This is a genomic window from Halalkalibacter kiskunsagensis (assembly GCF_037027555.1).
Classification (GTDB): Bacteria; Bacillota; Bacilli; order Bacillales; family Bacillaceae_D; genus Halalkalibacter; species Halalkalibacter kiskunsagensis.
In genome coordinates this window covers 57,672-115,342 of record NZ_JAXBLX010000006.1, presented here as the reverse complement: position 1 = coordinate 115,342, position 57,671 = coordinate 57,672, and the positions used below count along the sequence as shown (strand labels likewise).

The window sequence follows — 57,671 nt, the reverse complement described above, 5'->3', positions numbered from 1 at the left end:
CAATCGGCCCGAGCGGACAGTGCGGCGCTAATGCGACATCATAAGCTTCAGCCATCGAAGCAATTTTTTTCGTTTCAGTTATGCCACCCGCATGAGAAAGATCCGGTTGAATAATATCAACATAGCCGTCTGCTAACAGCTGTTTGAAATCCCATCTCGAAAACATTCGCTCACCTGTAGCAATCGGTATATGAGTGCTATTGGCAATGTCTCGTAACGCTTCATTATTTTCCGCTAGAACCGGCTCTTCAATAAACATTGGGCGATACGGCTCTAGTTCTTTCGCTAAAATTTTAGCCATTGGTTTATGAACACGTCCGTGAAAGTCAATGCCTATCCCGACATCGTTTCCAACCGCTTCACGAACAGCTGCAATTCGCTCAACGGTTTCGTCAATTTTCTTGTAGGAATCAATATACTGTAATTCCTCTGTTCCATTCATTTTCACTGCCGTAAAGCCAGTTTCGACTACTGCTATTGCTGCAGTCCCAACGTCGGATGGCCGGTCTCCACCAATCCACGAATAAACGCGAATCGAGTCACGGCATGCCCCCCCCATCAATTGATAAATCGGAGCATTATAATATTTCCCTTTAATATCCCAAAGCGCTTGGTCAATCCCAGCAATGGCACTCATAAGAACTGGTCCACCCCGGTAGAAACCTGAGCGGTACAACACATTCCAATGATCTTCAATCCGGAGCGGATCTTTTCCAATTAGATACTCCATTAACTCTTCCACCGCTGCTTTCACTGTATGGGCTCTGCCTTCAACAACCGGCTCCCCCCAACCAACGATTCCCTCGCTTGTTTCGATCTTTAAAAACAACCATCTTGGCGGTACTTGGAACAACTCGTATCCCGTTATCCTCATGTCGCAATTCCTCCTTCATTGTCAAAAAATTGACTACCTACTTCAATCGCACCGGAAACTAATGCATGTTCGACTTGTTCATCATTCGCTTCCATGATGTTCACATTCTCATATTGGTCGCTCAAAAGATGTACAAAAGCGGACCTCAAAGGATTTGAACCTCCAACTATCATCCACTCAAATTTTCCTGCATGTTCCAAATAGGAATCGAGTGCCTGCAAATCACTTTGCAAAACAGCCCCGACAAAATAATTGGCACGTGCATTGTCATCTAGCTCTGAATAGAGCTGCAATAGGCGAATATGGAAAAAGCTCCGTGTTAATCCTTCCCTTTTGGCAGCGTGAAACCCTGCTAAAAGGTGAGGGGTGTCAATCGTTTCTACTAATTTCTCATTTAACGAGCTTGATAGAATCGTATTCGAACAGATCGCTTGCAACACCTCGCCACCTAATGTAGAAAGAGAAAAACAAAGCGTCTGATCTTGATCAATTACGACATATTTTGTATGGGAACCAGGCAACACCATAATTCCTCTCCCAACTGGGGCTAACTGCTTCAGCAATCCAAAAGCCTCCACTTCTTCCCCGCGCATAATGTCCATCTCATTTACTAGTTGTGGTGACTGTGCTAAAAGTTCTCCTGAGTCATTTTTCATTCCTGGGATAAATAGACATGGGATGTTGAAAAATTCACCAGAGTCAACCATTTTAGCGTGTTTTACAAAATCCTCAAGATCGGCCGGTGCCGTCACATGCGGCACTTCATACAGCCCCAAATTTGAAGTAATCATTCCTGAGGCAACGATAGAACTTACTTGGTCGGCAGACAGATGATTTCGCTCGATTACTTTTGCAATCCCTCTTTGAATCTCGCTTTTCAACCTCTCGTTATGTCCATCAATCGCAGTATTGCGCACCCCTACTTTCATTTTTAGAACATCGACCACTTGCTCGGTGTGATCATTTTGTACAAGTCTGATCCTTGAATTAGTCGTCCCTGAATCAATTAAAAGAACGTACATACCCATCCCTACTTTACCGAGTATTTTCCTCTCTTATTCTTACAAACTGCTTCGCCCTGTTTTCCATTTCAGCAAACTTTTTCTCTTTAATTAATTGGCTATTTACAAGCTGTCCTCCGATTCCTAGTGCGTGCCACCCGTTTTGCAAGTATTGTGCGGCATTACAATCTGAGACTCCGCCCACTGCCATTAGCTTTAGAAATGGCAATGGGCCAAACAAATCTTTCGCATAAGCAGGTCCAAGAGAGCGCACTGGAAAAATTTTTACCATTTGTGCGCCGTATTCATAAGCCTTCAATGCTTCTGTCGGGGTCATGACTCCAGGAATAACGGGTACTCCGTAGCGATTGCCCATCCGAATGGTGGCCTCACTCAACGTCGGTGTAAGCAAAAAGCTAGCTCCAGCTGCAATTGCTGACTGAGCTGTTTTGGCATCAAGAACTGTCCCTGCACCAATGAGAATGTCAGGAAACAACTCCTTAATTGTCCGAATAGCCTCTAACGCTCCAGGAGTATTCAACGTCACTTCGATCATTCGAAATCCGCCACGATACAAACTAGCGGCTACTTCCTCAATGGACTCAGTATCCTCAATGCGAATAATCGCTATTAGTTTTTCAGTGATGATTTTCGTAATTGGATTATCCATTCTGCTCACCCTTAAGCTTTTCGATGATCGCTAGCAGTAAGTGTTGAGCCATTGGCTGCTTTGTAATATTCTCGACTATCTTGATCGTCGTTGTGAGAATAGTTCCTTTTCCGTAGTCTTGTTTGATCATCGAGCCGCCATTTTGTCCTAACCAACCTTGGAAATATCCAGCGATCACGTCACTTTGTTGATCTAAACTTGGGTTGCCAAACATATGGATCGTCCGGTTGTTATTGCTTTTTTTGTAATCAGCAAACGGGATCACGTAGTCAGGGAACAAGCGATCAAACTCCCATCCCATCTCAGTTTGAACAGGAAGTTCCTCAAACCAAGTTGTATCGACATAGTTCATCGAAGACGCTCTAGCCCAACTTTCACCTAGATCTAGCTTCCGGAACGTAAACTCGCCTTTCGCCTTTAAGGCATCTCCCTTTTCCGCTAGAAAGATCACATTTCCGCCACTGCTTGCATACCGGAGCGCCACTTCATCTAAACTCTCTGTGATCACAACATCTGCCTCTTCAAAACGAGCAGCTACAGACAACCCTTTTGATGGTAAGAATTGAGCCAGCCTCGTATCTGTCTTATAAAAGTAAACTGAAGTTCCTTTTCCTTGAAGGGGATCCTGCTGACTAATCGTAAGCTCTTCCTCATTTTCGGCCACTTTTTGATCACCAGACCAGAGCTCAACATGTAACGTGGCAAAGCTCGGTTTCCCTACTTGCGGCACTTCAAGTGAAAGTTGATTTGCCACTTTCGTAAATCGACTGTTCGTCATTACTTTAAACTCACCATTTACAACTTCCTTTTCAATGTGAACAGCCCATTTTACGGTAAATTCTTTTTCGTCGGCCCATTCATGTACGATAAATACGTCACTCGTTAGTTGATTACCAGACCACACATTATGATCGTTGACATCGACCATGATACAAGTGGCGCCGTTGAAATTCACCAATTTTTCAAAGCCTTCTTTTGGTTGTCTTAAAAAGTCCAACCAGCCATTTGTTTCCCATTCAATATCAGTAAACTCGGTTACAACATATCCAGCAATATCTGAACGCTTTCGCATTTCTTCTATTAACGATTTAACTGCCCGGAACATCCTTTTCTGTGATACATCAGCTAAACGATCGAAATCACCGAAAGCGTCTTTAATGCCAAACCGTTCAAAGTTCTCAAACAATGTGTAAGGTTTTTTGTAATCATCTTGATGGGTTTCTTCTCCTTGGTTCGCAAACCACCAAGGCTCTTTCCCTTCATAAAAGGCTTTCAGTTTGTTTACATTCGGCAAACCCCACACACCGAATTCAGAGACAATTTTCGGTTCATGATTGGACTTAAGACCTGATACAAAGTTCTGATCCGGATTTTCGCTAATGAGCTCATCCAAATCCTCTTCCCATTTATCGAGTTGTTCTGGGAGAGCAAAATAGCGATGATAATCATTGATATCCGTCTTCACATGGGACCAGCCGCTATTATCACAAACCAATCGTGAAGGGTCCCATTTTTTCACTTGCTCAAATAACTCACGAACGTGGTCTTGCTTTTCTTTGTCAAACTCTAAATCCCATTCAAGACCCCACTCTTCGTTATAAACAGACCAAATAACAATCGAAGGATGGTTGTAGTCTCGTTCGATCATGGCTTTTAATCCATTTACAAATCTGCTACGGGCAACCTGAGTCCATTTGACATAGTTCGGATGCTCTGCCCAAATGAGCATACCTAAGCGATCCGCCCAGTATAGATACTCTGGCAATTCGACTTTAATATGTTTGCGCAATAGATTAAAACCCATCTCTTTAGCAAGAGCAATTTCTTTTTTAATAAACGCTGTTGATGGTGCTTGGTAAATCGTGTCTGGGTAAAAAGCTTGGTCAAGAGCCCCGCGGATATAAAGTGGTTGATCATTTAAATAAATTTGGCCGTTCTTATGCTCTACTTTTCGAAACCCAAACGTTGTGACAAACCGAGCATCTTGCTTGGCGCCTGTTAGCGTTAGCTCTAATTCATAAAGATAGGGATGTTCTGGACTCCAGCGTTGCATATTCGGTACTAGGATTACATCAGAAAGAGTCCCATTCGTCGCCTCAATACTTCCATCTGCAATTTGACCTATATATTCCTCAGCGGACTCCCAGCAGTCCTCTCCAATGCTGTGCGAGCGAATCTTGTATGTGATATTCTCTACTTTCGTTTCTTCGCCCCCTACGTGAATTTCAATCTTTAGGTTTTCTTGGTCAATATCAGGGGTAATAAAAGCATTCGAAATAAATTGTTTCGGCCTTTGGACAAGCGAAACATTTTGCCAAATTCCACTGACACGCGTATACCAGCTTCCTTGTTTCCCTATTGGAATTTCTCCGTTATCAGCCGGGTCATAGACACGAACGCTTAGTCTATTTGTCTCGTTAATAAAAGCATCAGACAGTTTGAATTCAAATGGCGTAAATCCCCCCTCATGAAGACCTAAGTATTCGCCATTCCACCAAACTTGGCACTGAAAATCAACCGCTTCAAAGCGTACATAAAGGTCATGATCGTTCTCCTTTTCCAAGTTCGTAATCGTTTTCTCATACCAAGCCGCACCACTATAGTTTAAATAGTTGTCATCTTGCTGCCATATATGAGGAACCTGTACTTCCTCCCCCGACTCAATTCCTTCTTGCCAGAGCTCTTTCTCCCCTTTGTTCAGCGGGTCAATTTGAAACATCCATCTACCTGATAAATCAATCGTTTTATACATAAGCGTACCCCTTCCTTTACTTAATTCCTGTCATAGCAATCCCTTGGATGATGTGTTTCTGGAACAAGATAAAGACAATGATCGCTGGCACACTTGCCAACACATTTGCCGACATCGGAATCATCAATTCTGCTGTATACGCACTTTGGAATGTCGGAATCGCAACCGGTAGCGTAAACATCGCTTCATTATTTACTGCGAGAAACGGCCACAGAAAGTCATTCCAAGACATGATAAATGTAAAAATAGCTAATGCAGCCATACTAGAGCGCGACAAGGGCAAAAAGATTTTCCAATAAATACGGAAGATACTCGCTCCATCGACTTTCGCAGCTTCCATTAATTCATTTGGAACCCCATCAAAAAATTGTTTTAAAATAAAAACACCGAGCGGAGCTGCTAGATTTGGCAATATAAGCGCACCATAGCTATTGACTAGATTAAAGTCGATCATAATTTGAAAGAGCGGAACAATTAGCGCTTCAATCGGAACCATTAACCCAGCTATAATAATCCAAAAGATTACATTGCGCCCTTTAAATTTAAGACGAGATAGGGCAAATGCTGCTAGTGATGTTAATAGAATCGTCAGGATCGTCGTCACTGTTGCTACTACAAAGCTATTAAACGTCCATCTCCAAATCATCGCATTGTTAATCACATATTCATAATTTCCTAATGTAAAAGGTGGTTTAAATAGTTCACTAATAACCGTCACTGGACTTCCGCTAGGGGTGACCGATGTAATAAACATCCACACAATCGGAATGAGCCAAGCGAGAACAAATACATAACTAAATACATATAACAGCTTTCTTCCAGTCGTTGTTTTCTTCTTTTTGTTAGCCAACGTGTGTCCCCCCTAGTTCTTTTTTCCTTGAAAAAACTTAAATTGAATAAACGCAAACAAGATTGTAATGACAAATAATACATATGACATCGACGAAGCCACTCCGATTTGTTGCTCAACAAAAGCCTTTTCATAAATATACTGAACGAGCGGTCTTGTCGAAGAACCCGGTCCCCCGCCTGTCATTAAGTAAGGCTGTCCAAATAGTTTGAAAGAGTTAATCGTTTGCAGAACAACAATCAATAAGATTACGTTTTTTAAACACGGCAATGTAATGGCAAAAAAGCTACGAACTGGACCTGCTCCATCAATTTTAGCCGCCTCGTAATACTCTTGAGAAATCTCTTGGAGCCCAGCTAAAAATAGAATCATATTAAAGCCAACTGTCCACCAAACCGTTGCGATTAAAATCGAAACCCAACCGAGATTCTCATCATTTAGCCAAAAGATCTCCTGACTAATGCCGATGTTATGCAAAATCGTATTCAATAACCCCGTATAAGGTTGAAATATGAAAACCCAAACACTCGCCATGACAGAAATCGATAATATAAATGGTAGAAAAAAAGCCGAACGCAAAAAGGTAGTCCCTTTTAAACGACTATTGACAATTAAAGCCATCATAAGACCTAAGATAATCAAGGCAGGTGTAGAAATCAAAACAAAATAGATGGTGTTCCACAGCGCTTCCCAGAAATAAGAGTCTTGTATCATCGTTAGATAGTTATCTAAGCCAACGAAGGTTGGTTCTACTCCAAACTGCCAATCATTTAAACTAATCGTTATCCCTTTAATAATAGGATAGATCATAAACAACCCATAGACGGTTAAGAAAGGAGCTAGAAACAAATAAGCTGCTATACTTTCGCCTTTTCCCCAATGACTTCTCATACTGATTCCCCTCCTTAAAAATGGATGTCTACATAGCGCAGACATCCATTTTTCACCAATAAAGTCTGTTATGCCTACTTGGAAAGAATGTTATTCACATCGCTTTCAAGAATCTCTAACATTTCTTCAGCACTCGTCTGACCTGTCATAAATGTTGAGATATGTTTGGCGATCGCATCTGTAATTCCTGTTGTTTTAGCTGAAGCCGGCATAAAGCTAACATAATCGGTTAATTCAGCATAATCCTTACGATAATCTAACTCATTGAACTCAGCCGACTCAACAACAGCGGTCTTACTTGGAACATGTCCTGCCTCTGCCCAAGATGCAGAGTTTTCAGCAATCCAATCAGCAAAAATTAAGCTTGCGACCTTTTTCTCTTCACTTTGATCAGCGCTTGCCGGTACGACGAATGTATGCGAGTCTCCCCATGTTGCTTGCTCGTCAAAAAGCTGTGGAATTGGCAATGCGACAAAATTCAATTGTTCATTATTTTCGAATGCACCTGTCATCCATACACCATTTAGAAGGATCCCGGCCTTTTTAGCCGTAAACAACTCTCCACCGTCTTGTATATTTCGTGGCCATAGTTCTTTCTCCATTAATTCTTCCATAAATTGAAGGGCCTTCAAACCATTTTCATTATTGAAGTTTGCTTCTGTCCCATCTTCATTTAAAAGCTCTCCACCCATTTGATTGTATAGTGTCCACCATACTCGTAATGCAGAATAGCCAGATGATGTCGCAGATAGAGGGAAAATATCACCAGCAGTATTGTCTTTAATTGCCGTTAAAAATTGAACAAACCCTTCTGCTCCTTCTTCGATGATTGGCATGTCATTTTCATCTAACAAACCTGCCTCTTGTAAAATGTCTTTATTTGCAAACATGATAAGAGCGTGAGTATCTAATGGAACCGCATAATGTTCATCATTTACGATCGTAGCACTTAAAATATTTTGATTGTAAGAATCCCAATCAACTTGAGCGTCATTAGCGATTTCATCTAACCTTTCAATTAGATTAGAAGATTGTAACTCAGCAATTCTAGATGCATGTGATATCGCAATATCTGGGGCTTGATTAGACGTTACTGAAGTACGAATCTTCGTGTAATACTCAGAATCTGGAACTGTTAAATAATCTACTTCGATCTCTTCGTGTTCTTCATTAAAATTAGCAATTAATGCTTTCATAAAATCTGCGTCTCCACCGCTGAACGGTGCCCAGAAAGTTAGTTTCGTTGTCTCAGAGTCCGTTTGATCTCCACCTGCATCACCTGAACAACCTGCAACAAGAAAAATGAAGAGAGCCAACCCCAATAATTTGTATACGCTTGCAAATTTCATAAACAACTTCCTCCTTTTTTCATCTTGGAGTCATTATTACATAAATACCAATAATAAAGCAAGTATATTTGTAATAAAAAAAGTAAAATAAAAGTTTTTTCAAATCTCTTCATCTTCCGGACCTGCAAAACCCTTTATACAAAAGGATTTCATAATTTCCATTGATCAAAAGCATTACAATATCCCTTTCCCCATATCCTAAAAATTAGGATGTTTCAGTTGACTAATTCATAAAATATAGGATAATTTTAATAAAACATGTAATAAAGGGAGATCATAATGAGAACTTTAGAATTAACGCTGGGAGAAGCAATAGAGGTTTGCAAAACATTGGGTAATGAGCACAGAATGGAAATTATCCGCCTTTTAAGCGAAGGACCCTTGAATGTAAACGATTTATCAACAAAACTAAAAATCCCGTTTTCTACAACAGCTGTTAATGTCAAAAAGTTAGAAGATACTGAATTGATTTCTACAGAATTAGTACCTGGTAGAGGATCACAAAAAGTAAGCTCGAAGCGCTATGATCGGATTATTATCAACCTTAGAAATGATGTGAAACCGCCAAGTGACAATTTATATCGTTATGAGATGAGTGTCGGAGAATTTGTTAACTGTGAGGTCAGTCCTACATGTGGGTTACTAAGCGATGAAGGTATTATTCATATTGAAGATGATCCTCGTTCCTTTTTTGAGCCTGAAAGAAAAAACGCACAACTTATCTGGTTTAAAACTGGCTTTGTCGAATACCATTTTCCTAACCGAATTCCTAGAGGATCAGACGTTTGGGAGCTGAACTTCTCTGCCGAAATTTGTTCAGAGGCTACCTATTACAAAGAAGACTGGCCTTCAGATATTACCTGCTCGATTAATGATCAGGAAATAGGACTTTGGACAAGTCCCGGAGACTTTGGAGGGATAAGAGGAAACCTCACACCTTCCTGGTGGGATATTAACAACACACAATTCGGCCTTTTAAAAAATTGGAAGATAACAAATGAAGGCTGCTTCCTTGATGGCAAAAAAATTTCCGATACGACGATTCAACAGCTGAATATTGAAAGCAAACCATACATTTCACTGAAAATCGCAGTAAAAGAAACTAGCGAAAATGTCGGCGGCATCAATATTTTCGGGGCAAAGTTCGGAAATCACGAGCAAGCCTTATTGTTACAAGCGAAGTTTAAATAAGTTAGTTTTAAAAAAGAAAAGACCTGCTACTCTGATAAAAGTAACAGGTCGTTCTCCCCCTCTAAGCAATGAGCGTAACCACAACACCTTGTAAAGCCCGTTATAAGTTTTCTCATCGCGGGCTTGCATTTACTTTTTGAACACACACTAGTAAAAAATCAAATAAGATATGCATTTTTAAAAAGGCACCTCGAAACTCTATGAAGAATTTACACCTCTTCTTTGAATTTAATCATCTAGTTTTGCAACTCCAAGAGCTAGGTTTTCCCAAAGGATCTTTTCGACTTTCTCTACTTCCTCTTTGTTACAATTTATAACTAAGACGACTTCTGATTTCTTCCCTCTGATTGCCATTTTTCTTTTATGAACGACTTTAAAAATGAAATAGTCAATAATAAATCCAAGAATAAACCCACTGGCTGCACCAATTAAGCCCCAATAAATTGGACCCCATTCTAATATAAAACCAACGCTTCCTCCAATCACTGAAAAAGCCGTTCCAATTGCTGCTCCCTTATCAAATAGGCTAATCCCATCCGCTCGGTGTAATGTATCAAACAACCTTCTCTCTTCCACTCGATTCTCAAGAGGCACAGCGAGAATCCTCTCTTTTTCAATTCCTATTTTTTCTAATGCTGTAATCGCTAATTCTAAATAAGACGAGTGTTCATATGTCGAAAAAAGTTGCAAGCTTTCTCACCTCACGTTTTACTAGGGATTTTCACTCGGTACTTTTGATAGTTGTTGCTCAAAAATTTTCTTTGTTCACTTTCAAATAACTTGTTATTTTCTACCGTATTAATATAGGAATCATAAATTGAGAAACCGTAAAGCGATGGGATGAACAATAACCACTGCGGGTCTACTACTTCTGTTGCTTGAGCAATCTCTCCTAAAAAAAGCAAATGAACAGCAATAAGCAGTTTCGAAAAATAAACAAAAACAATAATCCATATTAAAGAAAAGGCGCCGGTCACAATTCTGTGAATATAGAGTTGCCCCATCCCAGGCATGAAAAGAGACCATATGACAGCCATCAACGGCCGCCTTTTATCCAAATAGTTCACTTCCAAAGCCCCTATACTGTATGTGCTAAAGTCAGCATTTTCTCTCTCAGCGAGTATATATATTTTATTCATATCAACAGCCGTCCGGTAACTGTCCCATATTGCAAATAGATAGACGGGTATGTACAAAAGGAACCATCTAGGGTCAAGAACTTCTTTTGCCATTTCGATATTCCCAGTAAAGGAATACACCATCGAAAGATTTAGATTTGCCATGACGTTTATAAGAATTTCCCAGAGAAATAAGGTATACCCTCTGAGATATTTCGATAAAAGGAGATGTCCAAAACCCGGAAAGGCAGCTGACCACCAAGCAATAATATATGGATTTCGTAAATGTAATTGTGTTGTACCTAAAAGACTAACATGAGCTTTAAATCGTCGTTCCTTATTTGTTGGTTGAAAGTTGTTCATGCTGTTTTCCCTCATCTGTTAGTCAAATACTCTCGTCTGTTAGTGTTTACAATTATTGGTGATTAATTCCTAAAAGGTACGTATTTTTGTACCATGAAATCAATACAGTTGGGCAAATTTCGGTCTTCTCAGGGTAAGATTCGGTCTTGCTTCTTCTTTTCTTATCACCTGCTCGGTTGAAAGGCGATCCCAACTCTGCCGAAAGCAAAAACCCCCTCCTCAAGGAAATTATCCTGAGGAGGGGGTGGCTACTTGCCCTCTCGATTATCCTACTGTTTTAATTTATAAAGCACATCAGATTATTTCACTTGAATTACCTGGAAACCATATGCCCCTAATTCAATATTTGAATTCTCTTTCATCGGTTCCTGGTTCCATAAATCAACTGGTTGTTTTCCAGTAAAGTCATACGGAATGTTTACGTTAATGCTTTCATTTGAATTATTAATGGCAATGATAATCGTTTCATTACCTGCTTGCTTGGAATAAATAATATGGTTCGTGTTACGATTTGTTTCTATCATGTTAAATTCGCCATGATTCCCAAAGGCGGGGAACTCTTTGCGTAAGGCAACGACTTTTTTAACAAAGCTGAACAATTCTTGGTCTTGGTCTTCTTTTTCCCACGGCATGCATTTGCGGCAGCCTGGGTCGTTTCCGCCAGTTACCCCGAATTCGTCGCCGTAGTAAATACAAGGTGAACCGATAAACGATAATTGGAATAAGAATAATAGCTTTAGTTTCTCCTTGTTGTCATTGCTGATCGTTAAGATTCTTGCTGTATCGTGGCTTCCGAGTAAATTAAAGGCTGCCTCGTTCACATTTTTCGGATAGGACGTCAGGACGCTTGTTAATTGTTCGGCAAATTGTTCGGCGTTGATTTCGTCTTTTGCGATGTAATCGAGAGTTGCTTCTGTGAACGGGTAGTTCATCACAGCATCGAATTGATCTCCTTGTAACCAAGGCATCGAATCATGCCAAATTTCACCGAGGATGTATACATCAGGGTTTACTGACTTCACCGCTGTGCGAAACTCTCTCCAAAATTGGTGATCAACCTCATTTGCAACATCAAGTCTCCAACCGTCAATGTTGAATTCCTCGATCCAATAACGACCTACAGTTAGCAAGTATTCCTTTACTTCAAGGTTCTCAGTGTTTAACTTTGGCATCATATGTGTAAAGGCAAACGTATCATAATTCGGTTCAGGTAGAGGAGTTACTGGAAATTCTCTTAAATGAAACCAATCTTTGTACTGCGATTTTTCCTGTTTTTCCAACACATCTTGAAAGGCATCAAAATAAAACCCACTATGATTAAAGACAGCATCAAGCATCACACGGATGCCATTTTCGTGACACGTTTCTACGAGCTTCTTAAACGTTTCTTTGTCGCCAAATTGTGGGTCAATTTCTAAGTAATCAATGGTGTCATATTTATGGTTAGTTGTTGCTTTGAAGATCGGAGTGAAATAAATACCGGTAATGCCGAGCTCCACTATATGATCGATGTGATCAATGATTCCTTGAAAGTCACCGCCGAAAAAACTATCAGGCTTTGGATCACAGCTTCCCCACGGCAGTGTTCCTTTCGGGTCTAATTCCGAATCGCCGTTGGCAAAACGCTCAGGGAAAATTTGATACCACACTGTATCTTTAACCCACTCTGGTGCCCCGAAGACATCAATTTCATTTAAAAATGGGAAGCAAAAGTAAAAGTTTGTTTCTTTCGGATCTCGGTCCTTAAATCCTCTTTCCCCATAAACAATTGATTCGTTCTCAGAATGAAGTTCAAACCCGTAACGCATGCGGCGAAACTCAGGCTTTACTTCAATAAACCAATAATCAAAGAGCTCATCGCTTCCTTCTAACGACATTGGTTTCGTCTGATTCGCCCAACCTTCTTTCGTCCACTTGTAAGGATCTCCAAAAATCAAATAAACTTTTGTTAAGTCCCCCTTTTTCGCACGAAGGCGGATGTGAAGTGTTTCCTTGTCGTATGAATAGGCATAATTGTTTGCTGGTTTGTGATAAATAGCTTCTTTTAACAAAATGGAACGACCCCTTTCAAATTAGGAAATAAGGGTGCAAGGCACCTCATCGATTAAACGTTTTATCAATTGCTAGAAGGAGCAGCAAAAAGCGTACTCCTATTTCCTACCGCTTTCTCACTGCTGCCGTACTTTGTCTTACTTTCAAACTCACTGGACTTATAATATGTTTGCCCTCCAGATTGCTTTTGTTTTCAATTTGGTCAATTAATAGTTTTACAGCCGATTGACCTCTTCCGTCAATATCCTGCCTTACGGTTGTAAGTCCAGGGGTTAAATACTCTGAAAAGTAGAGGTCGTCAAACCCCATAACGGAAATATCATCTGGTACAGAAATACCTAAATCATAAAACCCTTTTAACAATCCCATTGCAGCCATGTCAGAAAAAGCAAAAACAGCCGTAGCGCGATCGTTTAGTTGCATTATCTGTTGTGCGGAATGATATCCACCCTCTACAGAAAATTCATTTTCCAAGACTAAATTCCGATTAAATTCAATACCTGCTTCCTCTAGCGCCTTCCGGTAGCCAGATAACCGGGCTTGACCGATCGTTTTGACTTTTTTAACCTCACAGATCGGCCCTGAGATGACTGCAATTGCTCGATGACCCAAACCTAGCAAATATTTCGTCGCTAAATAGCCTCCCATTTCGTCATTTAACCCAACTTGGTAAAGATCACCATCTGAAAGGTAACTGTCCATGTACACCGTTGGCAATTGGAGCTTCTTAATATCAGCAACAAGCTTCGGGCTGTCATTTGCACCAAACACAATTAATCCATTGATGTTTTTTTCTAGTAAAAAGGATAGATCCGGCTCGTCTTTCACACCCGTTACAATGACGTGAAACTTCCGATCTCTTGCCCCGCTTTCCACTCCGGAAATGAGCTGTGCGAAAAAGGGGTTCACAATTATTTCCCCTCTTGGAGCAAAAGGAACGACCATCGCAATCAAAGGATTAAACTTATCCCTTAAACTCCTTGCTGCTACATTCGGCATATAGTTGGACTGCTTAATGATCTTTTCAATTTTTTTTCTTGTCTCTTCAGAGAATCGTCCTTTGCCATTCATGACATTTGATACGGTCCCGATTGAAACATTGGCCAATTTCGCAATGTCCTTTATTGTCGGTCTATCCATGTAAGTATTTCCTCTCATTACCTTTGTTTCCTACTATTATACTATAGGAAGGGACTTTTTTCATTTGAGCGGAGACCGTATCATTTGTCCATCATTCTGCCGTTGAACAACCCGCCACTTACCACCCATACGGGTTGCTTGAAGTGGGAGATTCCTAAGAACACCAACCTAACGGTTCGTTATGGATTAGGCTATCCCCGCAGTTCCTGCGGTTAATCGCAATGCTTCATTACGAAGATTCATACTTGCGTTCATATCCCTTTGGTGATGACTTTCGCATGTTGGGCAACTCCATTCACGCAAAGCGAGATTTTTAACGTCTTTGTGTTTGTGACCACAAGTGGAACATAGTTGACTTGAAGGAAAGTTTTTCGCTACCGCAACAACTCGTTTTCCGTACCACTTAGCCTTATATTCAAGCATCGTTCTGAATTGTGACCACGATACCTCACTAATCGCCTTGGCAAGTCTGTGATTCTTTAACATGTTTTTAATAGACAAATCTTCAATACCAATGATGTCGTGGTTTTTGACAATCTCAGTTGAGATTTTATCTAACATATCTTTTCTTGCATTCGCCATTTTTTCATGAAGTCGAGCTACTTTTACTTTTTGTTTAAGCCAATTAGAAGAACCGATTTGCCTCTTTGATAATATACGTTGCGATTTTGCTAATTTTATTTCTAATGCGCGAAAGAATTTGGGGTTTGCATAGACTGTGCCATCTGAAAGAGTGGCGAAGTCTTTTAGCCCTACATCGATTCCTACGGATGAACCTGTCTTTCTAAATGGTTCAACTTCGGATTCAGACAAAATTGAAATGAAATATTTACCCGAAGGATTTCGTCTAATCGTTGCATTCATGATACGCCCTTCAACCTTACGGCTATTCGCAAAACGGACTAAACCCAATTTTGGTAGTTTAATATGGTTGTCTAATACTTGAATATTTCCGTTTACACATTTCGTTGTATACGACTGAACAGGATTCTTTTTTGACTTAAAACGTGGTTCTCCGTTCTGTTTTTTATAGTAACGAATGTAAGAATCGTTTACAATTTCGACTGATTTTTGAAGAGCAATGCTATCCACTTCTTTTAAGAATGGATAGTTTTGCTTCAACTCCCGAATAGCTTTAATAGATTCATTCTTATTGAAAAACTTCCCTTTCCAATTGTTTTGAAGAAGCTGACCATTTTGCACCATTTCGTTTACGATATACCAATAGGCATCTTTATCTTTTTGCTTTCCGACAAAAAAGTTATAGACAAAACGTGAACATCCAATCGTTTTATTGATAAGTTCGATTTGTTTTTGATTGGGATAGATTCTGTATTTATACGCTTTTTTCACTAGCATTGACTTTCACCTCCTCTATCCATTATATCAAGTGAAAGAGTATTTTACGAACGTTAGTTCTATTTATTGTCGGACAAATTGAGATGGCAAAAGCCATCCCTTGTCCGAAGGCGATTCATCTCCCCCTTACCATTGGGCTACGCCCTTCACACGCTTGAAGAGGGAGTTTTCTCGCCTGGTTTAGATAAAATGAGAGTCGAATAAGGAGGTAGTTCGATCATTTCACCTATTTTCGGCTTGTCAAACGTAGAATAATAAACGTGATTAAACATTTTATCTTCTTCGCCTACTGTCACAGTAACCGATTCTTTTGATACATTATGAAAAACCAGAACCTCTTCATCACTCGTTTTTCGCTTAAATGAAACGATGCCCTTCTCTTTGTACGAGGTTGCCTCCAACAACGCCCCTTCGATTAAAGCCAAACTTCCTCTTCTTGCGTGAATGAGCTCTTTGTAATGAGAATACATCGAGTCTTCATCATCAATTTGTGCTTCTAACGACTTTTCCTCTCTATTTTGATTGTGCCTCGTTGCGATCCACGTCGTTTGTTCTTCTGCTTGTTCTCCTGCGTTCCAAATAAATGGTTCACGGATGTATTCATCTGGCTTCGCGCCTTCTAACCCTGTTTCTTCCCCGTAATAAATAAACGGATTTCCTGGCAACGTCAGCAAAAGGGACGCCGCCATTTTCGCTTTGTTTTGATCGCCCTGAACTTCTGTCATTACTCGGTTCATATCGTGATTCGTAATAAAAGTTGAGTCAATATAATCCGGATTGATTTGCTCATAATATCCGATCATACGATTTAAGCTTGAGACAATTCCTGCATCGCTTTCCTGTTTGACGGTGTTTAATAGTTTCTCTGATAGATCAAAGTTGAAAGCAGAATGCAATCCTTCCAAATACGGTCCAACTACGGTCGCACTGTCCCAAATTTCTCCGATCATAATGACATCAGGATTAATGTTCTCCATTTCAGATCTGAACTCTTTCCAGTAAGCGACATTGCGCTCATGATTATCAGAATATTGGTAGTTACTGTATAAATATTTGGCAGCATCCAACCGGAAGCCGTCCACGCCGACTTCTTCTAGCCAAAACGTACCTGCCTCAAGCACTTCTTGTCGCAGCTTTGCTGAATCAAAATTCAAATCAGGCATCCCATCCCAGAAAATACCTTCATACGTATTGTCTCCACTTCCATGCCAAATCGTTTGATTCCAATCACCTGTTTGACTTAGATTCGTGTCTTCATCAGCCCACACGTAATAGTCACGATATCTTTCGTCACCTGCTAATGCCTTTTGAAACCATGGATGGTCTTTGGAAGAATGGTTGATGACAAAATCGATGACGATTTTAATCCCTCTTTTATTTGCTTCTTCCACTAAGCGCTTCATATCTTCAACCGTCCCGTATTCCTCGTCAACTCCGACATAATCAGTCACATCATACCCATGATAACTAGGCGATGGATTGATCGGCATTAACCAAATCCCTTCAATTCCGAGCTCATCTAAGTAATCCAATTTGTTTGTAACCCCGTTAATATCGCCTATGCCATCGCCGGTACTGTCTGCAAATGCGCGGACAAAGATTTCATAATAGACACCATGCGGCTCAGATGATAGTCGTTCGATTTCTGTCGTACTTGGTTCTGCACAACCGGTCAAAAGAACACTGCTAACAATAAGTGCGCCTAGCCATTTTCGCCATTTCTTCATTTGTACACCTCCACTATCCTTTATTCGCTCCTGCTTTCAACCCATCTACAAGCTGAGACTGAAACATGAAAAATAAGATCGTGATTGGAACCGCAACGAGCACCGCTCCTGCTGCAAAGGTCGTAAACTCACTATTCCCACGTCCTGTTACCATTTCAAATAACCCAACGGCCAATGTTTTCTTTTCCCCAGATCGAAGAACAAGTCTTGCAAAAATAAAATCCATCCACGGTCCGATAAAATTCGTTACCGCAATAAAAATTAAAATCGGCTTGGAGAGCGGCATCATTATTTTTAAGAAGATCGTCACATGGCTTGCTCCATCTATTTTTGCCGCTTCTTCCAAACTTCTCGGAAGCCCGTCAAAGTACCCTTTCACAAGCCACGCACCAAACGGAATCGACCCACCCGCATAGACGAGAATTAATCCCCAATGATTATCTAGTAAATTCAATTGTAGTAGTAGAATGTAGATTGCAATCATCCCCATAAAGCCCGGGAACATTTGCAGCACAAGCATTGCCATTAACCCTTGTCTTCGCCCAGGAAAGCGAAAGCGTGAAAAGGCATAGGCTGCAGTTACGACTAAGAAAGTTGAAAAAATCATGTTCCAAAATGCAATTTTGAATGTATTTTTATACCAAAGAAGATAATTTGTTTCTGTGAATAAGTACGTATAATGGCGAAACGATAAAGACTCTGGAATTAACCTTGTCGAAAACAGTGAATCCCCAGGGTTCATAGAACCGGTGATGACCCACACAACTGGGTACAGAACAAAGATCGCCGTCATAATTAAAATTGTATAAATCAACACATTCATCAGTTTATTTCGCAAAGATACACCGATCATGACATCATATCCTCCTCTTTAAAGGCTCTTGTTTTTCTAAAGTTATAGATGGAGAACGTAGCAATCACTATGAAAATTAAAATTGAGACAACCGAAGCCATCGCAAATTGGCTATTGTCGAGTGTTAATTTGTAAATCCAGCTAATTAAAATATCAGTCGAGCCTGCATATGCATAATTGGAATTAACTGGACCACCTTCTGTCATGAGGTAGATAATATTAAAGTTGTTGAAGTTTCCGGCGAATGACATAATCGCAAGAGGTGCCGTTGCAAACATGATAAGCGGCAACGTAATTTTGCGGAACTTTTGAAATGAAGATGCCCCGTCCACTTCGGCGGCTTCGTACAACTCTTTATCAATGCTTGTCATCACGCCACTCATCAACACCATCCAAAATGGAAATCCGAACCACATGTTGACAACAACGAGTGTGAATTTCGCCAATGTGGGATCAGACAACCAAGGGATAGCCGTTTCAATTAAGCCTAAATTCATTAAATATTGATTAATCGGTCCAAATTGTCCATTAAAGATATTTCTGAAAATTAAGATTGAAACAAACTGTGGAATCGCCCACGGCAAAATAAAAATGCTTCGCCAAAACTTCTTGTATTTGATTCCTTTTTGACTAATTAATACAGCAAAGATGAGCCCTAAAAAAAATGTCGTAATCGTAGCAAGTACAGCCCACACGACGGTCCACGTAAAGACGCCATAAAAAGTGGCACTCCACGTTTTCATTTGAAATAACTGAACAAATGTATCAAACCCAACCCAATCAACTAAGTGCTTTGGCGGCAAATGGTTCGGGGCTGAATAGTTTGTAAACGCAATTAAAATACCAAATAACAATGGCAGAATCGTTAAAAAAGAGGTGAACAAAACAGACGGTGTTAACAAAATGTATGGGAAGCCGTTTTCCCAGATGTTTGTAAACATCTCTTTGACGTTGTTCGGTTTGATTCCTTTTTCCTTTTTTGCAGCTACTTTATAAGCATCACGGATATTTAAATAGTAAAACCATAGCAAGAGTAAAAATGAAATGAGAAATAATAACCCTTCAATTAGTAAAAAAATCGAGTGATCGCCTTGAACAATATCAAATCCGCTTCTTGTTTGCGTGGTTTCACCAAGAGTGGTCAGACCCCACATTGCCCATTGAAACGGCACGGTCCAAAAAATAAGAAGGTACAGTTGTAAAGCGAGTAGGGAGAGACCTTTTACAATTTGTTTATTATAGATTTGGCCAAGCCCCATAAATATAAAGGACAAAGCAGCGGCAATTCTCGGTTTTGTAAGGAAGGACTTATTAGAAGATGTCGGTTTCTTTCGGGATGGTTGCTCTTTTTTCAGTCCGATTATTTGTGAATCAGTGTTCGTATCGCGCTCTAATGCACTCATTGTTCACCCTCCTTTTTATGTGAGGGTGTCTCAAAAGGGTCTGTCCCGACTAGTTAGGGGTCAGACCCTTTGGTTTTGAGTCACCCTCTTTGACTCATTTATTCCGTTTGTGAACCAATCGCGTCTTTAATTTGCTGGACCCCTTTATCTAGTTCAACTTGAGGGTCAGACTTATCGTTCCAAATAGATGTATACGCTACTTCCATTGCCCCCCATACGTTTTGCATTTCAGGGATATTAGGCATTGAAACTGAATGTTGAGCTTGATCTAAGAATGCTAGATTATAAACATCTTCTTTCAAAGTGTCACTATCAAGAAGGGCAAACGTAGGTGGCAATTGCCCTGTTATTTCATATCGTTTTTCAAGCATTTCATCACTTGTTGCAAAATGTGCTAACAACGTTGCAGCTCTTGGATAGTCACTATACGCGTTAACAAATAATGCCTTAATTCCTGAGAATGTAGTAGGAACTTCGCCATTTTCCACTGTTGGCATTGTTGTCACACCAAAATTGACACCCGCTTCATGATGACCTCTTAAAGCCCATGGACCTGATATTTGGTATAAAAGTTTGCCTTCGTTAAAGTGTGAGCTGATCACATCTCCGGTAATGTCTTCTTTTTTGAGTGGAAGAATTTCATCACGAATTTGTGTCATTAATTCAGCAGCTTTCAGTCCACCGTCGTTGTTTAAACCAATATCGCTTGGGTCTGTGTTATTGTCTCCGAAAACATAACCGCCATTTGCTCCAACAAACCCATGCAGCAAGTAGAAATTACCTGGCTCAATCATAAATCCGTATGACCCTGGATTCGCTTCCATAAATTCTTTTGATTGCTCGATCAATTCTTCCATTGTTTCAGCAGGTTCAAATCCCATTTCATCTAGTAGATCTTGGTTATAAAAAAGTCCAACAGTTTCAATTGCTAAAGGATATCCAAATGTTTTATACTCTCCATCTGAAATGGCAGAAACCCCTGTGATCGCACCTTCCATAAAACGTTCGGTATATTCGTCAGTGTAATAATTTTCGTAAATAAGTCCAGCCGCATCCATATTCCCAACATGATCATGAGCTCCTGTAAATACATCTCCACCAAGCCCTGCTGGTCCATCTGTTTGCAGTTTTCCAGGTGCATCCGTATGTGAAACATCTTCAGTTGTTACTGGTACTCCGTATTTCTCATTAAATTTCTCAGCCACATATTCTACCCACTCAAGTTCTGTATCCCCCGGACTCCAGAAAATAAGTTCAGCTCCTTCTTCAGGTTCAAGTTCAGCAACTTCATTTGATGTCTCTTCCGTCGTTTCTTCAGAAGCCTCTGGTTCTGGTGCACTTGATTGTTCTGAAGCACCCGGCTTCCCGCACGCAGTTAGTACTAAAATCAACAGTGTAACAAAGAGTAGACTATAAACCTTTTTCATTAAATCCCCCACCTTTTCGTGTTTAATATTTATTTATTTCAATGCCAAATTTATCAGCATTTAATAAATCACAAAATATGATGAAACGTTTTATCAAACATTACAACTACCTCTAAAATATATTTTCACATTACACTACCAAAAATCAGGAAAATTGGTATAACGTTTTATCAATAATCAAAAAATATAGAATAAAGTGCTTTACAAATTCAGTAAGATTTCAATTTCAAAAGCGAAGCTACTATTGGGTAAATGTTTCTATCAACTAATACAAGGAAGTTTTACTTAGGAGTTAAGTTATAGCGAAAATCATGCAAACGTTTTCACTTGTTTTTTATTATAGGTTCATAGATTTATGTTGTCAATACTTTTTAAATTTTCTAATTATATAATGGAGTGGTGATAAGATCCCTCCCCGCACAAATACAGAGGGTGTGACGGTGTTTTGTTGGCCGAAGTTTGCTCTTTCTTGGCCGGAATTCTCACTTTCTTAGCCAAAGCTTGTCTTTAGGTATTTTTTCGTAAGGTGAAAATAGATAAGGTACAGACTATTCACAAACAAATAAATAGGAACTGAAAAGAGGATTTGATATCCATTTTTATAATGAAAAATGCCCATTTGCACACAGATCCATTCCATCGCTATGCCAAAGGCTGTCAAAAAAATGATGTAAAGACTATTCTTATAGCCCTTTATATGCAACTTGTCATAAAAGTAAATAATTAAATACGTAAATGGACCGTACATAATATAGGATATAAAATCAAAGAACTCAAATCTCGATGAATCATTCACATCATAATAATCAAACGGTTCAACGCTACTTGAATGATCAAAGATAATCCCCATAAATATACCTATAATAAAATACATAATCGAAAGTGATAGTGGAAATCGTTTTGGCAAAACAATCATTAGCGTTATTGTAATGACTAAAAGAGCCAAGATAAACAACTCGTTTTGGTTAAATTGATTATCATAATAAATCGTATTCATACACAGATCCCATCCTTCCGTAAACGTTTCCTAAACCATTTCGCACATAAAAGCGCAAGAAGGATATAAAGCAGCAAAAAAAGCAATTCAATAAGTAAACTCCAATTTTTGTACGTATATATACCAAAATAAATGCCTAATTTCTCTAACGAAAGAAGCAAAGTAATCGTAATAAAAACGGAGGCGTATTTTATGATTTGTTTTTTTGCTGCATAGAAGATATTACAACAAAACAGCAACGTTAATGGAATCACAACATTGCGAGACAATAAATGAGATAAATACAAAACAGAGTCTTTAGTCGTTTCGACATAACCAAAATTAAGAGAAAAAAGAGTTATTTTATTAATGATAACCATCAAGACGATCATATATATAAACAAATTTTCTACAACAGAAAGCTTTTGTTTATACAATGTAAAAGACGTTACTATCACCCACGTAATCATAATATAAATAGCAAGTTCCATTAACAATTCACACTTTCAGCCATAGTCTTATTAGATTAACCGTAAAGAAGATATTCATTCTAGATAGAGGATTTGTTTCCGGTCAACCATTTTTAGATGGCCTTTTTTGGGGACAAACCACCTTTCGATTGGATTCAGCCAAGTTACTCAATCAAAAGAAGTGAGGAAATTTTTAGAAGCGTCTAAAAAAACTCAGGTGATCAAATTCAAGCGTTAGAAAAAAATTGCTCAAGACACTTAAAGTGGGGTCAGCCCCCTTTACTATGGTTATTTACGAAGCGAGTTTCCTTTTTTCAAAACAACTATTGAGTCCTCCACTAGCAAAAATGGCTCTGTCGCCTGTCTATCATACGAGCTTCTTGCATATTTTCCCTTCGTTTAAATCAAGCTAAAAGCAACTATGAAGACAAAGGATCAATCATGTCCCAAAAAGAAAAAGTAATTCCACTCATTGATGATAATGTCAACCAAATTGAAAATCTCATAACTGAAAAACTTGACGTCTGGTTCGAGCATGTCCTTTTTTCAGGACTTTGGTGGTTTGGTTTAGCTTTATCTATTGTACCGTGGATTTTTTGGTGGCGATGGAGGAAAAGAGAAAGCAGTGACCGCTTGTTGTTTGCTGGTTTGGAGTAAGTGGAGTCTGTCCCTATGCCCTTTTCAAGGAATAAATTTTGCATACTAGTGGAGGATAACATTAGCAACAATTAATCATGATGGTATACAAGGAGTGGAAAGAGATGGAAGCAGATCATCAAACTAGATTAACTGCCTCAGAAATTGCAGCACTTTGGAGCAGTTGTCAGAACAATAGCATGGGAGTGTGTGTGTTTACGTATTTTTTGGAAAATGTTGATGATGCCGATGTGAAATCAATTTTAAAATATGCACTCAAGACGTCAGAAAGAGCTCTTAGCCAATCAAAAGATATACTTAAAGAAAACAAACAGCCTATACCTGTTGGTTTTTCAGTTGAGGATGTGAGCCCCGATGCTCCGCGTCTTTATTCAGATACATATTATCTATATTATATAAAAAATATGGCAAAGGTTGGATTATCTGTTTACGGAGTTGCTTTAGCAACTACTGCAAAATCAACTGTCCGTGCTTTTTTAAGTCAAGCCATTGAATCATCAACAGATTTGTACAATAAGACAGCTGACCTTTTATTATCAAAAGGATTATTTGTAAGACCACCTTATGTTTCAACTCCTGATGATGTTGATTTTGTTGACAATAAAAATTATAGAGGTGGTCTATTAAGTAGGAACGTTAGACCAGCAAATGTTATTGAAATTACTCATGTTCATGCCAACATCGAAACAAACATAGTTGGACAAGCTCTTTTGGTCGGGCTTGCTCAAGTTGCTAAGTCTCAAAAAGTACGTGACTATTGTTCTAAAGGAAAAGAGATCGCTAAAAAACATGTGAAGCTATTTTCTAATATTTTAATGGATGATGACATTCCCGCACCTATACCCTCAGACATTGTAGTGTCAGATTCTACCGTAACACCATTTTCAGATAAACTAATCATGTTCCATTCTTCCTTGTTAATATCATCGAGTATATCAAACTATGCAACCGCTTCTGCGGCTAGCTTACGAACAGATATCAACACAACGTACATTCGGTTACTAACAGAAATCGCAAAGTACGCCAATGATGGTGTTAACATAATGATTAACAACAGCTGGTTAGAAGAACCCCCTCAACCAGCAAATCATGAGCAATTAACTCATCTTTAGTTTTGTGAAAACAAGAGAAAAGGCACACACTAAGCCTTTCAATTGTAGCTTGACCATTACATGAATCATATTGAGAAACTAAATTGATGAGAGAAGGAATTCTTTTTAAAATAGATAGTTTGCAGCGCTGCTAAGATGGGCCACTTGGTGTTTTTTACATTATTTCTACTCTACTAATGCCCTCTTTAGTTGGTCACTTTAGTCCAATTATCCTTAAAACTCAAATGTCGTGCCTATCGGTAACAGGAACATGCCATCATATTGTTCGTTTGGCGGAAAGGAAAACTTATTATCACCTTGAAACCTTTGGGGTACACCAGTTGGAATAAGTAAATCCATTATACTCGAATTATGATAAAATTTTGTATACTTTATAAATTGTTTGTCAGGTGTGATTTCACAATGAACAGAATCGAGAAGTTCTATCCTTTTATTATTTTCTTAGCAGTAATCAGCGGAATTAACATAGGACAAGTAGATCTACTACGAGCGAATGCGGAAAGCTTTATTGTTCCTTTACTCGTAGCTATGCTTTATATAACGTTCTTCCAAATTCCGATGGAGGAAATTAAGCAAGCTTTTAAAAATATCAAGTTCACATACACGTCAGTCCTCATAAACTTTGTCTGGACACCTATCCTCGCATGGTTGCTAGCAATGGGATTTTTAGGTGACAACGCGGCATTATCTATTGGATTTATCATGCTAATGGTCACACCGTGCACGGACTGGTACTTAATCTTTACGGGCATAGCGAAAGGAAATGTTGCGTTATCAACGGCTATTTTGCCTTTAAACTTACTCTTACAGGTCACTTTGTTGCCTGTGTTTCTACTTATTTTTGGTGGAACGACAGGGGTTATAGATATGGGATTTTTCGTTAAAAGCATTCTAATGGTGTTATTTATACCATTTGTTTTAGCGGTTCTAACAAAAGCACTCTTGAGAAACCAGAAACAAGTAAGAGATCATTTTTTATCTAAGCTTAGCATGTTTCCAATTATCTTCTTAAGCCTTGCAATCGTTGCGATGTTTGCTTCACAAGGGCATTTATTACTTGATCACTTAGATTTAATGTGGCAACTAACCATACCAATCCTTTTATTTTTCATTGTGAATTTCTTTGTTGGGCAAAAGGTTGGGCAACTGATGAGCTTTTCGAACCCCGACAGAATAAGTTTAAGTTTGACCACTTTAGCTAGAAATTCACCAATTGCTTTAGCAATAGCTATGACCGCATTCCCAGACCAACCTTTAATCGCCTTAACATTAGTGATAGGTCCATTATTGGAATTGCCTCTTTTGGCTATCATCACTCAGCTTTTGTTGTTTTTTTCTAAAGGTAAAAGGACTTGAATATGAGCGAACGAATGTATAAATGCGGCTCTCTGACTATTGTCGTTGATCATCCGTTAGATACTCGAAAAATTCGACCAGATTATTATCGGGGTCTGTAACTCCGAACTCACGGACACCAAACCACTGGTCACGCAGTTGTGCATTCGAATGTATGATACCAAGTGGTTGAATGCGGTGGTACAGTTCTTCAATTCCTTCTACCTCAATCCGGCAGCTGGCGGTACCAGCGATAAACGATTCCGCACCTGAGACAACAGGTGCAGAGTCGTTGCGAGTACGCCAGCTTTCATCACTGGCTTCCCAAAGATGAATCAATCGAACGTCATTATAGAGAAGAACAGCAAACCCACCTTCCTGATAGCCTAAAGTAAAGTCAAGTTTCCCACTATAAAATTCAATGCTTTTTGTTATATTCCTCACTGGCAAAGCTGGAATAGCTCGCAACATTCTCATTTCTCATTCCCCTTCATATGCGCATTTACTCGCAGGGTCTAACCCCACTGACTCAATTCTTTCTCTTATAAAGACTTTGAGAGAAATAGTATCCAAACAATATCAGAACAAAGGTAGTGATCATTTGAAAATCGAAACGATCGATGTCCACTACAGTACTAATCTCATCATAAAATGATTTGATAAGCATGACAATCACAATTGGTAAGAGGCACAGGATATTGAATCTTGGTAGGTTGATTCTCCAATGGCCCTCTGTTCGATATGCCCGAAGTAAATGCCTGCCGCTAAGAAGTACGCCAAAGAAAATTAAAATAATGACCGGGGTTACAATCGACAAGATATGAAGTGTCGTTGAGCTTGAGAAAAAAGCAGTCCTCCTCCACCCGCTTGCTGCTTCTAACAACCTTCCTGAAACAAACAAAAATAGAAACCAAGAAAAACATGCTAGTAGATATTTCACGGTTCCTCCCCCTTTCTAAAAGCGTTAGCCTGGCACCAGAATTTTGCGACATAGGATGATTATTGTGGCAATTACTCTACTCATCGCTTACCGCTATTGTTCTCCTCTTTCATTTTATGAGACGAGACCTAAAAAAATATGTTTAATTGATAATTGTTGGCGTGTTAAATTTCGTTTAAAAAAGTAAGAGCTTTAGTGGGTATGATGAAGACAGTCTCTATTTCGCTGAGACAAAATTAAGACACCCTTTTCATCTAAAAAGGATGTCTCGATTAAGGCTAGCGCAGGAAAACGGTATTCATCTCTACTTCTCCTCTACGCTACCAGCAATAACGGAATCCCCATTGCTAGCAGAATAATGACTAGAAACATAATCCATGCTAATGGACGGGCAAAATTAATCGTCCAGCCGATTCCGAAGCGTTTCTCTAAAAAGAGCGCTGGGTCACTCGGATTAAAGTAGAGTTGACCTAACTTCCAATATTGGTCGTCATCGCGGTCGATGATCTCACCCTTTTTCCCGGTACTTGTTTTCACTCGGCTACCACCTTGCCCGGTTGTAAAGGCAAGCACGATGGCACCTGCTGTGACCGCTAATCCAAATAAAAGCGGAAGAACAACCAACACCGTAGGATCAATTGGATAGATAAACGACAGCTGGATGACTGCGAACAACAATGTTAACGCAATCCCCGTAATAATGATGTATGCCGACCATACCCTTCTAAAGACGATCGTTTGTTGAATCGACTTCTCTGGGTTTTCTGCATTTAATTGCTGCTTTGCTTTTCCAATCATTGTGTTAATAAACAAAAATAATATTGTGAGATACACTTGCATGATTGGCATTACCATGACGGTCCGGTACGATTTCTCCGCCCAGTTTGTCACCTCGCCACTATAGTTGTACTGCATAGGAATGCTGTCGGGAATTTGATCATATAGCCAGTAAGTGATGATGATCATGGCAAAGGAAATTACAAAAGATATGATAAACCAACCATTGGAATAGGTTAACTTCTGATCACGGAACCCCGTATGAATGACGGTTTGCTGTGGTTTCTCCTTTCCCCATTTTTCGTTTGCTTTCAGCTGTTTCATTTGACGATGAAAGCGAAGATACACAAAGAACGTACCAATAATATAAAAGAGAACGCCCACACTGATCAAAATACTTGTCGTTTGCTGATCATTAGGTAAGATAAGACTCAAGAGCAAGAAGACGACGACTGCTAATAGACTAAACATTCCTGTCACTTTAGCGTACTGTTTCCGCATGCTTTGTAGTTGGTTGGAATGATACACGTCCTCTGGAATTAATACCCCGAAACTTTCTGTTCGTCTCGTCAAATACGGCATACACATCGTCGCAATCATTATAGGAACAACCGTCAACAGTAAAAGAATAGCTACGAATCCATCCATTATTTTTCCCCCTCTTCGTTTTCAAATGCTCGATACACGTGCTTGCACATTTGCAAAAATTCTTCTTTCTCAATCCCACGACAAAATGACTCTGCAATGAGCGGGTGAAGCGAGTTGTTTAACTTGCTTCGATATTCATCATCGGCTCTCGGAACGCCCTCTGGATTAATGACCACTCCTTTTTGCCGATGAATCAAAATAAACCCCTCTTGCTTCAGCTGCTGATATGCTTTATTCACTGTATGCAGATTTATGCCAAGGTCTGCGGCCAAGGAACGAACTGATGGCATCCTCTCCCCTAAAGCAATTTCCTTTTTCGCGATCCCAGCAATAATTTGATTTTTCAGCTGTGTATAGATCGGCTCCTCTGCTTGTAGATCGATGTTTATATACAATTTAGAAACACATCCTCTTTTGTTTGCCTGTTATATATATAATATAACAGTTAGAAGAAGATGCAACAAAAGTCGGTGGAGAACTTGTAGGAAGTTCAGAAATTAGGTGAGGATGACGTGTGAGATGGCGTTCTTGGCCGGGGAAAACGCCCCCATTTTATTAGAGGCCACTAAACAAGGTGAAAAACAGAGGCCACTATTCATTTCTTTATACCTTTTTTCTAAAAAAATAATTGGAATGGATTTTATCAAGTTTTTTCCTTTTCTGTTTGCACGCCTCGAATGACCGGGTTCTGTTCGCTTTTTTTACAAAATGAACTAGCAAATAGACATGAATGGACTGTGGTTTTGTCGAGAAGTTTTTTTCTCTTTCTTTTTTTCAAATCAATTTCACGAGGCAATTCTGCAATTGTTACCATGACTAGATTCGATTATACAAACTTCAATGGAGTGTTCGACAGGTCTCTCTTTTCCCTTGAAGGCGGGTTACATTTTTTTACAAAATAAGAAATTGACAGCGGTTACATATGCAGATTACGATGAGGGTGTCTTATTCATGGACTACTACATTTGATACGGGAAAGGGTGTTGTTGTTATGATTCAGAAGAATTGGAAGCGAATGGTGAATATGTGTGTGTGCTTTTCACTCGTACTAAAAGGTGCGGTGGCAAACGGGATAGCAGCTCTTACATCTAACATCGAACATACGAAGAGCAGGACAAATTCGAATGAGCAGCTACAAACCGCCTATAGCTTTAACCAATCTGAGACCTCTTTTGGTTCGGACAAGCCTATTCGAATGAACATTCTAGATAGGATCCTCTCCGGAGTCAGAATGATAGCAATGAGTAGCAGCCTTAAAAAAGCAGGAGATTTGAGAACGCTCGGGCAGACTCTTTCTACGTGGAAAATGAAAACACATGAATATAACTACGACCAGACTAGAATGAAAGCAACGGCAGCTAGTAGGATAAGGAAGTTCTATTATGGAGTAAGAGATCCGACAATATCGATGAATGTTACTGAACGCCTGATGAGTACCGGGAGGAGTCCACCTTATTACTGATACGTACTTCTAATCGACACGAGGAGGTGAATCGATACCATTTAAGTCGAAGAAACATCTAGGTTCCATAGCATGATTTCATTTTCATAGGAAGGACTTGATGCCTATAAAAATTTGCGTCCACGAATGCAACGAAAGATTGATCAAGATTGGGGGAGTTATTTGGAAAATGTTCTTTTCTCTAAGTGAAAGCTATTTCCTAACAAAATAAAAGGAGTTCTCCTTGTTTGACGTCGCTTGGGGAGTTTCTTTTATGGTATTTCTTATCGTCTTACTGTTTCATTTTTTACTTTCTTCCGTCTCTCCTTCATTTACAAGAGCCCAAAGACATTCCCTGTTTGCGGGTCATCTTCAAAAAATACACGATCTCAAAAAGTAGAATACGGGGATGCGGATCCGTTTTCACTAAACAAGGCATTACGCTATGACAGTAATGCCTTTAATGGTTAAACGTTTCTTTCCCGTTTTCTTCCCTCTGATACATACCTTACTAGTCCAACGAACAACCTCGCCAGCAATGACATTATCGTTAAACCAATGAGCGTGTGACTCCATCCCCATCCTTTTTTCCATTCAATTAAATCTGTTTGTTTCTCTGCCCAAAATTCGATGATGAGCATAGGAATCGTGAACAAAAATATTTTTCCAATGATTGCTAACGGTTTGTTTTTATACGTTATTTGATTGTACATAACGGTGATCGTTGGGTAGATCAAAAAGTCAAATAAGATATGGATGTTAAAGAACTGTGGGAACAATCGTACTGGATATTTAACTAGTTTGTGTTTAACAACCATTTTATCAATGATTCCATTTGATACTGCATTAAATAGGTAAGCTACTACCCAATCCTTAGTTGGGCGTTTTCTTAGCAAAAGAAACAATACTCCTAATGTGATGACACTTAGAATTCTTAATACATTTTTTTGAATTTGAATATTCCTCATTTCCCACACCCTCCTTCCATTAGAATGCGCAACTGATAGGAGTCTTATGATACTTTCCCCCTAATATTTTGCAACTTCTCCCAACCCGGTACACATAAAGTTACAAATTAGAAAGATATTAGAGACAAGAACAGGATGAGAAGTGATTTAGTCGTGCGAAGAATTCTTTTTGTAGCACTTGGGACTATGTTGATTTTGATTTTGATTGGATAACAGATGAATCCATTGTGACGTCAAGAATGAAAGAAAGCAAATGATCAAATGACTTTAGCGACTATCCGTTGCCATCGCTTTATTCGATTCATATCGAAACAAATGAACAAAAGCGGCTAACAAGGATATGGTGATTACAACCCGCAATACTTCCCATCACAACAGAAGCTTGTTTGGTTGCGAGGAACATCGTTGACCGATCAAGATAAAACGGTTTGGAAGGCAAATCCGGATGGAACAGAACAAGAAGAATGGATCAAACATGTGGATGTCATTGAATGTTATTAACACGAAAAGAGGCGGAGCCAGTTCATTTTGGCTCCACCATGTCCACGTATTCCATCTAATTTTGACTTTTTTTTAGAAGTATTGTCGAAACCCTTATCAAACTTGCATTCATTGGTTATTATGATACCAACGACCTACTTAAAGGTAAATCTTAAAACTAACAGGTGATAAGTAATGAAAATCCAACAATTAATTATGACCAACTTAGAAGATAAAATTGAGTCGCTTCGACTTCGTATGATTGCTACTGGTGAACAGAAAGGACTTACCCATTCTGAAACCATTAAATACAGTCAAAAGCTTGATGGGATTTTGAATGAGTACAGTCGCATCAATGCAGAGTGAGCTCAGGTCTACTTGATTCGACAAATGGCACGACATGAATACATACTTGAACTAAGAAACAATGACTACGAGGAACCAGGAGCTGACTTTTCTAGGTGAACGCATTCTCAGCTGTCTCTCTGGTTTGACTACTGCTACGTGATAAAAATGATCGCACTTTTGAGGCATTCGAAATGATCGACCTGTCAAAACTATAATAATAGCGCCCCGGTGCTATATTGTGCATTTGAATCACGACAAATGACTTAAATAAACACCCCTACTGAAATTATCCAAAGATGAAGTGTAAAAGTCGAGCCGTCCATTTACACGCAGTCTACTCCTCTTTAGATCGATTCTACCTTCCACGACGAATGCATACATAAATCCACTATTTAACGGAAACCGATTCAATCCTGTTCGTTCTGCTGTTGACCTTGGACTTGATGTTCTAATTTCTTCATTTCTAACTCAATTTTCTTTTGTTCCAATTCTAGTTCTTTCTCTTTTAGTTGATAGCTTTTTTTCTTATCGTATCCGTAATGAATAAGAGACAATGCAACAAGAATGATAACAAAGAGACCAAAATCCAAATGGACCCACCTCCCGAATTTGATGATTAGTTATATTTATGTTCAGTCAATTAAGAACACGCCACTTTTTCAGTTGCCTTCCTTTTTCGCTTGTTTTCCGCGCAAAAAAGTGACAATGCTCCGCATTTAAGAGGCTACTGAAAAAGAAAAACCAACCTTCTCAGTAGCCTCCAATTATCAACTCTCATGTCTCTACTTAATCAATAATCTCAGCAAAAATGTCATCAACGAACCACTTGTCCCCGACTTTTATGAGGTCGTACTCATAGTAAATTTCGATATTGTTCATCTCATTTGGAGGCTCATAGCCGCTTACGATCACTTCTTCATTGCTTAGGACGTCGAGTTCAATTTCTTCCATCGCTCGAACGGGGAATACTTGTGCTAATGCCGGGCCCCATGAATCAAGATCTTCATTGTAAAAACCTTCCCAAACAGCATCCGTAAATTCTTCGGTGTAATAGTCTAGAAAGACCGCTCTGATGTCTGCAAAAGGGGCTTTCGGTTCGTTGTTGTAAAAGGCTTGTTCCCACTGCTCATACATCGCCATTTCAATTGTATGCTCAGCTTCTATAAGTAAATTTGTGAAGTATTTTACGGTTGGAACGGTTGAAACTTCTTGCTTAAAACGATCATCTAATGCTCTTGCTAAAAAGACTGAGAAATGAGCTCTCGACGTATGTTGACTTGCTTTAAATGTGTGATCAGAAAACCCAGTCGTAATGCCATTTGCAGCTAATGCGTTAATATCATGATAGAACGTATGAGATGGTTTAATATCGCGAAACTCCCCGTCCCATGTACTTTCTAAGTTGAACGCACGCTGAAGAATAGCAGCCATTTGTCCTCGCGTTAACGGGGCTCCTGCCATGAATTGACCTTCTCGACCTCTGATGATGCCTTCATCAACGATGGTTGCGACTAGTTCATAATCAGCAAAGTCTTCATCAATATCTTGTAAATTTGGTGCTGGTCTGCCTTCTGTTTCAAGTCCTAACGCTTTAACAATCATTCTTGCCGCCTGCAAACGTGTGACTGGGTTAGCCGAGCGAAACGTTCCATCGGTATAACCACCAATAATCTCCTGCTCGTATAAATAATGTATTTCATCTTTCGCCCAATGATTTTGGGAAATGTCTGTAAATGTCGTGGTAGCCTGAACTGGAAGCATTACTGCAAAGCAAAGAATGAAAATGAATAGTATTTTTAATTTCATAATCCAACCTCCTAGTTTACTAGTTTTATATTATCATTATTTTCCATTTTTTTATAGATTTTTTTACAGTTAAACTTGTCCAAGCCCAGATCTATTTTTTAAAATTACACAAGATCTTCCATTTTCCTAATTTACTTGCTGTAAACATCTCCTTTGCGATTGTTTATACTTCATGTTATTCGGCTTTGTCCACAATTATTATGCAATCGTGTATAATCATGGTGGGTGATAACATGAAGAATACGAAAGTCTGGTGGTTTCTTGCAATTTTGTGGTGTGTCGTGATTGCCATTGCGACACGACAACCTTTTTTCACAGGGGACTCGACCGAAGAATTATTGACAAATCCTTTATTTGATTCTGCCATTTTAAATTTTGTTGCTAGAAAACTGGTGCATATATCGGCCTTTGGTTTATTAGCGTTTTTATTTTGGAGGGCATTACGTGGAAGAAGCTATCGGTACGTCCTTGCTTTTGGACTTGCCACTTTATATGGTGCGATCGATGAATGGCATCAATCATTTATCCCCGACCGTTCTGGGGCAGTGACCGATGTTTTCATTAATTCTTTTGGGGCCTGTCTAGTGCTCGTCCTTGTGTATTCCGTGATGAGAAACAAGAGGTTGTCCCAGAAGCAATGAGCGCAGCCGTTGCCTGCTTTTAAGCCTTTTATGAGTCGGTTTCTCATAAAAGGCGCGCAGTGTGCGGAGCCATTTCGGCTCTTTTGATGGCTTTGGGACAACCCCTTGCTTGCGCTAACACGTGAAAATTGGACAATTTTGTAGAACGATTCCACTTAATTTTGAAAGCGTTTTCATATATACTTTTAATTAGTACTTCTAATCTAATAAGAAAAGAGGCTACATAAATGGAAAACGAAAATACGTTTTTAATAGGGTTAGTATGGGGAACGTCGTTAAGCATTCCGTTATGGCTGTCTTTTATCGGTTGGATTAAATGGGTTTACGTTTTTTTCTCCTAATCAATTTGATTACATATTGATAGGACAGAATATCACTCACTGGCTATTTTCACCTATTAGAAAAATCCTAAATATGTTCTTGATATAGAACACCCTCCAATATATAATGGAATTATTATACAAGAATGAATTTTCAGACTTATTTTGCGTTATTCTGCTGGAGTTTTTTAAAGCATTCCATTAAGTACGAGGTGAGGAACATGCCGCTTGTCAGAATAAAATCGATTTGGACACCACTATCATTGTTTGGAATCAAGGTTCTAAAAGGACGATGAAGTCTTTAATGGCAAGCTTCGAAAAATAAGTTAGTACTTGCATCTAGTTAATAGACGCTTGTTTATGGACAAGCGCCTTCTTTGTGTTTGCCAAGGGCAACGGATTTGGGGCAGAGGAGCGGCTTAGTTTCGATGTATTTACTAAACCGCTCATATATCAACTTTTGGACACAACGCTAGAATATTTCCCTATTTGCGAATAATTAGGTAAATAATAAAGCCGATAATTGGGAAAAAGAGAGTGGCGACTAAACAAAGCAAGCTATACTCTTTGCTGTTCCCTTGTCTGATTGAATCTCGATAGCACCAAATACTTGTGATAACATTTAAAATGAGACCACCGAAAATTACGAGTAAAAACAATAACATGACAATTGATACTTCGACCATGAGATGCTCCTTTCCAAAGTTTGGGACTGATCCATTTTAGTCAGTGATTGTTAAAAAATGAGGAGGAAAAAATGAATTATATAGAAATGATACGGTCAATTGCTGGCAATAGACCATTAATTTTAACTGCAGCATCCGTTATTATACAGGATGAGGCCGGACGTGTGTTATTGCAACATCGAACAGATACAAATAACTGGGGCATTCCTGGTGGATTTATGGAAATCGGCGAATCTGTAGAGGATGCCGCACGAAGAGAAATTCTTGAAGAGACTGGATTAATCGTAGGCGATATGAAGCTGTATACCGTCTTTTCAGGCGAAGAGTTTTATTTTAAATATCCTAATGGCGATGAGGTGTACAATGTCATTGTGTCCTTCACTTCTACCGACGTGAGCGGCGAACTAATGCCCGATCACGAAGGACATGAGCTCGCCTATTTTCACTTAGATGAGCTCCCAAGTGAAATGATTCCGACAAGCCGGTTGATGCTTGAACGATTTCGTCGGTAGGATGAGGGGGGTGTGTAGCGGGATGCGGAGTTGGGTTGGAGGTCTTGCTATGGCTGTGGCCGGCTTCTTGTACTATGTTTTTGGCGTCTTCTCCAACGGCATTAAGCTCCACGACTATCTTCATCTCCCCTTACTCCCTTTCCCTCACACCCAAAAGCCGAGGGTGGAATCTACAAGATTCCACCCTTGGCTTTTTCAAACTACTCATTCACATACATTTGCACATGTTCAAGCATGTGTTCCGTCGTGCTTCCGTTGATGAGTGAGCCGTCTGAATCAGCCATTGGCATCATCCGGTACACATCGTCCTCTAGCACAACTAACGTTGGCTCAATATGCGGGGTTTGGATGTCGATTATCTGCTCGTCCCCTTTTGTCGTTTTCGTAATCTCGATCGTTCCAACTCCACCAATATCGGTGTACTCGAAATTTTGACCAGAAAAGAAATTCCCTAAGGAATAAAAGACGAATGTCTCTTGACCATTTTCTTGTTGCAAATGGTCAATTGGCTGCAACACATGGGGGTGATGACCAAATATAATATCGGTCCCTGCTTCTGATAAGAGCTGTGCTAATTCACGCTGCTGGGCATTTGGTTCACGTGCATACTCGTCTCCCCAGTGCATATGAACAATGACGACATCGACTTGTTCACGAAGTCTTTCCACATCTTGCTGCATCCGGTCTGGATCAATTAAAGCGACAATATCTTCATGCCCTTCCGGAATCGGAATCCCGTTAGTGCCGTACGTGTACGCGAGCACGCCAAGTGTAATATCGTCCACGGACACAATTCGGTCTGTTTCCCGATCGGCGGTATCGCGATAGACGCCCACATAATCCATGCCGATTTCATCATAAAAATCAAGCGCATTTTCAACAGCTTGTACTCCTCTGTCCAATGTATGATTGTTCGCTCCAATGACCATATCAACGCCCAAGGTTTGCAAATCGCTCACAATCTCTTGCGGGCTATTAAACGCTGGATACGTCGATAAACCAATTTCCACTCCTCCTGGCATCGACTCTTGATTCGCCATCAAGAAATCTGGTGCTGCAAGCAATGACTCAACCTCTTGAAGCATTGGCATAAAATCATAGCCATCCTCTGTTTCAGCTGGTACATACACACGTTCATGCAAAAGAACGTCACCGACTGCACCAATTGTAATCGTCGTTTCAACAGGTTCTTCTTCAACTGGTTCCGGTTCCTCTTGGCGGACGATTTCTGCATCAATTTGCGTAGGGTTTGACTCCGTTGTCACGTCATCGTGCTGTTGGCATCCGATGATCGTAAACAGCATCGTCATATATAGTATCATTTTTATTCTCACGTGATCCCCCCGTTTGATAACTAACATTGAAAAAAAGAGCCTATACGTTGGTGGTTACCCCTAAAAGTTAGAGTTTTTTATTATGCAGCTGATTGGCTGGGTTGAGTTCGGTATTCGACTGGACTTAAACCAGCCAATTTTTCTTTTGATCGTTCATGGTTGTACCAGTAGATATATTCTTCAATACGCCTTTTTAATTCTTCATAGTTTACTAATTCTTCCCCATAATACATTTCTTGCTTTAAAATACCAAAGAAATTCTCCATCGAAGCATTGTCTGCGCAGGTTGCTTTACGTGACATACTTTGGAATATTTTATTTTCTTTTAATGTCCTCACCCATTGGTTGTGCTGGTAATGCCAGCCTTGATCGGAATGGATGGTGGTGCGATATGTTGCACGATTCTTTATTATCTCTATCGTTTCTTTTAAAGGGTCCATGACAATATCTAACGTGGGACGTTTCTTGATATCATAAGCAATAATTTCCCCGTTATAAAGGTCAAGAATCGGATTTAAATATAACTTCTCTTCGCCTAAACATTTGAATTCTGTAATGTCGGTTACTAATTTTTGTAGAGGGATAGGTGTGCTAAAGCGGCGGGATAATTTGTTTTTCGCTACTTTTCCAACTTTCCCCTTATAAGAATTGTATTTACGAGATTTCCTCATAAATTTCACACATTTTAATCCCAAATCTCGCATTATGCGATACACTTTTTTATGGTTAATAGAATGTCCTAATTTCTTTAATTCTTTCGTGATCCGTTTATAACCATAACGTTCATGAAACTTTTTAAATAGATCCGTAATGATTTTTTTAAATTCTGAGTCCGAATCTTCTCTGTCAAAATTTTTCACATGGTAGTGGTAGGTTGCTTCTGGAATTCCCACGACAAGGAGAATATCTTTTAATCGGAATCCCTCTTCTTGGAGTTCGAATGCCACCTTTGCTTGTGCTTTTCGTGGAAGGCATTCGGATTCTCTCGAAAAGCTCTCAACTTTTTTAGGTAAGCATTTTCTAGTCGCAATAATTCATTCTCGCGTATTAGTTCTTCTTCGCGTGTTGACTTCTTCTCTTCTTTTTTCTTTTGTTTATTGGTGTTTTTAGACATAGAAGCTCGCCCCTTTAATCTTGGTTTCAGGCCTTCTATCCCTTGTTCATTAAATATTTTCATCCAACGGTGAATTAATGAAGGATTATTCAAGCTAAATTGTTCAGCAGTTTCCTGAAAAGAAGCACCTGTCTCTATCATAAATTGTATCGTATCCATTTTAAATTGAACAGAGTACGCTTCCTTCATTTTTCTTCGCTTTAAACCCTCTATCCCTTTTGTTTTATAGGCTCTTACCCAATCTTGTATTGGTGTTTGAGAGGGCATATTGTATTTTTTCGCTAATGATTTATATCCAAGATTTCCATTTAAATACTCAGTAACAAGCTTTATTTTAAACTCTTCACTATATTTGGCCATAAAAACACCCCCGAAAGTTAGATTATCTACTCTAACTTTCGGGGGTCGGTACCGTTAGGCTCTTTTTTTAGTATATCATAGGATGAATCATTATAGCCGTTAACTTTACTGCGTTAGCGCAGTGAACAAAGATGTTACATGGAGGACTGCCCCCCACATGCTTTTTCAAACAATGCAAGGTAATCAGCCTTTGTAATCTCACGCGCATTGCTTGGAGTTGAACCATTTTGATACGAAGATTCCGCTAAGTATTCAAAATCAGCTCGATTCACTTGTGGCAAGGAGGCAAACGTTGGGATCGCAATATCCTTTGCTAGTTGCTTCATGTCGTTTACAAGAGCAGCTGCGGCGTCTTTATCTGACTCTGTCTCAGTTGCTAAATTAAGTGTTCTCGCAATCTTTGCATGCTTGGTCAACTCAGCTTCTGCGTTGTATTCAATGACAAATGGCAAAAACATTGAGTTGGCAATTCCATGCGGGGTATCATAAAGCCCACCAATTGCTTCGGCCATACAGTGTACCGAAGCAACATCGGCATGAGAGAACGCCATTCCTGCAATCGTTGCACCGATCATTAGTTCATAGCGCGCTTCTTTGTCAGACCCGTCAGAAACTGCTTTTCTAAGCGCAGGGTAAATCCTCTTCATCGCTTCAATGGCCAGTCCATCCGCAATTGGATTGCTCAATTTACATGTATAAGCTTCAATTGCGTGAACAAGCGCATCCATCCCCGTTGATGCTGTTAACAACGGAGGCAAATTGTATGTTAGTTCTGGATCGACGATGGCGATCATTGGGGCAATTTTTACATCTTTAATTGTTAGCTTGATCTTCTTTTCTGTATCCGTAATAACAGAAGAGCGTGTCACTTCTGCCCCTGTTCCTGCCGTTGTTGGAATCGCGACAATTGGGGTGACTGCTGCTGGTACTTGCCCACGCCCTGCATAGTCTTGCGGTCGCTTTTCTAGCACTTGCAAAATCGCAATGGCTTTGGCTGCATCAATGACAGAGCCACCTCCAAGTGCAATAATGCCATCTGCCTGGAAGTCTCGTGCTTGGTTAGCCCCCTCTATACAGTCATGATCTCGTGGATTTGGCTGAACATTGGCAAAAAGGCTTGTTTCATAGCCTTTTTGCGCGAGGATATTTTCTAATTGTTCAACTAAACCTATTTTCAAAAGGCCCTGATCTGTCACGATGAACAGCCTTTTTCCTGTTATTCGTTCCTTAATATAGTCTCCTGTTTTGCGGAATGTTCCATTGCCGGAGAAGATCTTTGTTGGCAAGTCAAACTCAAATGCATTCATCATTTTCCCTCCCTGCTTCTTCATCGAAGTAAGGATTTCTACATGATGAAACGGTTTCCCTTTTTTACTTTTATGAAAGTAACTTTGATCTTCGGGAATACTACCTACATCATACTCACAAAAAGGAGCACGAAAATAATGTGGAAGAAATCCTATTTCTCAACCAATGCACCTAAGCTATGTAATCGCAAAACTTATCTGATTTTTGTTCTTTTTCTCTCATTTCTGTCAACAACAGCTAACGCTCAAGAATCAAGGTTAGCAGAGGCACCAATTATGATTGATGACAAACCTATTACCACAAAATATATTATGAGAGAGGGACATTTGCTTGTTCCAGCCCTTTTTCTAAAGCATACGGGGGCATTTGTTGATTGGGACGAACAGTACCGTTCTGTCGTATTTCGTAATAGAGGTACGATGTTTGCATTACCTGTAGGCAAAAAGTACTCTGATGATTATGTCAGAGGTACTTGGAAACGACACTCCCTTCCAATCGAAACGGTTGAATTTAATGGCGAACCATTTGTACCTATCGTAAATGTAGCTAGAAAATTAGGGATGGATGTAAGATACGACGCTGCTTTGGCACGTACATTTATAACTACCAATATTGATATTCAGTCAAATCTGATTGAACGTGGAAATATGACAGAGAAACTTGTTGCGTTAACGTTTGATGATGGTCCTGAAAGTCGCTATACCCCACAAATTTTAGACATTTTAAAAGAAAAAGGTGCACCTGCAACATTTTTTGTTATGGGAAAGCAAATAAGACAGTTTCCTGAAGAAATGAAACGAATTGTTAACGAAGGCCATGGTATTGCAAACCATACATGGAATCACCCGGATCTTAGGCGTGTCTGGTCACAGACAGTAAAAGAAGAAATACAATCAACACAAGCCGAAATGGCAAAAGTCGTCGGCAAACAGCCTGACTTATTTCGCCCCCCTTTTGGTGCGTACAGCAAATCAGATATCGCTGTTTTTAATGAGTTAGGAATGAGAAACATCATGTGGTCTGTTGACACACTAGATTGGAGCGGCTTATCAGGAGATGAAATAGTAGCTATTGTAAATCGCGACATTTCCCCTGGTGGCATCATTCTCCAGCACAATTTCCAAGCAGAGGCTCGTCTTCTAGACGGGACAGTGGAAGCATTGCCGCAAATCATTGATGACTTACGGCAAAAAGGATATAAATTCGTGACGCTTCAAACGCTATTATCGGATTAAAGAAAAATAACGAAGTAGAGCTTGGGATCTCCCAAGGCTCTATTTCGTTATTTGTAGAGGTCTGACCCGAAAATGAGTAGTTACTTCTAGCATTTCATACACACTGTAATGCTACAGATGGGCCTGACCGGAGCCATAGACGGAACTTTGAGATCGATCCTGCAGGCCTTCCGCTAAGCTTGCTAGTGATCAATAAAGGTTTCACTAAACCTTACGTAGAAGGGAAATCCGGTCACCTAAGTACCCTTATGTAGGTGACTTGAAACGAGTTAGGATCTTTGACAGTCCGCTACTTCAAAGAAGATACACAACGCTCCCTCTAACGAAAAAGACCTATCGCCATTGGCGATAGGTCGTATATTAGAAAGATGAATTAGTTAATTGCTTCTTCATCTTCCTCGTCAGTTAACTCGTCTCCTGTTTCATCTTCTAAGTCAACGTCAATTTCTTCTTCTGTTTCGAACTCATCATCTAATGCTGGTTCTTCTTCTACTGGCTCGTCCATTACTGGTTCTTCAATATCACCTGCTGGATCTTCAACTGCTGGTGCGTCGTCTAGTACCGGCTCCTCTTCTGCTGGCTCTCCACAAGCCGCAAGTAGTCCTAAAGTTAAAGCAGCAACTGCTGTTGTTGTTAATAATTTCTTTTTCATTTTTACTACCCCCAAATATTTTTATGACTAACTGAAAAAACTTTGCTTGCTGTTAGTCTTTGTGTATCTTAGCAAGATTATTCATCTCCGTCTATGAGTTGCGTCCTTTTTCCTTATTATCTAACTACCTTCACAATATATCCCATTTTTTCACATAACAATGTCAAGAAATGGGACTAGTATCCCTTATTGTTTTGTACTTTATACTAAAAAGCTTATCCAATGATAAGGATAAGCTCTTTTTAGTATGGCTACAATCAAAATATTTATTTCACTGCAAACGTAATATCTGTCTCACAAGCTACTTCGCCATTCACTGTCGCAATCGCATGTCCTTTTCCGATTGGACCTTTTAAACGAACAATTTCAACTTCTAAACGAAGCTGATCACCAGGCTTGACCTGCTTTTTAAAGCGGCAGTTGTCGATTCCAGCAAAAAAAGCAAGCTTCCCGCGGTTTTGTTCTGGTTTTAAAATTGCTACTGCACCAACTTGCGCGAGCGCTTCCACAATTAAAACTCCAGGCATCACAGGATAGTCTGGAAAATGTCCGTTAAAAAATTCTTCATTAGCACTGACATTTTTCAACCCAACCGCACGTTTTCCTTCTTCCAGTTCCTCAATTCTGTCCACCAACAAAAACGGATAGCGATGCGGAATAATCTCTTTAATTTCTTCAATCGTTAGCATTATCGTTCATCTCCTCAAGTATGTATGTGCCTTCATTATATCACAAATGTAGGCAAAAAATGACAAGCACTAATCGTAGAAACGCTGTGATCAGGCCAATGAGTTTCAACCTGCCACCTCGGCTCTCACACTACTTCAATCACAAAAAAATCGAGGCTACGTTTCGCCTCGAATAAAGTCTATAATATGATACCATGTCTCAGGTCGAATCACTTCAGCCGGATCATGACCACCGATGACACCAAATCCAAACATTAATCCTAAGATTAAGCTGCCACCTATTAAAACAATCGCAATGAAAATCCGTAGCCATATCGGAATGAGGCGTAACCGTGGTTTATGTGTTCGCTTCTTTCTTCTAGCTTCCCGCGTTTCTTTCGATTCTTTTGTTTCTTCTTGCTGTTCTGCCGGCTTTGCGATAAGTGCACTTGCATCGCCTTGCTTGATTTCTTGCACATCTGAGCGAGTACCTTCTTCATTGGCGTGAATTACGGATTGCTCATCAGCCTGTGCTACTTCGGTTTTCTCTTCGTTTGGTGTTAGAGATGACTCCTCTTCCTCTGTTAGAGACGCTTCCTCATGAAGCTCTCCTTCTTCATTAGTAAAAGGTCTTTCTTCTACTCGAGTTTCATCAGATAAGGAATCCTCTTCTTCGGCCCGATCTGCCTCCAACGTTTTCGAACCGGTCGGCTCTGTTTCAGTTGGCTCGTCTAATGTCTCTTCTAAAACGTCCGTTTCCTCTAACTGATCGACAGAGTCATTTTCTCTCATGTCTTCATCTGCTCGGGAATTTGTTTCTTCATTTAATTCAGATTCTATTTTTTGGCTTCTTTTGTTTGATCCATTATCCATCGTTTTCTCCTCAAATCTGTTCAGCCTGTTCATGCTGATGGTTCTAGCTTCCTAGGTCATTTATCTGCGAAGTCCGTTAATGAGTCCAGACATTTCATCTGCCATAGATACCGAGCGAGCATTGAATTGGTAATCTTGACGTTTTGTTAGGCAATCATTCCAGCAGCAGCACTGTACATTCCACGAAGAATGGCCATACCTCCTTTAACTCTATTTTCTAAAAAGATTACAGCAAGTTAACTCAAAAAAGGGTGTTGCATTGTTGACTAACAGGGAGACCACCCTTTTTCTAATTCATAGAAGTGGCAATGGCTCCGCTCGCCGTGCGCCTTTTGGGAAGTTCGCCCAAAAGGCTTAAGACATTTACGGCGGCTGCGCTCATTGCTTCGTGGAAACGAAAAAAGGGTGGTTCGTCCTTTTTTCGTTTCCACTATATCCGTACTTTTCTTGCCATTTTGTCTAAGTTTTCTAGAAGAATCCCCGTTCCTTTTGCTACACAGTGCATTGGTTCTTCTGCTACTAGGACAGGAACCTTTAGTTCTTCGGCAAGTAATTGGTCAATTCCGTGTAAGAGTGCTCCGCCACCTGTTAATATGACACCACGGTCAATAATGTCAGCGGAAAGCTCTGGTGGTGTTTGCTCTAATACTTGTCTGGAAGCTTGTACTATATAGGAAACAGACTCCGTTAAGGCCTCTTCAATCTCTTTTGAGTGTACCGTAATTGTTCTTGGAAGTCCACTGACCATGTCACGTCCACGGATGTCAATCTCTTCCTGTCGTGCACCCGGAAATACTGTTGCAATTTGTACTTTGATGTTCTCTGCCGTACGCTCACCGATTAAAAGCTTGTACTTCTTTTTAATATATGTAAGAATGTCAGCGTCAAAGCGATCACCTGCTACTTTAATGGAAGAGGCGGTGACGATATCACCCATCGAAAGAACAGCAACATCTGTTGTTCCACCGCCTATGTCTACAACCATATTTCCACTCGGTTGGAAAATATCCATTCCAGCTCCGATCGCAGCAACTTTTGGTTCTTCTTCCAAAAATACATTTTTCCCACCGCTTTTCTCTACAGCTTCGCGAATCGCCTTTTGTTCAACCGATGTAATATTGGTTGGGCAACAAATAAGGATTCTTGGCTTTGAAAAAAGACTTTTGACATTAATCTTGCCTAAGAAATGTTTAAGCATTGATTCAGTCATTTCAAAGTTTGCAATGACCCCGTCCTTCATCGGGCGGAGGGCAACAATATTTCCAGGTGTACGTCCAACCATGCGGAACGCTTCATCCCCTACTGCAAGTACTCGATTCGTTGTTGTTTCTACTGCAACTACTGATGGTTCATTTAAGACGATCCCACTGCCTTTTACATAAATGAGAACATTCGCAGTACCTAAGTCTATTCCTATATCTCGACCAAACATGATTCTTTTGCCTCCCTGTTTTCCGAACATGATCGTGTTTAATTATTACGATTTACCTAATTGTTTATTTTATCACAGAATGTTCTCACAGGGATCTGTTTTTTTCAAAAAATGTTACATCATTTGCCAGTTAATTTCTTGTTTTAACGATTGGTTGAACAGATTGATCTTGCGACTTCCTATACTTGACTTTCGTTGCTTCCCCGCCGCGCAGGTGCCTTATTGACTTATGGTACTCAAGGATCTCCTTTACTTCATTTGCTAGTTCAGGATTAATTTCAGGTAACCGCTCCGTGAGGTCTTTGTGTACGGTACTTTTCGAGACTCCAAATTCCTTGGCTATTGTTCTCACCGTTTTTTTCGTCTCTACGACGTACCTACCTATCTTGATGGTTCGCTCTTTGATGTAATCGTGCACACGACTCGCCTCCCTAATTCTGTGTTGGTGATTGGTACAGTTTATTAGGGGGGATGCTTAGATATACCACATTCTTGTAAGGACGAGCGATACTTTTCAGAATTGTATGTTCTTTTTTGATATATCACTGATTTCAATTAGGTCTGCAAGCGTATGTTTGCCGGAATTTTCAAGGTGGTATAAAAGCTCACAAAAAAGATGTGCGGTCGTCATCGCATCACCTAAGGCTTGATGTCTATTATAGATCCTTGTTCCAAATTGACTCGCGTAAACCTCTAAATCAAGCATATGCTTTGACGGGCTTAAATAGCCGATTAAATCAAGTGTATCGATGCAAGTGGGCATGTCAATTTTGTATTGATGCCTTCTAAGTTCTTTTTGAATAACAAGTAGGTCAAAACTCACATAGTGTCCGACCCAGATGGCTCCATTTGCTGTTTCATTGAATGCTAGGAAAGCTTCAATCGCTGCGAGTGACATTGGAGCTTGCTTGATTGTTTCCATGGAAATACCGGTTAACTCTTGTATAGAAGCTGGGATGTCCCTTTCTGGGTTCACAAGCATTTGAAACGTCTCTTGCCATACCTCTTTATTCTTTACCTGAACCGCTCCAATTTCAAGCAAGCGGTCAGTTGACCCGACTGCAAATCCTGTCGTTTCCGTGTCGAATACCGTAAACGTCAAATCAGAAATCGGCGTATTTAGCGGCGTATCGCGATTTCCACACCACCCTGGGAGCAACGACGGCCTCTTCCAAAACATCACTTCACCCTCTCTTCTTTGGACGCGCAGATCCACATAGTGCGGGCAACGTGGGGTATTGCGCCCTTTTGCAGTTAAGTGAGAAATTCCCGCTGTTATATTGACGATTTCGCTGATAAAACTTGATTATCGCGATTCCCGTCATACGGCTTATACTCATATCACCGCAGCCTGCTCCCCCGTTCTCACACTCCTGCCACAACTTGGTTCTGCAATCCTCGGATGGTTCGCAGTGCAATCAGCAATTCTTCTTTGTCTTTTGAGCGTAGATGCATGAAGTTAACTTCACTTGTCGGTTCCACTCCTAGCTTATGAGCGTTCCAAGCAGACTCAACCCTGATGCGGAGAACGACTTCATATGCAAAGCGCAAAGCGTCTACAGTTGTTTCTGATAGAACATGGAGCTCTGTGAGTAGAGCCATTTGCTCAAGCGGCTTTCCTTCGATGATTCCGTGCTTGGCGCAAAGAAGCTGCAATCCATGATGAAGCGCGAACAACGCATGCTTTTTTAAATCAACGGTTTCGCGCTTGATCCCAAACAAGGCACGGATCGGGTGATCAAATGTCGGCACAGGATGCTCTTTTTCCATCTCCGCCATGCGGAATAAGAAAATACGCGAGGATCTGAGCTGATCTTTTACTAAACGAACAAATTGATCATGCAACGCTTCATCGCCATATAAATAGCGAAAAGATAAGAAATTGTGAGCAAGTAGCAAGTTCTCATTTGTCGCTCTCAAGCCCCATCCTCTCAGGCGCTCCTGCCACTCGGTTACTGTTCCTCTCCATTGAGGAACACTTGCCATCATCTTCCCCTTGCACCTCTCATACCCTGCCGCCTCTAACTGACTGACAATTTCGCAGCCTAGTTGTTGAAAATAGGTTTCGACTTGTCCCCGGTTTCCTTCATTATTATAGACGAGAAAATGATCTTGATCGGTCAACATAAACTGCTCACCGCGGCCGCCACTCCCCATCATATACCAAGCAAAGGCAACCGGAGGATCACCCAAACCTTTTTCACGTAATGCATCGACTGCTAGTTTCACAGCATGTAATGCGAGCCGGTCATACAGTTTCGTCATCACATCAAGTGTATGAACGGTTGGAATGCCGTCTTGAATGAGAGTGGATAACACCTCATACATCGCAGGCTCCAGTTCGTGAATCGTTTCCTTCGTCGATTCCTCAATCGTTTGCACTAGCTCCATCGTTCCGCGGTTTTTCTTGCGTAATAAATCCGATAACGTAACCATGCCAACGACTCGACCGCCACACATAACGGGCAAGTGCTTCACCCCGTTCATGAGAAAACTCGACATTGCTTCGTAATAATAGGCTGTTCGGGAAATAATGAACGGATGTGACGTCATAATATCCTTGGCCATCACACCTGGACCAAGCCCTTTCGCGACAACGCGACGGACAAGGTCTCTTTCAGTGATAATTCCAATTAACTGGCCACCGTCATTTAACACAACGACAGAACTTGTGGCGTGTTTCACCATTTCTTCGGCCACATCTTGCACATCGTCCTCTAGATCAACGATCACAACCGGCTCACTCATTACATCTTGAACCCGGCGAATAAACGGTTCACTTTCGCCCCATTTGTTCGCTAGCTGGACTTGTTCAGCAAACGATTCATATATATCTTGCAAGCGAATGACCGCTTGTTGCATGATGAACTCCCGAACCGCCGGGTCACTCCATCTCTTCTCGATAACACTATATGGAATATGAAGACAATTTGAATCTTCTAGTGCACAAACTTCAATCGCAAAACGGTGAGGGTTTTCTGTTTTTCCTTCGATAAAATCAGCCAAACCTGAAAATCCGATCATATCGTCTTTTTGCAGCACTTCCAGGACCTCCTTCTGGGTATGCTGCTTATCTGCGACAAAAACTTCTGCCATCCCGTTTAGGATAAGCAGAAGTCCTTCTCTCGGTGCCTTCTTGTAAAGCACCGTCTCCGATTTTTTGTACGCTTTTAGTTCGCACGCCTGCATGTATTCATTAAATATAGACTCAGGTAGTCCTTTAAATAGCGGATGCATGCGAATATGAGCGTGAAAGTTATTTTGACTCATCCATCCAGACCTCGCCATCGCGGTAGGTCATTTGTTCAGGGTAGCGGAGGTCTACCACTTCATCTTGCAATTTCTGAGATGGTGCAGCTGTCAATTTCGATACAAGGATCGTTACAAGTAAGTTAATCGGTACCCCAATTAAACCTGCTCCTGTATCTTGAATGCCAAAGATCGTAATTCCACTTCTTGCAAGGAGAATGTAACCAAGTGTTACTGTTAATCCGGTCAACATCCCAGCAATGGCTCCTTGCTTGTTGCAACGCTTCCACCACACGCCAAGAAGCAGGACCGGGAAGAAAGTACCACCAGCAAGACCAAACGCCCAAGCGACAATTTGTGTAATCACACCAGGAGGATTCAACGCAACCGCTCCAGCAACAACGGTTGCAAGCACAATCGCCCAACGACCAGCAGCCAGTCGTCTTTTATCAGTCGCATTCGGGTTCATCAAGCGGTAGTAAATATCATGTGCAAACGAAGACGAAATCGTAATTAGAAGACCACCAGCTGTTGAAAGGGCTGCTGCCATCGCACCGGCGGCAACTAAGCCGATCACAAACACGCCTAGATTCGCAATTTCCGGTGTCGCCATCACGACAATATCATTGGAAATGACAATTTCAGACCATTGCAAAATACCATCGCCATTCGTATCTGCAAGCTGCAATAACCCCGTGTTTATCCACGTCTCTGTCCAAGCCGGAAGCTGATCAAGCGGCTGGCCTGCCACACGAGTCATTAAAATGAAACGAGAGAACGCCGCATAAGCAGGAGCTGATAAATACAATAACGCAATAAAAACAAGCGCCCACGCCCCACTCCAACGAGCTGCTTTCATCGTTGTGACCGTATAAAAACGCACAATTACATGTGGAAGTGCCGCTGTCCCAACCATTAACGTGAACATTAAAGCAATGAACTGCGCTTTTTCACTATTGGCAAACGGAGCAAAGTATTCCGAGATCCCTAGCTCTCGATCAAGAGCACCAAGCTCACTGACGATGTTTCCATACGTCAACCATGGAAGCGGATTGTTCGTCACTTGAAGCGACATAAAAACAATCGGAATAATATAGGCCAAAATTAAAATCATATACTGCGCAACCTGTGTCCACGTAATCCCCTTCATCCCACCGAGTGTCGCATAAATGGCGATGACGACAACGCCAATCATCGTTCCGTACATCGCTGGAATGTTTAGAATCCGTCCAATCACGACACCCGAACCAGCTAGCTGACCAATGATGTATGTAAAACTTATAATAATCGTTGCAATTGCCGCAATGAGTCTAGCTGCATTGCTATCAAATCGGTCACCGATAAATTCTGGCACCGTATACCGTCCATATTTTCGAAGCTGCGGTGCAAGTAAGAAAGTAAGAAATAAATACCCACCAGTCCAACCCATAATATAGGCCAAACCGTCATATCCAAGAATCATGACCGTCCCTGCCATCCCAATAAAGGAGGCAGCACTCATCCAGTCGCCCCCGATTGCCATCCCGTTCCAAAACGGTGGAACCCCACGACTTGCGACATAGAAATCAGATGTTGCCCTCGCTCGGTTATACACCGAAATCCCAATGTAGAGACCAAACGTTGCTAAAATGAGTAATACTGATACGATCGTTTGCTGATCCATTTTATTTGCCCCCCGTCAAATTTGCTCTATTTTCTCTGCACCTCTTAGTGATCCAACACCTTACCTGAACTCACTCTCGTATTGTGTTCTTCATCAATGCCAAACCTTTTATCAATTTGATCACTAATAATGGCGTTTCCAAATAACAAAAGAACAAAAGTCACGATCGCACCTTGTGCCCCCATGTAATAATGGGCCGGCATGCCCAGAATCGTATAATTAGCAAATAACTCAGCAAATGCCACAACTCCAAACGAAACAAAGCCACCAATGATCAAACAAACTACGACGAGCATCGTACGCGCACGAAAATAAGCATCAGCAACACTTTTATCAATTTTTTTCACTACTAACTCCTCCTTTTTTTGGAATTAATACAGATTTCCCATTCGCCTACGCTTTGCATCCCCTCCTTTATTAAGTAAAACCACGTTTCCAACGTTTCCACTACGAGCATACTGAATAGTCGGTTTGTAGCATAAGTGAATGTTGTATTGTCCTACTTTTGGTCTACCTTAATCCAAAAATAAACTTAACAGTCTCAAAGAAACCGAGCGGCACCATTGCAATCTGGACAATCATATAAGCAAAAATCGAAACAAACGGCACAGACATTAGCAAGGGCTTTTTTAACCGAAACGCAAAAACGATCGATAAGAACGTAATCAACAAAAAGACGTAAAGCATCTTCACCCCTCCTGTAAAACTCACTTTTTGTAAGCGTTATCTTTTATTGTCGTAAAATAATGTGTTTACACACTGTCTTGTTGTTCTATAACACATTATTTCAAAATTTCTGATTTATGTCAATATTTCCTATATACACTTTTATCAACAAAATCTGCAACATCTCCATAACAAAAAAAAACAAGCTGATTCACTCATAGTCCTCTTGTCCCATTACGGGTTCTAGAGAGTCTATCGAAATCAGCTTGTCATCTTTTGTATTAACCTAGCTCACTTAGTCCTTCATGTTCTTCTTCTTCATCATTTTCTTCATCTGGAGTAGCTTCTTCATCATCTGTCACTCCATCTTCTTGACCTTCTTCTTCTTCGTCTTCAGCTGGCTTTTTATCTTCTTCTTTTGCTTGATCATCTGCAATGTCTTTTACAGAATCAATTGGTTGTTGGAACACATCATTCGGATTGACAGCAACGCCATTTTGACGAATTTCAAAATGAACATGAATGCCGGCATCAGAATTGTAGCTATTACGCCCGGCAAGCCCAAGGATGGCTCCTTGCTCCACTGTATCTCCTTCTTCTACTTCAACTGATTCTAAGCTGTGGTAGTGTGTGACAACCCCGTCTTCATGTGAGATCTCAACAACATAGCCAAGCAGTGAATCTTTTTCTGATTTGATAACTGTTCCACTAAGAGCAGCAGTAGCTTCAAAGCTTTCGCCATCTACATGAGCGAAGTCCATACCTTTATTCGGGAAATACGTATTATTGTAGTATACGAGAGCTTCTTGCTGTTCCTCAGGTGAACCATTCACATCGTAGAAATAGCCAACAACGGTTATTTCTTCTTCATTAACTACTGGCATTTTTACGACTTCTGATGAAGCAGTTACTTCAACAGCCTCTTCACCATATGGGTTCATCTCTCCCGCTTGACTTGGATCTGTTACTTCCACACCTTCTTGTGGTGCAGCTGTTTCATTTCCATCTTGCATAACAAATACGGCACTTAACACACCCGCTGCTGCAACTAAATACACTGCAGGCAACACCCAACGCTTACGTAATAAACTTTTTACTTTTAATTCAGATTTAGAAGAGCGATTGTTTTCTTCTTCTCTCATTTTCCATCACCTCAGCAATCATTCTGATCAGATTGCTAGAAATGTATACATCACAGGAAAACTTTTTTTAAATTAGTTTTCGACAAAGTTAATTTAATTATGCATGGAGGGGACATTTCTCAATGAGCGTTGCAATGGGGTGAGAAGTGTCTCACACCTTAAAGCCCGCTATGAGTGGGTTTCTCAATCTGCGTGCGCGCAACGTGCGGAGCTGTTGCAGCTTCCTCGGTGTACTTTTTCACAAATCGCCTTTCAGTGATTTTTCCCATCGGTCCATAGCAAAAAAGCTCTGGAAGTGTACCTTCCTCCCAGAGCTAGTCGTTAATCTACTTTTGCCATCATATCTGCTACGTATGGTTCTAGGCCCTGGATTTTCACCCCTTGGTAATAGTGATTCACAATCGCCTTGTAGTCTTTTCCTTCTTTCGCCATCCCATCAGCACCGAACTGGCTCATCCCTACACCGTGGCCCCATCCTCTTGTCTGAATCGCAATCTGGTCGCCTTGGCGTTGCCATTGAAAGTCAGATGAGTCTAATCCTAATTTGTCCCTAACATCACGGCCACTTAATTCTTTCCCATTGATGACGACTTTGGCGACACGCCCCCCGTCTGTTCGCTCGACAATGGATCCAGCTGACCCGTCCTCTGGCATCGTCACACCAAGCTTTTCTTGAAACTCGGCTACAGTAACAACTTTTTCTGCGCTAAATCTTGGAGATGACTGATCCCACGGGCTTTCGACACTGCGCAAATACGGAATCTCATTCTCCCAGTAATCCTCTGAGTTTTCTGTATAGCCATTGCTCGTTGAGAAAAACATCGCATCAATTGGTTCTCCTTCATACGTTAAGACTTGCCCTTGCGTCGCTAACACAGCTTCTTGGATGCGCGCCATGTTCATGTCATAATCCGCGCCCCATTGTTCTCTAAGTTCGGCTTCATTTTTATACACTTGATGCGTCACGGTATCTGTGACCATCGCCCCTTCTGGGAGCTTGACATCTCTTGGTTGCAGAATATTTTTGACCATATACGTTCGAGCTGTCAAAGCCTGAGCCTTAAGAGCTTCCATTTCAAAATTCGCATGCATTTCTGAAGCGACAACCCCCATCACATATTTCTCCAATGGAACTTCTTCAATTTCCTCTACTTGCGTTCGGTAAATCGCGACCGCTACATCTTCTTCCGGTTGGTAGGACCATTTTTCCTGCGTCTCTTCTAGCGTGATCGTTCTAGTAACCGTTGTTGTATTTTCTGTAGGATCTGATACAAAAAGTACGAGCATAGTTGGAATAATGAGCACAGTTGTGCATAAAATAGTTGCTACAATGAGAAGTCGTTTCATGTCAGTCCTCCATTTATCAATGTCTCTATCAAAATATATGATAGCTTGGCTGGAAATAGAACTATTTCTCAGTTTGATTTCAGAAGGAGGAGGTGATAAGACAGGGCTGAAGTTTCCGGTTACTTTAGGGCGGATTCCGACGACTTGCTCGCTCTTTCCGGCGACTCCGAACCCGATTCCGACGACTTGCTCGTTTTCCGGCGACTTCGAACCCGATTCCGACGACTTCAGCTCAGGTTTCGGCAACTCGACAAAAAAAACAAAAAAGAAGTCCCCATACGAGACCTCTTCATCGAATTATACTAAATTTGATTTTAAGTGTAGTGGAGCTGGAGCTTCGAGGTTTTCAATTTCCTCTTCAACTTCTTCCATTACGCGTTCTACATCTGCTCCAAGCAGCTGTAGTTTATCAGCTAAGTCTACATAGCCACGGTCAATGTGTTTTAATTCTGTCACACGTGTCACACCTTCTGCTACGAGTCCAGCTAGGATTAGCGCTGCACCTGCACGTAAGTCAGTAGCAGACACTTCTGCACCTTGAAGGTTATTTGGCCCTGTAATAATAGCAGAGCGTCCTTCAATTTTAATATTGGAATTCATCCGACGAAATTCTTCTACGTGCATGAAGCGATTTTCAAATACCGTTTCAGTAATAACGCCAGTTCCGTGTGCTTGAAGTAGGAGGGCCATCATCTGAGCTTGCATATCCGTTGGGAAACCAGGATGTGGCATCGTTTTAAAATCAACGGGCTTTAACTTCTCTGGGCCAATGACACGTAACCCGTTTTCTTCTTCTGTAATCTTAACACCCATTTCGCCCATTTTTGCAATAAGCGGACGAAGATGCTCTGACACAGCGCCTTCAACTAAAACGTCACCCTTTGTAATCGCAGCTGCAACCATAAACGTACCTGCTTCAATTCGATCAGGGATCACCGTATGCTGGGCACCAACTAGTTCATCAACGCCTTCAATTCGGATTTCGCCTGTTCCAGCACCTCTTACTTTTGCACCCATTGCATTCAAGTAATTGGCAACACAAACGATTTCCGGCTCTTCCGCAGCATTTTCAATAATTGTCGTACCTTTAGCCATTGTTGCTGCCATCATAATGTTTTCTGTTGCTCCAACGCTCGGGAAATCAAGATAAATTTTCGCACCTTGCAGACGTCCATCAATCCGTGCTTCAATAAATCCATTACCGATTTCAACCGTTGCTCCCATAGCTTCGAACCCTTTTAAGTGTTGGTCAATTGGACGTGAACCAATTGCACAACCACCAGGTAAAGCTATTCTTGCTTTTCCTACACGAGCAAGAAGTGGGCCCATGACAAGAAAAGAAGCTCGCATCTTACGCACATACTCAAAAGGCGCTTCTGTCTTCAATGTTTTTTCAGCATTTACATCGAATTTGCCATCCTTATAAACAACATCAATATTTAAATTTTTTAAAACTTCTTTCATCGTGTATACATCTGCCAATTTTGGCACATCATATATGTGGCTTGTGCCGCGGCCTGCTAAGATTGATGCAGCAATCACAGGTAAGACTGCGTTCTTGGCGCCTTCTACCTTGACAGTGCCGCGTAGCTGGTTGCCACCCCGGACAATAATTTTTTCCAACGTATTCCCCTCCGCGTCTAAATTATAGTCTCTTCTCTATCATCAATATTCAGGCGTAATATTAGGCGTTCCTATTGTCAACGTTGTCCCTGCGCCCAATCATTATGCCAACTGACTAGCTAGTCACTCATAAGTCAGCTGAGAAACGTCCTTACGTGCTACTCGATCGTAAAATCAATTTTTTGTATTTTAGAATGCCAATTGCTCCCTTGAATCCAAACATAACACTCTCTTGCTTTTACATGTTCCAATACTACATTAGATTCAATTGCTGACCTATATGTTCCAAGCACCTGCCTATAGGTACATGTAGTTATTACTCTTAGGTGTTAGATGAAGCGAATATTGAACTGATTTCAGGTCTTTCACAATTGGTGCTACTATGTAAAGTGAGCTTTCTCTCTTGATCCAACGTGTTTTCGTTATGCTTAAAAAATAATACGTAACGAAACGCCCAAAAGTTTCTCTTTTTCCAACTTTTTGAAAAAATAGACAAAAAGTAAAGCGGAATATGAAAATTAAAGCTCTCTGAACATGAGGTACCCTCTTTTTGAAAAAAACAAACCAATTCCAACAAAACGCTCTACAACCATTTATGTTCTCCTCCCACAAGAAAACGTTATTAGTATCATTTTTTCCTGGAGAAGTCTCAGCATACATGGAAGTTGTAGTCATTCCTGATTGTATCCTACTCCCACAAAAAACGGAGCATCTGAGTAGAATTGAAATAATCAAGAAAGAACTGACTAACCAACTGGGCAATGGCAATCGTAGCGATTATCATTAAGACTTTTGCCTTTGGACCATTTGGTTCTTTTACAAACAGATCAAATCGAAAAGATTGTAATGCCCACCATGTAACGCCAATGAAAAAGACGTTGACTACAATATGTAATATAGCCTGTTGTCCAAATCCACCTAACATTGTCATGACTCCCTCATTTTTGATCTAAATATGTCGAACTGACTTCAAAATTTCCAGTTATAAAAATCAGCCCATTTTCCATCATAACTGATAGAAAGTAAAAAAGCTATAGGAGTTTTCTAGTTGTTCGGACCTATTTTAGAAAGAATAAAAAAAGGACGTTCTTCCCTTTTTTTTATTCTTTCTAAGCAATGAGCGGAGCCGGCGTTGGGCTTTTAGCCTTTTGAGTGCCTTTCTCAAAAGGCGTACGCCGTGCGGAGCCATTGCCACTTTCATCTTAAAAAAAGGACGTTCTTCCCTTTTTTTATTCTTTCTAAGCAATGAGCGGAGCCGGCGCTTTCTTATTAGCTTTTTTGATAAAAATTGTGCAGTTTTCTGGAAGGAGCCGTTGCCAAGTCACAATCAAATATGAACAAATAATGACATTTTTAATTAAACCCACTTTACTACCAACCCGCATTTATAGTATGAACAAAACAAAAAAATAAGACGCCTAAAAAGGCGCCTTATTTTGCATGAATTATTTTCCTGCAACGTCTAAACGATTCATTGCTCGCTTCAACGCAAGCTGAGCTCGTTTAAAATCAATTTCATCTGATTTAGCTGAGTCAATACGTTGTTTCGCGCGTTGTTCAGCTTCACGCGCACGGTCAACATCAATGTCTGAAGGCAACTCAGCTGCCTCTGCTAAAATCGTTACTTGATCTGGACGAACTTCAACAAACCCACCAGTCACAGCAACTTTTTCCACAGTGGTGCCTTTATTTAAGCGTACCGCTCCAACTGTTAATGGAGCAACCAACGGAATGTGGTTTGGCAAAATCCCAAGCTCGCCCTCTAGGGTGCGAACAACGACCATATCCACAGCTCCGTCATACACTTTCCCATCAGGAGTTACAACACTTACTTGAACTGTCGGCATCTGAAAACCCTCCTTACTAGCAAATCCGGGGTTTAATATTTGATAAAGCGAGGGGCTCTCGCTTTACCTTAGCGAATTCTTACGCCATTTGCTTTGCTTTTTCAACCACTTCTTCAATACGACCAACTAAGCGGAATGCATCTTCAGGAAGGTCATCATACTTACCTGAAAGAATTTCTTTGAATCCTTTTAATGTTTCTTTTACTGGTACGTATGACCCAGGTTGCCCAGTGAATTGCTCAGCAACGTGGAAGTTTTGAGATAAGAAGAATTGAATACGACGCGCACGTCCTACGATCAATTTATCTTCCTCAGATAACTCATCCATACCAAGGATCGCAATGATATCTTGTAATTCTTTATACTTTTGAAGTGTAGATTGAACTTGACGAGCAACTTGGTAATGCTCTTCTCCAACAATTTCAGGAGAAAGGGCACGTGATGTTGACGCAAGTGGATCCACAGCTGGGTAAATACCCATTTCAGAAAGTTTACGCTCAAGGTTAGTCGTTGCATCTAAGTGAGCAAACGTCGTCGCTGGAGCTGGATCTGTATAGTCATCGGCTGGTACATAGATCGCTTGGATTGATGTAACCGAACCAACTTTTGTTGATGTAATACGCTCTTGTAATTGACCCATTTCTGTTGCAAGTGTTGGTTGGTAACCAACGGCAGATGGCATACGACCAAGTAGGGCCGACACTTCAGAACCTGCTTGTGTGAAACGGAAGATGTTATCGATGAACAGAAGTACGTCTTGTCCATCACGATCACGGAAATGCTCAGCCATTGTCAAACCAGAAAGAGCAACACGCATACGTGCTCCAGGTGGCTCGTTCATTTGACCGAATACCATCGCCGTTTTCTTAATAACGCCTGAATCTGTCATTTCGAAGAAAAGGTCATTTCCTTCACGAGTACGTTCACCTACACCAGCAAATACCGAGATACCACCGTGCTCTTGAGCGATGTTGTTAATAAGTTCTTGAATAAGTACCGTTTTCCCTACACCGGCACCTCCAAATAGACCGATCTTCCCACCTTTTACGTATGGAGCAAGAAGGTCAACAACTTTAATTCCTGTTTCAAGAATTTCAGTTGAAGTTGAAAGCTCTTCAAACTTAGGTGCTTGGCGGTGAATTGGATCACGCTTTACATCTGCTGGGATTGGATCGTTTAAATCAATTGTTTCACCAAGAACGTTGAATACACGTCCTAATGTCACTTCACCAACAGGAACAGAAATTGGTGAGCCTGTATCTACTGCTGCAGTCCCACGTACTAGACCATCGGTTGAATCCATTGCAACTGTACGAACTGAATTATCGCCAAGGTGCAAAGCAACTTCAAGTGTAACGTTAACATCTACAGCATTGTTGTCACTGCCTTTTTGCTCAACAATTAATGCATTGTTGATTTCAGGAAGGTTTCCGCTATCGAACTTTACGTCGACAACCGGACCCATTACCTGAGTAATGCGACCTTTATTCATTTTTAGTCCCTCCTATTCACTTTCTAATAAAAGATGAAGGATTACTTAGTTTGCCTTCGTCCTTTTCAAATTCGACTATTGGCTATGCTGGGCAGAGTCAGACGCCATTTTGATAGCAAAAGTACTAGGTTACGACCTCTTATTGAAGATTTCATATGCTCAATATTTTTGCTTTGGCACCAGACCCTGTGCACCTTCATATGCCATTTAAAATCTATTCAAGAGCTGCAGCGCCACCGACGATTTCGGTAATTTCTTGCGTAATCGCTGCTTGACGTGCTCGGTTGTATACTAACGTTAAATCATCAATTAGAGCCGTTGCGTTGTCTGTTGCAGCGCTCATTGCCGTCATACGTGCACCAAACTCACTCGCCTTTGCATCAAGCAAAGCGCCGAAGATGAGGCTTTCTGCATATTGTGGCAATAAACGTTCTAAAATGGCTTGCTCAGACGGTTCATACTCATACGTCGTAGTTTTCGCACCTTCCGCTATGTTTGTGAGCGGCAAGAGCTTTGACTCCGTTACTTC

At 40.6% G+C, this 57,671-nt stretch carries 56 protein-coding genes (2 of these 56 cut by a window edge); 9 read left to right on the top strand and 47 right to left on the bottom strand.

Annotated features, from left to right (window positions below; all coding sequences use genetic code 11):
* The 7 genes from dgoD to SLH51_RS05200 form a co-directional block, all read right to left on the bottom strand.
* Positions 1-874, bottom strand: partial view of a galactonate dehydratase gene (dgoD, locus tag SLH51_RS05230; RefSeq protein WP_335959663.1) — the 5' portion only. 275 nt of this gene lie to the left of the window's left edge; the window shows 874 of its 1,149 coding nt (coding positions 1-874); the start codon lies at positions 872-874; its stop codon lies beyond the left edge, outside the window.
* On the bottom strand, positions 871-1,896 hold the full coding sequence (locus SLH51_RS05225) for a 2-dehydro-3-deoxygalactonokinase (RefSeq protein WP_335959661.1): 1,026 nt from the start codon (positions 1,894-1,896) through the stop codon (positions 871-873). The genes dgoD and SLH51_RS05225 overlap by 4 nt, the downstream gene beginning before the upstream one ends.
* A gap of 13 nt (positions 1,897-1,909) precedes the next feature.
* Positions 1,910-2,545 carry a bifunctional 4-hydroxy-2-oxoglutarate aldolase/2-dehydro-3-deoxy-phosphogluconate aldolase gene (locus tag SLH51_RS05220; protein WP_335959659.1) on the bottom strand — a complete coding sequence of 212 codons (636 nt, stop codon included), beginning with the start codon at positions 2,543-2,545 and terminating at the stop codon, positions 1,910-1,912.
* Positions 2,538-5,297: a glycoside hydrolase family 2 protein gene (locus tag SLH51_RS05215; protein WP_335959657.1), complete on the bottom strand. Its 2,760-nt coding sequence runs from the start codon at positions 5,295-5,297 to the stop codon at positions 2,538-2,540. The genes SLH51_RS05220 and SLH51_RS05215 overlap by 8 nt, the downstream gene beginning before the upstream one ends.
* A 16-nt stretch (positions 5,298-5,313) precedes the next feature.
* Positions 5,314-6,147: a carbohydrate ABC transporter permease gene (locus SLH51_RS05210; RefSeq protein WP_335959655.1), complete on the bottom strand. Its 834-nt coding sequence runs from the start codon at positions 6,145-6,147 to the stop codon at positions 5,314-5,316.
* A gap of 12 nt (positions 6,148-6,159) precedes the next feature.
* Positions 6,160-7,038, bottom strand: coding sequence for a carbohydrate ABC transporter permease (locus tag SLH51_RS05205; RefSeq protein ID WP_335959653.1), 879 nt, complete (start codon positions 7,036-7,038; stop codon positions 6,160-6,162).
* 74 nt (positions 7,039-7,112) lie between these two features.
* Entirely contained in the window at positions 7,113-8,387 is a 1,275-nt protein-coding gene (locus SLH51_RS05200; protein WP_335959652.1) for an extracellular solute-binding protein, read from the bottom strand.
* 279 nt (positions 8,388-8,666) lie between these two features.
* Between SLH51_RS05200 and SLH51_RS05195 the strand changes: the two genes are divergently transcribed.
* Entirely contained in the window at positions 8,667-9,578 is a 912-nt protein-coding gene (locus SLH51_RS05195; protein ID WP_335959650.1) for an ArsR/SmtB family transcription factor, read from the top strand.
* A gap of 228 nt (positions 9,579-9,806) precedes the next feature.
* On the opposite strand, the gene SLH51_RS05190 is transcribed toward SLH51_RS05195, so the two are convergent.
* The 11 genes from SLH51_RS05190 to SLH51_RS05140 all read right to left on the bottom strand — a co-directional run bounded on the left by SLH51_RS05190 (position 9,807) and on the right by SLH51_RS05140 (position 22,487).
* A complete protein-coding gene (locus SLH51_RS05190; RefSeq protein WP_335959648.1) occupies positions 9,807-10,268 on the bottom strand; it encodes a hypothetical protein in 462 nt (153 codons plus the stop codon).
* 11 nt (positions 10,269-10,279) lie between these two features.
* Positions 10,280-11,059, bottom strand: a complete 780-nt coding sequence (locus tag SLH51_RS05185) for a hypothetical protein (RefSeq protein WP_335959647.1) — start codon at positions 11,057-11,059, stop codon at positions 10,280-10,282.
* A gap of 299 nt (positions 11,060-11,358) precedes the next feature.
* Positions 11,359-13,110 carry an alpha-glycosidase gene (locus SLH51_RS05180; RefSeq protein ID WP_335959646.1) on the bottom strand — a complete coding sequence of 584 codons (1,752 nt, stop codon included), beginning with the start codon at positions 13,108-13,110 and terminating at the stop codon, positions 11,359-11,361.
* A 106-nt stretch (positions 13,111-13,216) separates the two neighbouring features.
* Positions 13,217-14,251 carry a LacI family DNA-binding transcriptional regulator gene (locus SLH51_RS05175; protein ID WP_335959645.1) on the bottom strand — a complete coding sequence of 345 codons (1,035 nt, stop codon included), beginning with the start codon at positions 14,249-14,251 and terminating at the stop codon, positions 13,217-13,219.
* A gap of 186 nt (positions 14,252-14,437) precedes the next feature.
* Positions 14,438-15,610 (bottom strand): IS200/IS605 family element RNA-guided endonuclease TnpB, encoded by a 1,173-nt coding sequence (gene tnpB / locus SLH51_RS05170; RefSeq protein WP_335959643.1) that lies wholly within the window; start codon positions 15,608-15,610, stop codon positions 14,438-14,440.
* A 146-nt stretch (positions 15,611-15,756) separates the two neighbouring features.
* Positions 15,757-17,337 (bottom strand): alpha-amylase family glycosyl hydrolase, encoded by a 1,581-nt coding sequence (locus SLH51_RS05165; RefSeq protein ID WP_335959641.1) that lies wholly within the window; start codon positions 17,335-17,337, stop codon positions 15,757-15,759.
* Between the two features lie 13 nt (positions 17,338-17,350).
* Complete coding sequence (locus tag SLH51_RS05160; RefSeq protein ID WP_335959640.1) at positions 17,351-18,190, bottom strand: sugar ABC transporter permease; 840 nt, start codon at positions 18,188-18,190, stop codon at positions 17,351-17,353.
* The gene (locus SLH51_RS05155; protein ID WP_335959719.1) at positions 18,187-19,449 is read right to left on the bottom strand and encodes a carbohydrate ABC transporter permease; all 1,263 of its coding nucleotides are present in this window, start codon (positions 19,447-19,449) and stop codon (positions 18,187-18,189) included. The genes SLH51_RS05160 and SLH51_RS05155 overlap by 4 nt, the downstream gene beginning before the upstream one ends.
* 242 nt (positions 19,450-19,691) lie before the next feature.
* Positions 19,692-21,020 (bottom strand): sugar ABC transporter substrate-binding protein, encoded by a 1,329-nt coding sequence (locus SLH51_RS05150; protein ID WP_335959638.1) that lies wholly within the window; start codon positions 21,018-21,020, stop codon positions 19,692-19,694.
* A 490-nt stretch (positions 21,021-21,510) separates the two neighbouring features.
* Complete coding sequence (locus tag SLH51_RS05145; RefSeq protein ID WP_335959637.1) at positions 21,511-22,017, bottom strand: hypothetical protein; 507 nt, start codon at positions 22,015-22,017, stop codon at positions 21,511-21,513.
* Entirely contained in the window at positions 22,014-22,487 is a 474-nt protein-coding gene (locus SLH51_RS05140) for a hypothetical protein (protein ID WP_335959636.1), read from the bottom strand. Before SLH51_RS05140 ends, SLH51_RS05145 begins: the two co-directional genes overlap by 4 nt.
* Positions 22,488-22,907: 420 nt before the next feature.
* Between SLH51_RS05140 and SLH51_RS05135 the strand changes: the two genes are divergently transcribed.
* From SLH51_RS05135 to SLH51_RS05125, 3 genes are all read left to right on the top strand, one after another.
* Complete coding sequence (locus SLH51_RS05135; protein ID WP_335959634.1) at positions 22,908-23,123, top strand: hypothetical protein; 216 nt, start codon at positions 22,908-22,910, stop codon at positions 23,121-23,123.
* 104 nt (positions 23,124-23,227) lie between these two features.
* Positions 23,228-24,235, top strand: a complete 1,008-nt coding sequence (locus tag SLH51_RS05130; RefSeq protein WP_335959632.1) for a DUF3231 family protein — start codon at positions 23,228-23,230, stop codon at positions 24,233-24,235.
* 402 nt (positions 24,236-24,637) lie between these two features.
* Positions 24,638-25,591, top strand: a complete 954-nt coding sequence (locus SLH51_RS05125) for an arsenic resistance protein (RefSeq protein WP_335959630.1) — start codon at positions 24,638-24,640, stop codon at positions 25,589-25,591.
* A 36-nt stretch (positions 25,592-25,627) separates the two neighbouring features.
* On the opposite strand, the gene SLH51_RS05120 is transcribed toward SLH51_RS05125, so the two are convergent.
* The 4 genes from SLH51_RS05120 to SLH51_RS05105 all read right to left on the bottom strand — a co-directional run bounded on the left by SLH51_RS05120 (position 25,628) and on the right by SLH51_RS05105 (position 28,330).
* Complete coding sequence (locus tag SLH51_RS05120) at positions 25,628-26,047, bottom strand: VOC family protein (protein WP_335959629.1); 420 nt, start codon at positions 26,045-26,047, stop codon at positions 25,628-25,630.
* A gap of 52 nt (positions 26,048-26,099) precedes the next feature.
* Entirely contained in the window at positions 26,100-26,510 is a 411-nt protein-coding gene (locus SLH51_RS05115) for a hypothetical protein (protein ID WP_335959628.1), read from the bottom strand.
* Positions 26,511-26,825: 315 nt separating this feature from the next.
* Positions 26,826-27,935 carry a DUF1648 domain-containing protein gene (locus SLH51_RS05110; protein WP_335959627.1) on the bottom strand — a complete coding sequence of 370 codons (1,110 nt, stop codon included), beginning with the start codon at positions 27,933-27,935 and terminating at the stop codon, positions 26,826-26,828.
* Complete coding sequence (locus tag SLH51_RS05105; protein WP_335959625.1) at positions 27,935-28,330, bottom strand: GntR family transcriptional regulator; 396 nt, start codon at positions 28,328-28,330, stop codon at positions 27,935-27,937. Before SLH51_RS05105 ends, SLH51_RS05110 begins: the two co-directional genes overlap by 1 nt.
* A gap of 596 nt (positions 28,331-28,926) precedes the next feature.
* Between SLH51_RS05105 and SLH51_RS05100 the strand changes: the two genes are divergently transcribed.
* A complete protein-coding gene (locus SLH51_RS05100; RefSeq protein ID WP_335959623.1) occupies positions 28,927-29,397 on the top strand; it encodes a hypothetical protein in 471 nt (156 codons plus the stop codon).
* A gap of 446 nt (positions 29,398-29,843) precedes the next feature.
* Here SLH51_RS05100 and SLH51_RS05095 read toward each other — a convergent pair whose 3' ends face one another.
* Positions 29,844-30,344, bottom strand: a complete 501-nt coding sequence (locus SLH51_RS05095; protein ID WP_335959622.1) for a CBO0543 family protein — start codon at positions 30,342-30,344, stop codon at positions 29,844-29,846.
* 675 nt (positions 30,345-31,019) lie between these two features.
* Here SLH51_RS05095 and SLH51_RS05090 point away from each other — a divergent pair.
* The gene (locus SLH51_RS05090) at positions 31,020-31,190 is read left to right on the top strand and encodes an aspartyl-phosphate phosphatase Spo0E family protein (protein WP_335959620.1); all 171 of its coding nucleotides are present in this window, start codon (positions 31,020-31,022) and stop codon (positions 31,188-31,190) included.
* Positions 31,191-31,579: 389 nt separating this feature from the next.
* Here SLH51_RS05090 and SLH51_RS05085 read toward each other — a convergent pair whose 3' ends face one another.
* Positions 31,580-31,762, bottom strand: coding sequence for a hypothetical protein (locus SLH51_RS05085; protein WP_335959619.1), 183 nt, complete (start codon positions 31,760-31,762; stop codon positions 31,580-31,582).
* 196 nt (positions 31,763-31,958) lie between these two features.
* A complete protein-coding gene (locus SLH51_RS05080; protein ID WP_335959617.1) occupies positions 31,959-32,978 on the bottom strand; it encodes an S-layer homology domain-containing protein in 1,020 nt (339 codons plus the stop codon).
* A 233-nt stretch (positions 32,979-33,211) separates the two neighbouring features.
* On the opposite strand from SLH51_RS05080, the gene SLH51_RS05075 reads away from it, so the two are divergent.
* Entirely contained in the window at positions 33,212-33,619 is a 408-nt protein-coding gene (locus SLH51_RS05075) for a VanZ family protein (protein ID WP_335959616.1), read from the top strand.
* A gap of 805 nt (positions 33,620-34,424) precedes the next feature.
* On the opposite strand, the gene SLH51_RS05070 is transcribed toward SLH51_RS05075, so the two are convergent.
* Entirely contained in the window at positions 34,425-34,625 is a 201-nt protein-coding gene (locus SLH51_RS05070) for a PLDc N-terminal domain-containing protein (RefSeq protein WP_335959615.1), read from the bottom strand.
* Positions 34,626-34,696: 71 nt separating this feature from the next.
* On the opposite strand from SLH51_RS05070, the gene SLH51_RS05065 reads away from it, so the two are divergent.
* Positions 34,697-35,137 carry an NUDIX hydrolase gene (locus tag SLH51_RS05065; RefSeq protein ID WP_335959613.1) on the top strand — a complete coding sequence of 147 codons (441 nt, stop codon included), beginning with the start codon at positions 34,697-34,699 and terminating at the stop codon, positions 35,135-35,137.
* Between the two features lie 200 nt (positions 35,138-35,337).
* Here the strand turns inward: SLH51_RS05065 and SLH51_RS05060 are convergent, their stop codons facing one another.
* From SLH51_RS05060 to SLH51_RS05045, 4 genes are all read right to left on the bottom strand, one after another.
* Complete coding sequence (locus tag SLH51_RS05060) at positions 35,338-36,471, bottom strand: CapA family protein (RefSeq protein ID WP_335959611.1); 1,134 nt, start codon at positions 36,469-36,471, stop codon at positions 35,338-35,340.
* 80 nt (positions 36,472-36,551) lie between these two features.
* The gene (locus tag SLH51_RS05055; protein WP_335959610.1) at positions 36,552-37,418 is read right to left on the bottom strand and encodes an IS3 family transposase; all 867 of its coding nucleotides are present in this window, start codon (positions 37,416-37,418) and stop codon (positions 36,552-36,554) included.
* Positions 37,382-37,945 (bottom strand): helix-turn-helix domain-containing protein, encoded by a 564-nt coding sequence (locus SLH51_RS05050; protein WP_335959609.1) that lies wholly within the window; start codon positions 37,943-37,945, stop codon positions 37,382-37,384. Before SLH51_RS05050 ends, SLH51_RS05055 begins: the two co-directional genes overlap by 37 nt.
* A 134-nt stretch (positions 37,946-38,079) precedes the next feature.
* Positions 38,080-39,255, bottom strand: coding sequence for an iron-containing alcohol dehydrogenase (locus SLH51_RS05045; protein ID WP_335959608.1), 1,176 nt, complete (start codon positions 39,253-39,255; stop codon positions 38,080-38,082).
* A 135-nt stretch (positions 39,256-39,390) separates the two neighbouring features.
* Between SLH51_RS05045 and SLH51_RS05040 the strand changes: the two genes are divergently transcribed.
* Positions 39,391-40,488 carry a polysaccharide deacetylase family protein gene (locus SLH51_RS05040; RefSeq protein ID WP_335959606.1) on the top strand — a complete coding sequence of 366 codons (1,098 nt, stop codon included), beginning with the start codon at positions 39,391-39,393 and terminating at the stop codon, positions 40,486-40,488.
* 373 nt (positions 40,489-40,861) lie between these two features.
* Here SLH51_RS05040 and SLH51_RS05035 read toward each other — a convergent pair whose 3' ends face one another.
* The 17 genes from SLH51_RS05035 to atpG all read right to left on the bottom strand — a co-directional run.
* Positions 40,862-41,140: a DNA primase gene (locus tag SLH51_RS05035; protein ID WP_335959604.1), complete on the bottom strand. Its 279-nt coding sequence runs from the start codon at positions 41,138-41,140 to the stop codon at positions 40,862-40,864.
* A gap of 266 nt (positions 41,141-41,406) precedes the next feature.
* On the bottom strand, positions 41,407-41,829 hold the full coding sequence (fabZ, locus tag SLH51_RS05030; RefSeq protein WP_335959603.1) for a 3-hydroxyacyl-ACP dehydratase FabZ: 423 nt from the start codon (positions 41,827-41,829) through the stop codon (positions 41,407-41,409).
* Positions 41,830-41,985: 156 nt separating this feature from the next.
* Entirely contained in the window at positions 41,986-42,681 is a 696-nt protein-coding gene (locus SLH51_RS05025) for a DNA-directed RNA polymerase subunit beta (protein WP_335959601.1), read from the bottom strand.
* Positions 42,682-43,111: 430 nt separating this feature from the next.
* Positions 43,112-44,113 (bottom strand): rod shape-determining protein, encoded by a 1,002-nt coding sequence (mreB, locus tag SLH51_RS05020; protein WP_335959599.1) that lies wholly within the window; start codon positions 44,111-44,113, stop codon positions 43,112-43,114.
* A 130-nt stretch (positions 44,114-44,243) separates the two neighbouring features.
* A complete protein-coding gene (spoIIID, locus tag SLH51_RS05015) occupies positions 44,244-44,531 on the bottom strand; it encodes a sporulation transcriptional regulator SpoIIID (protein WP_335959597.1) in 288 nt (95 codons plus the stop codon).
* A 96-nt stretch (positions 44,532-44,627) separates the two neighbouring features.
* The gene (locus SLH51_RS05010) at positions 44,628-45,293 is read right to left on the bottom strand and encodes a 3'-5' exonuclease (protein ID WP_335959596.1); all 666 of its coding nucleotides are present in this window, start codon (positions 45,291-45,293) and stop codon (positions 44,628-44,630) included.
* A gap of 185 nt (positions 45,294-45,478) precedes the next feature.
* Entirely contained in the window at positions 45,479-47,383 is a 1,905-nt protein-coding gene (locus tag SLH51_RS05005; protein ID WP_335959594.1) for a DUF294 nucleotidyltransferase-like domain-containing protein, read from the bottom strand.
* Positions 47,370-49,025 (bottom strand): sodium:solute symporter family protein, encoded by a 1,656-nt coding sequence (locus SLH51_RS05000; protein ID WP_335959593.1) that lies wholly within the window; start codon positions 49,023-49,025, stop codon positions 47,370-47,372. Before SLH51_RS05000 ends, SLH51_RS05005 begins: the two co-directional genes overlap by 14 nt.
* 44 nt (positions 49,026-49,069) lie before the next feature.
* Entirely contained in the window at positions 49,070-49,372 is a 303-nt protein-coding gene (locus SLH51_RS04995) for a DUF4212 domain-containing protein (RefSeq protein ID WP_335959592.1), read from the bottom strand.
* Positions 49,373-49,535: 163 nt separating this feature from the next.
* On the bottom strand, positions 49,536-49,712 hold the full coding sequence (locus SLH51_RS04990; RefSeq protein ID WP_335959591.1) for a hypothetical protein: 177 nt from the start codon (positions 49,710-49,712) through the stop codon (positions 49,536-49,538).
* 260 nt (positions 49,713-49,972) lie between these two features.
* A complete protein-coding gene (locus tag SLH51_RS04985; protein ID WP_335959590.1) occupies positions 49,973-50,833 on the bottom strand; it encodes a M23 family metallopeptidase in 861 nt (286 codons plus the stop codon).
* A gap of 321 nt (positions 50,834-51,154) precedes the next feature.
* Complete coding sequence (spoIID, locus tag SLH51_RS04980; protein WP_335959588.1) at positions 51,155-52,180, bottom strand: stage II sporulation protein D; 1,026 nt, start codon at positions 52,178-52,180, stop codon at positions 51,155-51,157.
* 297 nt (positions 52,181-52,477) lie between these two features.
* The gene (gene murA, locus SLH51_RS04975) at positions 52,478-53,803 is read right to left on the bottom strand and encodes a UDP-N-acetylglucosamine 1-carboxyvinyltransferase (protein WP_335959586.1); all 1,326 of its coding nucleotides are present in this window, start codon (positions 53,801-53,803) and stop codon (positions 52,478-52,480) included.
* Between the two features lie 688 nt (positions 53,804-54,491).
* A complete protein-coding gene (locus SLH51_RS04970; protein ID WP_335959584.1) occupies positions 54,492-54,734 on the bottom strand; it encodes a DUF1146 family protein in 243 nt (80 codons plus the stop codon).
* Between the two features lie 514 nt (positions 54,735-55,248).
* Positions 55,249-55,650 (bottom strand): F0F1 ATP synthase subunit epsilon, encoded by a 402-nt coding sequence (locus SLH51_RS04965; protein WP_335959583.1) that lies wholly within the window; start codon positions 55,648-55,650, stop codon positions 55,249-55,251.
* A gap of 79 nt (positions 55,651-55,729) precedes the next feature.
* On the bottom strand, positions 55,730-57,142 hold the full coding sequence (gene atpD, locus SLH51_RS04960) for a F0F1 ATP synthase subunit beta (protein WP_335959581.1): 1,413 nt from the start codon (positions 57,140-57,142) through the stop codon (positions 55,730-55,732).
* 214 nt (positions 57,143-57,356) lie between these two features.
* Positions 57,357-57,671: the 3' portion of an ATP synthase F1 subunit gamma gene (atpG, locus tag SLH51_RS04955; protein WP_335959579.1), read on the bottom strand. The gene runs 543 nt beyond the window's last position; the window shows 315 of its 858 coding nt (coding positions 544-858); the start codon falls outside the window, past its right edge — the gene reads right to left on this strand; its stop codon occupies positions 57,357-57,359.

Excerpts from the sequence above, each read along its gene's own strand:
- SLH51_RS05225 (WP_335959661.1), bottom strand. The coding sequence starts at position 1,896 with ATGTACGTTCTTTTAATTGATTCAGGGACGACTAATTCAAGGATCAGA.
- SLH51_RS05220 (WP_335959659.1), bottom strand. The coding sequence starts at position 2,545 with ATGGATAATCCAATTACGAAAATCATCACTGAAAAACTAATAGCGATT.
- SLH51_RS05215 (WP_335959657.1), bottom strand. The coding sequence starts at position 5,297 with ATGTATAAAACGATTGATTTATCAGGTAGATGGATGTTTCAAATTGAC.
- SLH51_RS05205 (WP_335959653.1), bottom strand. The coding sequence starts at position 7,038 with ATGAGAAGTCATTGGGGAAAAGGCGAAAGTATAGCAGCTTATTTGTTT.
- SLH51_RS05200 (WP_335959652.1), bottom strand. The coding sequence starts at position 8,387 with ATGAAATTTGCAAGCGTATACAAATTATTGGGGTTGGCTCTCTTCATT.
- SLH51_RS05195 (WP_335959650.1), top strand. The coding sequence starts at position 8,667 with ATGAGAACTTTAGAATTAACGCTGGGAGAAGCAATAGAGGTTTGCAAA.
- SLH51_RS05185 (WP_335959647.1), bottom strand. The coding sequence starts at position 11,059 with ATGAACAACTTTCAACCAACAAATAAGGAACGACGATTTAAAGCTCAT.
- SLH51_RS05175 (WP_335959645.1), bottom strand. The coding sequence starts at position 14,251 with ATGGATAGACCGACAATAAAGGACATTGCGAAATTGGCCAATGTTTCA.
- tnpB (WP_335959643.1), bottom strand. The coding sequence starts at position 15,610 with ATGCTAGTGAAAAAAGCGTATAAATACAGAATCTATCCCAATCAAAAA.
- SLH51_RS05165 (WP_335959641.1), bottom strand. The coding sequence starts at position 17,337 with ATGAAGAAATGGCGAAAATGGCTAGGCGCACTTATTGTTAGCAGTGTT.
- SLH51_RS05160 (WP_335959640.1), bottom strand. The coding sequence starts at position 18,190 with ATGATCGGTGTATCTTTGCGAAATAAACTGATGAATGTGTTGATTTAT.
- SLH51_RS05155 (WP_335959719.1), bottom strand. The coding sequence starts at position 19,449 with ATGGGGCTTGGCCAAATCTATAATAAACAAATTGTAAAAGGTCTCTCC.
- SLH51_RS05150 (WP_335959638.1), bottom strand. The coding sequence starts at position 21,020 with ATGAAAAAGGTTTATAGTCTACTCTTTGTTACACTGTTGATTTTAGTA.
- SLH51_RS05145 (WP_335959637.1), bottom strand. The coding sequence starts at position 22,017 with ATGAATACGATTTATTATGATAATCAATTTAACCAAAACGAGTTGTTT.
- SLH51_RS05140 (WP_335959636.1), bottom strand. The coding sequence starts at position 22,487 with ATGGAACTTGCTATTTATATTATGATTACGTGGGTGATAGTAACGTCT.
- SLH51_RS05135 (WP_335959634.1), top strand. The coding sequence starts at position 22,908 with ATGTCCCAAAAAGAAAAAGTAATTCCACTCATTGATGATAATGTCAAC.
- SLH51_RS05130 (WP_335959632.1), top strand. The coding sequence starts at position 23,228 with ATGGAAGCAGATCATCAAACTAGATTAACTGCCTCAGAAATTGCAGCA.
- SLH51_RS05125 (WP_335959630.1), top strand. The coding sequence starts at position 24,638 with ATGAACAGAATCGAGAAGTTCTATCCTTTTATTATTTTCTTAGCAGTA.
- SLH51_RS05120 (WP_335959629.1), bottom strand. The coding sequence starts at position 26,047 with ATGAGAATGTTGCGAGCTATTCCAGCTTTGCCAGTGAGGAATATAACA.
- SLH51_RS05110 (WP_335959627.1), bottom strand. The coding sequence starts at position 27,935 with ATGGATGGATTCGTAGCTATTCTTTTACTGTTGACGGTTGTTCCTATA.
- SLH51_RS05100 (WP_335959623.1), top strand. The coding sequence starts at position 28,927 with ATGATTCAGAAGAATTGGAAGCGAATGGTGAATATGTGTGTGTGCTTT.
- SLH51_RS05095 (WP_335959622.1), bottom strand. The coding sequence starts at position 30,344 with ATGAGGAATATTCAAATTCAAAAAAATGTATTAAGAATTCTAAGTGTC.
- SLH51_RS05090 (WP_335959620.1), top strand. The coding sequence starts at position 31,020 with ATGAAAATCCAACAATTAATTATGACCAACTTAGAAGATAAAATTGAG.
- SLH51_RS05080 (WP_335959617.1), bottom strand. The coding sequence starts at position 32,978 with ATGAAATTAAAAATACTATTCATTTTCATTCTTTGCTTTGCAGTAATG.
- SLH51_RS05075 (WP_335959616.1), top strand. The coding sequence starts at position 33,212 with ATGAAGAATACGAAAGTCTGGTGGTTTCTTGCAATTTTGTGGTGTGTC.
- SLH51_RS05070 (WP_335959615.1), bottom strand. The coding sequence starts at position 34,625 with ATGGTCGAAGTATCAATTGTCATGTTATTGTTTTTACTCGTAATTTTC.
- SLH51_RS05065 (WP_335959613.1), top strand. The coding sequence starts at position 34,697 with ATGAATTATATAGAAATGATACGGTCAATTGCTGGCAATAGACCATTA.
- SLH51_RS05050 (WP_335959609.1), bottom strand. The coding sequence starts at position 37,945 with ATGGCCAAATATAGTGAAGAGTTTAAAATAAAGCTTGTTACTGAGTAT.
- SLH51_RS05045 (WP_335959608.1), bottom strand. The coding sequence starts at position 39,255 with ATGATGAATGCATTTGAGTTTGACTTGCCAACAAAGATCTTCTCCGGC.
- SLH51_RS05040 (WP_335959606.1), top strand. The coding sequence starts at position 39,391 with ATGTGGAAGAAATCCTATTTCTCAACCAATGCACCTAAGCTATGTAAT.
- SLH51_RS05035 (WP_335959604.1), bottom strand. The coding sequence starts at position 41,140 with ATGAAAAAGAAATTATTAACAACAACAGCAGTTGCTGCTTTAACTTTA.
- fabZ (WP_335959603.1), bottom strand. The coding sequence starts at position 41,829 with ATGCTAACGATTGAAGAAATTAAAGAGATTATTCCGCATCGCTATCCG.
- SLH51_RS05025 (WP_335959601.1), bottom strand. The coding sequence starts at position 42,681 with ATGGATAATGGATCAAACAAAAGAAGCCAAAAAATAGAATCTGAATTA.
- mreB (WP_335959599.1), bottom strand. The coding sequence starts at position 44,113 with ATGTTTGGTCGAGATATAGGAATAGACTTAGGTACTGCGAATGTTCTC.
- SLH51_RS05010 (WP_335959596.1), bottom strand. The coding sequence starts at position 45,293 with ATGTTTTGGAAGAGGCCGTCGTTGCTCCCAGGGTGGTGTGGAAATCGC.
- SLH51_RS05005 (WP_335959594.1), bottom strand. The coding sequence starts at position 47,383 with ATGAGTCAAAATAACTTTCACGCTCATATTCGCATGCATCCGCTATTT.
- SLH51_RS05000 (WP_335959593.1), bottom strand. The coding sequence starts at position 49,025 with ATGGATCAGCAAACGATCGTATCAGTATTACTCATTTTAGCAACGTTT.
- SLH51_RS04990 (WP_335959591.1), bottom strand. The coding sequence starts at position 49,712 with ATGCTTTACGTCTTTTTGTTGATTACGTTCTTATCGATCGTTTTTGCG.
- SLH51_RS04985 (WP_335959590.1), bottom strand. The coding sequence starts at position 50,833 with ATGAGAGAAGAAGAAAACAATCGCTCTTCTAAATCTGAATTAAAAGTA.
- spoIID (WP_335959588.1), bottom strand. The coding sequence starts at position 52,180 with ATGAAACGACTTCTCATTGTAGCAACTATTTTATGCACAACTGTGCTC.
- SLH51_RS04970 (WP_335959584.1), bottom strand. The coding sequence starts at position 54,734 with ATGACAATGTTAGGTGGATTTGGACAACAGGCTATATTACATATTGTA.
- SLH51_RS04965 (WP_335959583.1), bottom strand. The coding sequence starts at position 55,650 with ATGCCGACAGTTCAAGTAAGTGTTGTAACTCCTGATGGGAAAGTGTAT.
- atpD (WP_335959581.1), bottom strand. The coding sequence starts at position 57,142 with ATGAATAAAGGTCGCATTACTCAGGTAATGGGTCCGGTTGTCGACGTA.